This window comes from Rodentibacter sp. Ppn85 (genome assembly GCF_001999335.1).
GTDB lineage: Bacteria > Pseudomonadota > Gammaproteobacteria > Enterobacterales > Pasteurellaceae > Rodentibacter.
Map to the genome: position 1 here is coordinate 1 of NZ_MLHS01000020.1, position 46,989 is coordinate 46,989.

At 39.3% G+C, this 46,989-nt stretch carries 46 protein-coding genes; 42 read left to right on the top strand and 4 right to left on the bottom strand.

Annotated elements, in window-relative coordinates; all coding sequences use genetic code 11:
• Positions 1 to 362 precede the first annotated feature (362 nt).
• From BKL51_RS04095 to BKL51_RS04105, 3 genes are all read left to right on the top strand, one after another.
• Positions 363 to 1,325 carry a TAXI family TRAP transporter solute-binding subunit gene (locus tag BKL51_RS04095; protein ID WP_077465471.1) on the top strand — a complete coding sequence of 321 codons (963 nt, stop codon included), beginning with the start codon at positions 363 to 365 and terminating at the stop codon, positions 1,323 to 1,325.
• 76 nt (positions 1,326 to 1,401) lie between these two features.
• The gene (locus tag BKL51_RS04100; RefSeq protein ID WP_077465472.1) at positions 1,402 to 4,035 is read left to right on the top strand and encodes a TRAP transporter permease; all 2,634 of its coding nucleotides are present in this window, start codon (positions 1,402 to 1,404) and stop codon (positions 4,033 to 4,035) included.
• Between the two features lie 73 nt (positions 4,036 to 4,108).
• Positions 4,109 to 4,534, top strand: coding sequence for a universal stress protein (locus BKL51_RS04105; RefSeq protein ID WP_077465473.1), 426 nt, complete (start codon positions 4,109 to 4,111; stop codon positions 4,532 to 4,534).
• A 45-nt stretch (positions 4,535 to 4,579) separates the two neighbouring features.
• On the opposite strand, the gene ggt is transcribed toward BKL51_RS04105, so the two are convergent.
• Positions 4,580 to 6,337: a gamma-glutamyltransferase gene (gene ggt / locus BKL51_RS04110; RefSeq protein WP_077465474.1), complete on the bottom strand. Its 1,758-nt coding sequence runs from the start codon at positions 6,335 to 6,337 to the stop codon at positions 4,580 to 4,582.
• 546 nt (positions 6,338 to 6,883) lie between these two features.
• Positions 6,884 to 7,897: a class II fructose-bisphosphatase gene (gene glpX / locus BKL51_RS04115; RefSeq protein ID WP_077465475.1), complete on the bottom strand. Its 1,014-nt coding sequence runs from the start codon at positions 7,895 to 7,897 to the stop codon at positions 6,884 to 6,886.
• Positions 7,898 to 8,048: 151 nt separating this feature from the next.
• On the opposite strand from glpX, the gene zapB reads away from it, so the two are divergent.
• The 3 genes from zapB (at position 8,049) to mnmG (ending at position 11,051) form a co-directional block, all read left to right on the top strand.
• Entirely contained in the window at positions 8,049 to 8,267 is a 219-nt protein-coding gene (gene zapB, locus BKL51_RS04120; protein WP_059368698.1) for a cell division protein ZapB, read from the top strand.
• 50 nt (positions 8,268 to 8,317) lie between these two features.
• Positions 8,318 to 8,755 carry an FMN-binding protein MioC gene (mioC, locus tag BKL51_RS04125; RefSeq protein ID WP_077465476.1) on the top strand — a complete coding sequence of 146 codons (438 nt, stop codon included), beginning with the start codon at positions 8,318 to 8,320 and terminating at the stop codon, positions 8,753 to 8,755.
• Between the two features lie 406 nt (positions 8,756 to 9,161).
• On the top strand, positions 9,162 to 11,051 hold the full coding sequence (gene mnmG / locus BKL51_RS04130; RefSeq protein WP_077465477.1) for a tRNA uridine-5-carboxymethylaminomethyl(34) synthesis enzyme MnmG: 1,890 nt from the start codon (positions 9,162 to 9,164) through the stop codon (positions 11,049 to 11,051).
• A gap of 52 nt (positions 11,052 to 11,103) precedes the next feature.
• Here the strand turns inward: mnmG and BKL51_RS04135 are convergent, their stop codons facing one another.
• Complete coding sequence (locus BKL51_RS04135) at positions 11,104 to 11,949, bottom strand: SDR family oxidoreductase (protein ID WP_077465478.1); 846 nt, start codon at positions 11,947 to 11,949, stop codon at positions 11,104 to 11,106.
• Between the two features lie 155 nt (positions 11,950 to 12,104).
• Here BKL51_RS04135 and BKL51_RS04140 point away from each other — a divergent pair, with 155 nt between their 5' ends.
• The 30 genes from BKL51_RS04140 to ppx all read left to right on the top strand — a co-directional run bounded on the left by BKL51_RS04140 (position 12,105) and on the right by ppx (position 42,116).
• Positions 12,105 to 12,467, top strand: coding sequence for a helix-turn-helix domain-containing protein (locus BKL51_RS04140; protein WP_077465479.1), 363 nt, complete (start codon positions 12,105 to 12,107; stop codon positions 12,465 to 12,467).
• Positions 12,468 to 12,524: 57 nt separating this feature from the next.
• Positions 12,525 to 13,136: a 16S rRNA (guanine(527)-N(7))-methyltransferase RsmG gene (gene rsmG / locus BKL51_RS04145; RefSeq protein ID WP_077465480.1), complete on the top strand. Its 612-nt coding sequence runs from the start codon at positions 12,525 to 12,527 to the stop codon at positions 13,134 to 13,136.
• A 122-nt stretch (positions 13,137 to 13,258) separates the two neighbouring features.
• On the top strand, positions 13,259 to 13,636 hold the full coding sequence (locus BKL51_RS04150) for an ATP synthase subunit I (RefSeq protein WP_077465481.1): 378 nt from the start codon (positions 13,259 to 13,261) through the stop codon (positions 13,634 to 13,636).
• Between the two features lie 27 nt (positions 13,637 to 13,663).
• Positions 13,664 to 14,452 carry a F0F1 ATP synthase subunit A gene (gene atpB / locus BKL51_RS04155; RefSeq protein WP_077465482.1) on the top strand — a complete coding sequence of 263 codons (789 nt, stop codon included), beginning with the start codon at positions 13,664 to 13,666 and terminating at the stop codon, positions 14,450 to 14,452.
• A gap of 53 nt (positions 14,453 to 14,505) precedes the next feature.
• Positions 14,506 to 14,760: a F0F1 ATP synthase subunit C gene (gene atpE / locus BKL51_RS04160; protein ID WP_005539567.1), complete on the top strand. Its 255-nt coding sequence runs from the start codon at positions 14,506 to 14,508 to the stop codon at positions 14,758 to 14,760.
• Positions 14,761 to 14,809: 49 nt separating this feature from the next.
• Positions 14,810 to 15,280, top strand: a complete 471-nt coding sequence (gene atpF, locus BKL51_RS04165; RefSeq protein ID WP_077465483.1) for a F0F1 ATP synthase subunit B — start codon at positions 14,810 to 14,812, stop codon at positions 15,278 to 15,280.
• Between the two features lie 12 nt (positions 15,281 to 15,292).
• Positions 15,293 to 15,826, top strand: a complete 534-nt coding sequence (gene atpH / locus BKL51_RS04170) for a F0F1 ATP synthase subunit delta (RefSeq protein ID WP_077465484.1) — start codon at positions 15,293 to 15,295, stop codon at positions 15,824 to 15,826.
• A 12-nt stretch (positions 15,827 to 15,838) separates the two neighbouring features.
• Positions 15,839 to 17,380 (top strand): F0F1 ATP synthase subunit alpha, encoded by a 1,542-nt coding sequence (gene atpA / locus BKL51_RS04175; protein ID WP_077465485.1) that lies wholly within the window; start codon positions 15,839 to 15,841, stop codon positions 17,378 to 17,380.
• 21 nt (positions 17,381 to 17,401) lie between these two features.
• Complete coding sequence (gene atpG, locus BKL51_RS04180) at positions 17,402 to 18,271, top strand: F0F1 ATP synthase subunit gamma (protein ID WP_077465486.1); 870 nt, start codon at positions 17,402 to 17,404, stop codon at positions 18,269 to 18,271.
• Between the two features lie 22 nt (positions 18,272 to 18,293).
• Positions 18,294 to 19,667, top strand: a complete 1,374-nt coding sequence (gene atpD / locus BKL51_RS04185) for a F0F1 ATP synthase subunit beta (protein ID WP_077465487.1) — start codon at positions 18,294 to 18,296, stop codon at positions 19,665 to 19,667.
• Positions 19,668 to 19,695: 28 nt separating this feature from the next.
• Positions 19,696 to 20,124, top strand: coding sequence for a F0F1 ATP synthase subunit epsilon (locus tag BKL51_RS04190; RefSeq protein ID WP_077465488.1), 429 nt, complete (start codon positions 19,696 to 19,698; stop codon positions 20,122 to 20,124).
• Positions 20,125 to 20,248: 124 nt separating this feature from the next.
• Entirely contained in the window at positions 20,249 to 20,788 is a 540-nt protein-coding gene (gene pyrR / locus BKL51_RS04195; RefSeq protein WP_077465489.1) for a bifunctional pyr operon transcriptional regulator/uracil phosphoribosyltransferase PyrR, read from the top strand.
• 76 nt (positions 20,789 to 20,864) lie between these two features.
• Positions 20,865 to 21,797 carry a peptidylprolyl isomerase gene (locus BKL51_RS04200; protein ID WP_077465490.1) on the top strand — a complete coding sequence of 311 codons (933 nt, stop codon included), beginning with the start codon at positions 20,865 to 20,867 and terminating at the stop codon, positions 21,795 to 21,797.
• 66 nt (positions 21,798 to 21,863) lie between these two features.
• Complete coding sequence (gene mltG / locus BKL51_RS04205) at positions 21,864 to 22,910, top strand: endolytic transglycosylase MltG (protein ID WP_077465511.1); 1,047 nt, start codon at positions 21,864 to 21,866, stop codon at positions 22,908 to 22,910.
• A 1-nt stretch (position 22,911) separates the two neighbouring features.
• On the top strand, positions 22,912 to 23,544 hold the full coding sequence (gene tmk / locus BKL51_RS04210) for a dTMP kinase (protein WP_077465491.1): 633 nt from the start codon (positions 22,912 to 22,914) through the stop codon (positions 23,542 to 23,544).
• Positions 23,541 to 24,524 (top strand): DNA polymerase III subunit delta', encoded by a 984-nt coding sequence (locus BKL51_RS04215; protein ID WP_077465492.1) that lies wholly within the window; start codon positions 23,541 to 23,543, stop codon positions 24,522 to 24,524. The genes tmk and BKL51_RS04215 overlap by 4 nt, the downstream gene beginning before the upstream one ends.
• 49 nt (positions 24,525 to 24,573) lie before the next feature.
• Positions 24,574 to 25,356 carry a YchF/TatD family DNA exonuclease gene (locus BKL51_RS04220; RefSeq protein WP_077465493.1) on the top strand — a complete coding sequence of 261 codons (783 nt, stop codon included), beginning with the start codon at positions 24,574 to 24,576 and terminating at the stop codon, positions 25,354 to 25,356.
• Positions 25,357 to 25,384: 28 nt separating this feature from the next.
• Positions 25,385 to 25,909 carry a DUF1523 family protein gene (locus BKL51_RS04225; protein WP_077465494.1) on the top strand — a complete coding sequence of 175 codons (525 nt, stop codon included), beginning with the start codon at positions 25,385 to 25,387 and terminating at the stop codon, positions 25,907 to 25,909.
• 86 nt (positions 25,910 to 25,995) lie between these two features.
• Positions 25,996 to 27,288, top strand: coding sequence for a hemolysin family protein (locus BKL51_RS04230; protein ID WP_077465495.1), 1,293 nt, complete (start codon positions 25,996 to 25,998; stop codon positions 27,286 to 27,288).
• A 78-nt stretch (positions 27,289 to 27,366) separates the two neighbouring features.
• Positions 27,367 to 27,888 (top strand): hypothetical protein, encoded by a 522-nt coding sequence (locus tag BKL51_RS04235; protein WP_077465496.1) that lies wholly within the window; start codon positions 27,367 to 27,369, stop codon positions 27,886 to 27,888.
• Positions 27,889 to 27,960: 72 nt separating this feature from the next.
• On the top strand, positions 27,961 to 29,490 hold the full coding sequence (fruB, locus tag BKL51_RS04240) for a fused PTS fructose transporter subunit IIA/HPr protein (protein ID WP_077465497.1): 1,530 nt from the start codon (positions 27,961 to 27,963) through the stop codon (positions 29,488 to 29,490).
• Positions 29,491 to 29,492: 2 nt separating this feature from the next.
• A complete protein-coding gene (fruK, locus tag BKL51_RS04245) occupies positions 29,493 to 30,434 on the top strand; it encodes a 1-phosphofructokinase (protein ID WP_077465498.1) in 942 nt (313 codons plus the stop codon).
• 4 nt (positions 30,435 to 30,438) lie between these two features.
• A complete protein-coding gene (locus BKL51_RS04250) occupies positions 30,439 to 32,115 on the top strand; it encodes a fructose-specific PTS transporter subunit EIIC (RefSeq protein WP_077465499.1) in 1,677 nt (558 codons plus the stop codon).
• A gap of 81 nt (positions 32,116 to 32,196) precedes the next feature.
• Entirely contained in the window at positions 32,197 to 32,457 is a 261-nt protein-coding gene (locus BKL51_RS04255) for a succinate dehydrogenase assembly factor 2 (protein WP_077465500.1), read from the top strand.
• Between the two features lie 109 nt (positions 32,458 to 32,566).
• Positions 32,567 to 33,142, top strand: a complete 576-nt coding sequence (gene rpoE / locus BKL51_RS04260) for an RNA polymerase sigma factor RpoE (protein ID WP_077465501.1) — start codon at positions 32,567 to 32,569, stop codon at positions 33,140 to 33,142.
• A gap of 17 nt (positions 33,143 to 33,159) precedes the next feature.
• Positions 33,160 to 33,744: a sigma-E factor negative regulatory protein gene (locus tag BKL51_RS04265; RefSeq protein ID WP_077465502.1), complete on the top strand. Its 585-nt coding sequence runs from the start codon at positions 33,160 to 33,162 to the stop codon at positions 33,742 to 33,744.
• Between the two features lie 77 nt (positions 33,745 to 33,821).
• On the top strand, positions 33,822 to 34,775 hold the full coding sequence (gene rseB / locus BKL51_RS04270; protein WP_077465512.1) for a sigma-E factor regulatory protein RseB: 954 nt from the start codon (positions 33,822 to 33,824) through the stop codon (positions 34,773 to 34,775).
• Between the two features lie 143 nt (positions 34,776 to 34,918).
• On the top strand, positions 34,919 to 36,655 hold the full coding sequence (locus BKL51_RS04275; protein WP_077465503.1) for an autotransporter assembly complex family protein: 1,737 nt from the start codon (positions 34,919 to 34,921) through the stop codon (positions 36,653 to 36,655).
• A gap of 11 nt (positions 36,656 to 36,666) precedes the next feature.
• Positions 36,667 to 40,560 carry a translocation/assembly module TamB domain-containing protein gene (locus tag BKL51_RS04280; RefSeq protein ID WP_077465513.1) on the top strand — a complete coding sequence of 1,298 codons (3,894 nt, stop codon included), beginning with the start codon at positions 36,667 to 36,669 and terminating at the stop codon, positions 40,558 to 40,560.
• 11 nt (positions 40,561 to 40,571) lie between these two features.
• On the top strand, positions 40,572 to 42,116 hold the full coding sequence (ppx, locus tag BKL51_RS04285) for an exopolyphosphatase (protein WP_077465504.1): 1,545 nt from the start codon (positions 40,572 to 40,574) through the stop codon (positions 42,114 to 42,116).
• Here the strand turns inward: ppx and BKL51_RS04290 are convergent.
• Positions 42,113 to 42,499, bottom strand: a complete 387-nt coding sequence (locus tag BKL51_RS04290; RefSeq protein WP_077465514.1) for a hypothetical protein — start codon at positions 42,497 to 42,499, stop codon at positions 42,113 to 42,115. The genes ppx and BKL51_RS04290 overlap by 4 nt on opposite strands.
• A 121-nt stretch (positions 42,500 to 42,620) precedes the next feature.
• Here BKL51_RS04290 and BKL51_RS04295 point away from each other — a divergent pair, with 121 nt between their 5' ends.
• From BKL51_RS04295 to BKL51_RS04320, 6 genes are all read left to right on the top strand, one after another.
• Positions 42,621 to 43,220, top strand: a complete 600-nt coding sequence (locus BKL51_RS04295) for a beta-phosphoglucomutase family hydrolase (protein WP_077465505.1) — start codon at positions 42,621 to 42,623, stop codon at positions 43,218 to 43,220.
• Positions 43,221 to 43,823: a sugar O-acetyltransferase gene (locus BKL51_RS04300; RefSeq protein WP_077465506.1), complete on the top strand. Its 603-nt coding sequence runs from the start codon at positions 43,221 to 43,223 to the stop codon at positions 43,821 to 43,823. It begins immediately after the preceding gene.
• A gap of 2 nt (positions 43,824 to 43,825) precedes the next feature.
• Positions 43,826 to 44,302 carry a YqaA family protein gene (locus BKL51_RS04305; RefSeq protein WP_077465507.1) on the top strand — a complete coding sequence of 159 codons (477 nt, stop codon included), beginning with the start codon at positions 43,826 to 43,828 and terminating at the stop codon, positions 44,300 to 44,302.
• Between the two features lie 182 nt (positions 44,303 to 44,484).
• Positions 44,485 to 44,988, top strand: a complete 504-nt coding sequence (gene luxS, locus BKL51_RS04310) for an S-ribosylhomocysteine lyase (protein WP_077465508.1) — start codon at positions 44,485 to 44,487, stop codon at positions 44,986 to 44,988.
• Positions 44,989 to 44,997: 9 nt separating this feature from the next.
• Positions 44,998 to 46,179, top strand: coding sequence for a formate-dependent phosphoribosylglycinamide formyltransferase (purT, locus tag BKL51_RS04315; protein WP_077465509.1), 1,182 nt, complete (start codon positions 44,998 to 45,000; stop codon positions 46,177 to 46,179).
• Between the two features lie 74 nt (positions 46,180 to 46,253).
• Positions 46,254 to 46,931: a transcriptional regulator gene (locus BKL51_RS04320; protein ID WP_077465510.1), complete on the top strand. Its 678-nt coding sequence runs from the start codon at positions 46,254 to 46,256 to the stop codon at positions 46,929 to 46,931.
• The last annotated feature ends 58 nt before the right edge of the window (positions 46,932 to 46,989 follow it).

Below are 46,989 nucleotides of genomic sequence, written 5' to 3' on the forward strand. Positions count from 1 at the left end.
CTAATCTACGTCAGCCCCAAAGCTTTTTTTATCTAAGGTTCTAACAAATTGTACACCTAAACTTTATTTGCAAAAAAATCACCAAATAAGCGGTTTGGGCGGAGATCATAGGTTTCAATAAACAAGTGTGGTTATTTCCATAAATAAGATGAAAATGGTATTACTAGTACATTTTTTCTCTAATAGAAACAAACTTTTAGAGATAGATTGTTTTTTTGTTAAAAAAATGTGAAACACTTCATGTTTTTGAAAGAAAACGATTGCGCATATTGGAACACAAGTATATTTTACTAAAGTTATTGCATAAAAATAACACAACATCTTATTAAATTTTCTACAATCCACGATAAGAGGGCTCTACAATGAAAAAATATTCCACTCTTTCTCTTGCTGCAATGTTAATAATGGGCGCATTCTCTGCTCAAGCAGCAGAAAAATTTGTAACTATCGGTACCGGCGGACAAACCGGCGTTTATTATGTGGTTGGTCAATCAATTTGCCAATTAGTGAACCGTGATACGGCAAAAACCCAAATTAAATGTAATGCTCCCTCTACCGGTGCGTCTGTTGCCAATTTGAATGCAATTGCGGCAAATCAAATGGAAATGGGGATCGCCCAATCCGATTGGCAATATCACGCTTATAACGGCACCAGTTCATTTACAGGCAAGAAAAATGAGAAATTGCGTGCCGTTTTTTCTATTCACCCTGAACCCTTTACGCTAATGGCTCGCGACGATTCAGGGATTCAAAAATTTGATGATTTAAAAGGAAAACGTGTCAATGTGGGCGATCCGGGTTCCGGTACGCGTGCGACAATGAATGTGATTTTAGCCGCGAAAGGTTGGACAGATAAAGAATTTAAAGTCGCCTCAGAATTAAAACCGGCGGAAATGGCTTCGGTAATGTGCGATAACAATTTGGATGCGATTACTTATAATGTAGGACATCCTAATGGGGCATTAAAAGAAGCCGCAGCCTCCTGTAACGCGCATTTAGTTCCTATTACCGGTAGTGAAATTGATAAATTGGTTGCCGATAATCCGTATTATGCTAAAGCAACAATCCCTGGAGGTTTATACAAAGGCACGGACAATCCTGTTGATACCTTTGGGGTTTATGCAACTTTAGTTACCTCCTCCGATGTAGATGCGGACAGTGTTTATGCAATTGTTAAAGCCGTTTTCGACAATTTTGATCGCTTTAAACGTCTCCATCCGGCATTTGCTCATTTAAAACAAGAAGATATGATAAAAAATGCGCTATCCGCACCGTTACATGAAGGCGCAGTGCGTTATTACAAAGAAAAAGGCTGGTTAAAATAATCAAGCGTATTAAATTTAGGCAGGTTTTACCCTGCCTTTCCTGTTTTAATCGGTAATATTTATTTTCGGAGGTTTTATGTCGGTAAAATCTGAAAAATTGGATTATGACGATCTACAAGATATGGTTGCATCAAATGATGCGGGAGGACGAAATCCAAGAGGTTTAACCAAAAATTTAATTATTGTTACGGCTATTTTGTGGTCAATATTCCAGCTTTATTACACCTCGCCCTTTCCATTTTGGTTACAAGAAATAATCCGCAGTTGGGGCTGGGAATGGAATGTGGTGGTTGACGATACAAAAGCGCGTTCCATTCACTTAGCTTTTGCGTTATTTCTGGCTTACCTGGCATTTCCTGCATTTGTAACTTCACCAAAACACCACGTTCCTTACCATGATTGGTTTTTTGCCGTTTTAGGCGCATTTTTAGGAGCATACTATATTTTCTTTTATGAGGGATTGGTTACCCGTTTCGGTGCACCCAATACACCAGATATTATCGCCGGTTGTTTAGGGATTATTTTATTACTGGAAGCTTGTCGGCGTAGTTTAGGGTTGCCTTTAGTCATTATCGCTTCCGTCTTTTTACTGTATAACTATTTAGGACAATTTTTACCGACAGACTGGATTATCAGCCACCGTTCAGGTTCACTTTCTCAAATAGTCAATCAGCAGTGGGTAACCACTGAGGGAGTATTTGGAGTTGCATTGGGCGTTTCCACGAAATATGTTTTTTTATTTGTATTATTCGGTGCATTACTGGACAAAGCAGGCGCAGGCAACTATTTTATAAAAACCGCTTTTGCCTATTTAGGTCATTTACGTGGCGGTCCGGCTAAAGCAGCCGTAGTATCCTCCGGCTTAACAGGATTAATTTCCGGTTCGTCTATTGCCAATGTAGTAACGACGGGAACATTTACCATTCCAATGATGAAACGGGTCGGGTTTTCCGCCGAAAAAGCGGGAGCGGTTGAAGTCGCCTCCTCTGTAAACGGACAAATTATGCCACCTATAATGGGTGCTGCAGCCTTTTTGATGATTGAATATGTGAATATGCCGTACAGCCAATTAATCACCCACGCGGCATTACCGGCATTAATTTCATATATTGCATTGGTTTATATCGTTCACTTGGAAGCCTTAAAAATGAATTTACAAGGTTTACCAAGAACCGATCCACCCAATCCGATTTTAATCGTTTTATTAAAAATATTGACCGCACTTTTAGTTGTCATTGGCTTAACAGGCATGGTTCATTTTGGTTTAGGGTGGATTAAAACCGTTGTACCGAATTATGCTTTCCTAATTGTTTGCGCATTGCTTACCGCGGTTTATTTATTACTTATCCGCCGAGTGGCAACATTTCCTGATTTGGAAGTCGATGATCCTAATGCGCCGATGGTCGCGCTGCCGTCAGCCAAACCGACGGTGAATGCAGGTCTGCATTTCCTCATTCCCGTCGTTGTATTAATTTGGTGTTTAATGGTAGAAATGTTGTCGCCAGGGCTCTCTGCATTTTGGGGAACAATGGCCCTTACAGTGATTTTACTCACACAAAAACCGTTACTACATTATTTCCGTAAGCAACCGGTTAACCAATCGCTTTTTATTGAAGGTATAAAAACCTTAATCGACGGATTAGAAACTGGGGCAAGAAATATGATCGGTATAGGGATTGCGACGGCAACCGCCGGAATTATCGTCGGAGTTGTATCTTTAACCGGCTTCGGCGTACAATTATCGGGGATTATTGAAGTGCTGTCGATGGGAAATGTTTTATTAATGCTGATTTTCGTCGCCATATTCAGTTTGATTTTAGGAATGGGATTGCCGACAACGGCTAACTATATTGTTGTTTCCTCACTAATGGCATTGGTTATTGTCGAGGTTGGCAAACAAAACGGACTGATTGTGCCACTCATTGCCGTACATTTATTCGTGTTCTATTTTGGCATTATGGCAGATGTAACCCCCCCTGTCGGATTAGCATCATTTGCCGCAGCCGCAGTTTCGGGCGGAAATCCGATAAAAACAGGAATGATCGCTTTCTTTTATAGCCTGCGTACGGCAATTCTCCCTTTCTTGTTTATTTTTAATACGGATTTATTGTTACTGGATGTCGGTTGGGCAAAAGGAACCCTTGTCGCCGTGGTTTCGACATTGGCTATATTGGCATTTACCGCGGCAACGATGAATCATTTCTTTGTGAAAAACAAATGGTGGGAAACGGCACTATTAATTTTGGGCGCATTTTTCATTTTCCGACCGGGCTTTTTTATGGAGTTTGTTTCACCAACCTCTCATCATATTGAGCCATCATATTTAGTACAAGAGTTGGAAAAAACACCTGTCGGACAAAATCTGCTGCTCAAAGTGTCAGGAATGAATCCTTATGGTAAACAAATCGAATTCTACTCTCAGCTTTCCGTGCCACAGGGAGAAACAGGCGAACAACGTTTGCAAAACCTCGGTTTAACCTTATTGCATACGCAGGAAAAAATTGAGGTGGATGGAAAACAAATAGATAAAGTAGTGATTGATATGGTGGAAACGGACTCTCCGGCGGCAAAAGCAGGGTTAAATTGGGATCAAACCATTATTGATATTTATTTACCGCTTGTTTCATTGGAAAAAGAGTGGATGTTTATTCCGGGATTAATGATAATTTTCTTGGTTGGCTGGAATCAGCGGCGAAGAACAAAATCTTAATAGAAAGTGCGGTCATTTTTTGAATATGTTTCGATTAAGATTAAAAATGCTCTACTGATGAAAAGGATAAATTATGTATAACAAATTACTACTAGCCATTGATCTGAATAATCCAAAAGGTTCAGAAAAAGTGGTTAAGACTGCATTACGTTTGGCTGAACATCACCCCAATGCACTATTTCGTGTTGTTACCATTGTCGAACCGGTGGATGATAGCTTTATTTCTGCTTTCTTACCGAAAAATTTTGACAAATCCTTAATTGCGGAAGTAAACAAAGCACTGCACGATTTTACCGCCAAACATTTTCCAACAAATGCTAAGGTGCAACATATCGTAGCACACGGTACAATTTATGAGGAAATTAATCGAATTGCAGAAGAAAAATCGGTAGATTTAATCATTATGCTTGCCAGTAGTAAACCTCAATCTAAGGGTCTAAGCAATAATACTCGGCGAGTAGCTAAATATGGGAATAAACCGATATTGATTTTAAAATAACAAAAATCCCTGCCTAAAATACTAAAGCAGGGATTTTTATATTCATTAAAACCCTAATGTTTCCCCATCAGGATTACGAGGGTCTGAATAGCCGTAGAATCCGCCATCGCGAGCTTGAATAATTTGCACTCGTCCCATTGGTGCTTTTAGTTTGATTTTATGCCCTTTAGCCGTAAGTAATGCTAAGGTATCAGGACTAATACCTTCCTCAATTCGTAATTCATCCGGTAACCATTGATGATGAATTCTTGGTGCAACAATCGCTTCCGCAGGGTTCATATTATGATCAATAGTATTAGAAATACTTTGTAGAACTGTCGTGATAATTCGTGCGCCACCCGGACTACCTGTTACTAGCCAAGGTTTATTATCTTTTAAGACTATAGTCGGCGTCATTGACGAAAGAGGACGTTTTTTAGCTTCAATTGCATTTGCATCACCGCCGATTAATCCGAATGCATTGGCTACTCCGGATTTAGCGGAAAAATCATCCATTTCATTGTTCAATAAAATACCTGTTCCTTCAGCAACAATACCACTACCAAAATTCAGATTTAACGTATAAGTAACAGCGACTGCATTACCTGCATTATCCATAACCGAATAGTGTGTGGTTTGATCACTTTCATAAGGTTGAGGTTTACCGGGCTTAATTTCCGTTGCAGTACGGGCATAATCTTCCTTAATGTTTTGAATCAAGGATTTAGCATAATTTTTAGAAGTTAAACCGGATATAGGAATCTTTACAAAATCCGGATCACCAAGATATTCGGAACGATCCGCATAAGCCAATTTCATCGATTCAGCTAAATAATGAATAGTTTTTGCACTGTTTGCGCCGAATTCATTAAGCGGATAATTTTCTAACATATTAAATAATTGTACTAAATGGATACCGCCCGAGCTTGGTGGCGGCATAGTTACGACCTTATAACCGCGATAATTTCCCACTATCGGCTGGCGCTCAATCGCTTTATAATTGCGCATATCTTCAAGGTTGATTAAACCGTGATGTTGCTTCATTTCTTGTACGATTTTTTCCGCAATTTCTCCCTCATAAAAGGCCTTAGCACCTTCTTTAGCAATGAGTTTTAAAGAATTAGCCAAATCTTTTTGGACTAGCTGTTCGCCAGCTGCTAAAGTGCGGTCGTTTTTAAAGAAGATTTTACGACTGCTCTGCCATTTACCTAACACATCTTTCTCCGTATCAAGTAAATTAGCAAGTGTTTGGCTAATTGGAAAACCTTCCTCCGCCAACTTGATTGCCGGCTCTAACACTTTATGCAAAGGCATTGTTCCCCATTTTTTTAAAGCTAGCTCCATGCCGGCTACCGTACCCGGTACGCCGACGGCAAAATGTGTAAACAATGATTTTCCATCTTCAACTTGCCCATTTGCATCCAAATACATATCACGAGAGGCTTTTAATGGTGCCATTTCTCTAAAATCAAGGGCTAAATCCTCCCCTGTTTTCCCATTATGCAATACCATAAAACCTCCGCCGCCGATATTACCGGCATTCGGTAGTACCACGGCTAATGCAAACCCGACCGCAACTGCAGCGTCTACTGCATTACCGCCCTGTTTCAGTATTTCAACACCGACTTGAGTCGCAATAGCCTGTTCAGAAGCTACCATTCCATTTTTCGCATAGATAGGTTGAAAAATATCGGTACTGCTATCATAGCGTGCGGCAGCGGTATTTGTGGTTAGCGCAGAGTTACTTGCCCAACTGACTTGAGAAAGACTGATTACAGAAGTAAATAGCCCGGCAAGCAATATTTTTTTGAACTGCATTTGCATATTTTATCTCCTTTTTGATGAATAATTCATCAATAAGACTATGCTTTTATTTACCCAAATACAATAAAAATTTCACGCAATATTAACAAGTATAAGAGAATAAACGTTGAGAAGAGAGTTATTATAAAAGCTTGTGATCCCCCAGATAATTGATAAATTTTTTGTTTAGGGTAAAGTGTCCAAATGAGAAACAATGAAGCCTGATAGCATTATTTATAGGGATTTCCATCGAAGGTATGATGTGCTTAACATGGGAAAATTTAACCATTTTCGCATTAATCGCAACATACACTTTGTCGAAAACAGAATCACATTAAAACAGGATTAATAATTTTTAGCATCAAGCAGAACTGCATTTAAAGAAGTTTAAAGGTATTCTCAAATCTCATTTTGAGTATATGTGATGGAGTGTGAACAGCATGCTAACAATAGGGACTTAAACTACTAGTTAATAGAAATTTATTTTAGTCGTTCAAGACAGTCCCTATTTTAAAGTTATAAGTAATGCAAAAACGCATTAAATTTTAACCGCACTTTTATTTGTTACTAGCTTCTCAAAATATTATAAATTTCGAAATCTTTGCGATCCAAATAATGAGTAGACTGAATTTTACGAATAGTGCGTGATTTCCCCCTAATTAATAGGGTTTCAGTTGTAGCAAGATTGCCTCGACGGGAAATTCCTTTAAGTAATTCGCCATGGGTAATACCGGTGGCGGCAAACACTAGATTATCATCACGCACAAGATCTTCTAATTTTAATATTTCATTCACTTTAACGCCTAATTCTTCACAACGTTGGATTTCTTCCGCTGCAATTTTTCTATTTTCCTCCGTATCGCCTTTTACTTCATTACGAGGAATTAAACGTGCTTGCATATCGCCGCCTAATGCTCGAACTGCCGCTGCAGTAGCAACGCCTTCCGGCGCACCGCCAATACCATAAACCATATCGACTTCGGCATCAGGCAAGCAACACAAAACAGAAGCGGCAATATCCCCATCGGGAATAGCCATAACCCGAATTCCTAAATTATACATTTGTTGGATAACTGCATCATGACGGGGCTTGGCTAATACCATTACAGTTAAATCGGATAAGGATTTTCCTAAGCGTGAAGCGGTACGACGAAGATTTTTTTCAATAGGTAAACTGAGATCAATCATTCCTTTGACTTCCGGTCCTACCACTATTTTTTCCATATACATATCCGGTGCTTTTAAGAAAGTTCGTTTTCCGCCTGCGGCGAGCACAGAAATAGCGTTGGATTGTCCCATTGCCGTCATACGCGTACCATCAATCGGATCAACGGCGATAGAAATAAGCTCTCCATTACCCGAACCGACTTTTTCACCAATATACAACATCGGAGCTTTATCAATTTCACCTTCTCCTATAACAATCTCACCGTCCATATGAATAAGATTCAGCATATATCGCATTGCTTTTACCGCTGCTTCATCGGCTGCGTGTTTATTGCCACGTCCAAGCCAAGTGTAAGCCGCTAATGCCGCAGCTTCCGTTACACGAGAAAATTCAATAGCCAGTGCACGATTCATTTTTTATCTCCAATTGTGTTCCAAGCAAAAAATCGCATTATTCTAGCATTATGCAAACGTTTGCATAATAAATTTTTATGGTAGGCTTTAAAAAGAAAAATGAAGTGGGTACAATAGGGCTGTTTCAGATGTTATTTAAAAGGAAATTACTATGTCATTAGAAATCTTAAACCAGCTTGAAGATAAAATTAAGCAAGCGGTAGAAACCATTCAATTACTTCAACTTGAAGTGGAAGAATTAAAAGAACAAAATAGTCAATCTCAGCAAACCGTTGAAACATTACAAAATGAAAATGAGCAATTAAAAAATGAACATCGTAACTGGCAAGAACATATTCGCTCATTGCTTGGCAAATTTGATAACGTTTAACTCAATTTTAAAGGCTTAGATTTTCTAAGCCTTTGTTTTAGATAATTTTTATGAAAGTTTGTATTATTTCAGGCAGTACTTTAGGCAGTGCCGAGTATGTCGCTGAACACCTGGCGGATAGTTTAAAAAACCAAGGTTTTTCAACCGCTCTTTTTCACGGTGCTCAATATGATGATGTAATTAGCGAACCATTATGGTTAATCGTAACTTCCACTCATGGAGCGGGAGAAATTCCGGATAATTTACGACCACTGTTTGATCAAATATCAGAATCCGATCTTGATCTTTCATATTTGCGTTTTGCCGTTGTCGGCTTAGGCAATTCGGATTATGACACCTTTTGTTACGCCACAAATCATATTGAAAAAATTTTAGAACAAAAAAATGCGGTCAAACTTTGTGAAACATTAAAAATTGATGTCCTCAATATCGATGATCCGGAAAGTTACAGTGAAAATTGGCTTCCTCTATTCATTCGATCTCTTTAATAAAAAAACGATGATTTTAACAATCATCGTTTTTTTCTGTGTATAACTCGTAAAAAATCTGTCAAAAACCTGTATTTTTTCACTGAATAAGATCAAAAGTTTTATCAACTGTGGATAAATACGTAAATTATCCACAGCAAATAACGACTGTTTTTATCATTGATCAACATTTTCTAATAAGATCTAATTCATTAATTTATAAAAAGAAAAAACGGTTATTCACACAATAGAAGATCCTTAATAGTAACAATAATAAGATCTCTATATATAAAAAGATCTTAATTTTATTAGCTCAAGATCTTTGGATCCCTTATCACTCTCTCAAGATCTAATTCCTTCTTTCAAGAAAAACTGAATTTCTGTAAAATAGCGCACATTTTGTATCCGAATAAATTTAGAGAAAACGATGTTTTATACTGAAACTTACGATGTGATCGTTATTGGTGGCGGTCATGCAGGTACTGAAGCCGCTCTTGCACCGGCTCGTATGGGGTTAAAAACCCTTTTATTAACCCACAATGTTGATACTTTAGGACAAATGTCCTGTAATCCTGCTATTGGTGGAATTGGTAAAGGTCACTTAGTAAAAGAAACTGATGCCATGGGTGGGTTAATGGCACATGCTGCCGATAAAGCAGGGATCCAATTTCGTACTCTAAACAGTAGTAAAGGCCCTGCCGTACGTGCTACCCGTGCACAGGCGGATCGTGTGTTATATCGTCAAGCTGTAAGAATTTCGTTAGAAAATCAACCAAATCTGGATATTTTTCAACAGGAAGCCACTGATATTTTAATAGAAAATGATAGAGTAAGCGGCGTGGTAACTAAAATGGGATTAAAATTCCGTGCTAAATCTGTGATTTTAACAGCCGGTACTTTTTTAGCAGGCAAGATCCATATAGGTTTGGAAAATTATACCGGCGGTCGAGCAGGCGATCCTGCTTCAACTCTATTAGCAGAACGTTTGCGTGATCTTAACTTACGGGTGGATCGCCTAAAAACAGGTACGCCGCCGCGTATTGATGCTCGCACGATCAATTTTGATGTACTGACAAAACAACATGGCGATGCTGTATTACCGGTATTTTCTTTTATGGGATCGATTTCGGAGCATCCACAACAGATCCCATGTTATATCACGCATACTAATGAGCAAACCCACGAAGTGATCCGCAATAATTTGGATCGTAGTCCTATGTACACCGGTGTGATAGAGGGAATAGGCCCACGTTATTGTCCGTCAATCGAAGATAAAGTTATGCGTTTTGCCGATAGAAATTCCCATCAAATTTATCTTGAACCGGAAGGATTAACCAGTAATGAGGTTTATCCGAATGGGATCTCTACAAGCCTACCTTTCGATGTTCAAATGGGAATAGTCAACTCAATGAAAGGATTAGAAAAAGCCCGTATAGTGAAACCGGGTTATGCGATCGAATATGATTATTTTGATCCGCGTGATTTGAAACCTACCCTTGAAACTAAAGGGATCTCAGGTTTATTTTTTGCCGGTCAAATTAACGGTACCACCGGTTATGAAGAAGCGGCTGCACAAGGCTTACTTGCCGGAATTAATGCCGGGCTTTATGTACAAGAGAAAGAGGCATGGTTTCCTCGCCGCGACCAAGCTTATATCGGTGTGTTGGTGGACGATCTTTGTACTCTTGGAACGAAAGAACCCTATCGTGTGTTTACCTCTCGTGCGGAATACCGTTTATTGTTGCGCGAAGATAATGCCGATATCCGGTTAACACCGATTGCCCGTGAATTTGGTTTGATTGATGAAAAACGTTGGGCGCGTTTCAATCACAAAATGGAAAATATTGAGCTTGAACGCCAACGTTTACGCAGTATTTGGTTACATCCTCGCTCGGAATATTTAGAAGAAGCTAATAAGGTGTTAAGTAGCCCGCTTGTGCGTGAGGCCAATGGTGAAGATTTATTACGTCGTCCCGAAATAAATTATGAAATTTTGACCGCACTTACGCCATATCAACCACCAATGGAAGACAAAGAAGCGGTGGAACAAGTGGAAATCGCTATAAAATATCAAGGTTACATTGAGCATCAGGAAGAAGAAATCGAAAAACAAAAACGTCATGAAAATACGGTTATTCCGGCTCAATTTGATTATTCCAAAGTATCGGGTTTATCAAATGAAGTCCGTGCCAAGTTAGAACAACATCGTCCGGTTTCTATCGGGCAGGCAAGCCGAATTTCCGGTATTACTCCGGCAGCAATTTCAATTATCTTGGTTAATTTGAAAAAACAAGGGATGTTGAAGCGTGGAGAATAGTTTTTCTATGTTTAAGACAAAAAGTGCGGTTAAATTGACCGCACTTTTTTGGTTACAGAGCTTGTTTCACTGCTACATCTAATCCTGACGTCGGACGGCCAAGTAATTTTTCAAGCGTTTTATCTTCCAAAAACAATGCACCGTTTGAAACATCAACATCCCATTGTGCAATTAAGCCTGCAAATCCTTTGTCTAAACCGGATTGAACTAATGCCGCAGTATAATCGGCTGCCGGAATATCTACGTAAGGAATTTCTTTACCTGTTTGTTTACTAATTTCAGCGGCTAAATCGGTTAAAGTCCAACTTATCGAGCCGGCAAGTTCATAAGTTTTATTATTATGTCCCTCACCTAATGCGACATTTACGGCTGCTTCCGCTAATTCGGAACGTAGTACGGATGATATACGACCATTTTTTGCTGAACCGTAGAAAGCATTATTTGCTAATGCTGTTGGAATTGAGGCAGTGTAGTTTTCCGTATACCAGCCATTGCGTAAGATTGTGTAAGTCATACCTGATAATTTTAATGCTAACTCGGTTTCAATATGCTCCCCTGCAAGTGATTTAACCGTATTAGGTTTATCCGCTCCTAATAAACTCGTATAAATAATGTGTTTCACATCAGCTTTTTTTGCCGATTCGATTACATTTTTGTGTTGTTGTGAACGCTGCCCTATTTCATTACTTGATACTAAGATCAAGGTATCCACACCATTTAATGCTTCCACTTGTCCCTCTACTTTTGAATAATCAAATTGACGTGCTTCCACGCCTGAAATTTTTGCAGGATTACGTGCAAGTGCGATCACATTAGCATTTTTCTCTTTTAACAAATCTAATGCAATAGCACCAAATTGACCGGTTACTCCTGTGATAGCGATAGTTTTGTTTGTCATTTTAATTTCCTCTCTATGTTAAAATATTTGACGATATTAGTTGATAATAACTATGATAATTACAAAACTTACTTTTGATAAGTACTTACATAAAAGTAAGTATGCTAATTTTTTTTGCAAAAAATAATAACTCAATGATTTTCAAGGAAATAAAAATGGAAAAATTTTTTGAACGGGGAAATGTATTGGCTTCGGCTTGCCCTTCTCGTCAAATTTTACAGCATCTAATCAGTCGATGGGGGGCATTAGTGCTGATAAGTTTACATTCTGGTACGAAACGCTTTAGTGAATTACGACGCATGATTGATGGGGTGAGTGAACGAATGTTAACTAAAACTCTACAAGAGTTAGAGGAAGACGGAATGTTAGTTCGGAAATCCTACAATACGGTACCGCCGCACGTGGATTATACTTTGACAGAATTTGGCGAACAGGCATCGAGTAAAATGTTTGAGTTGGTAAATTGGTTGGAAACTCATTTAGACGAGATTTTGCAGCAGAAATTAAAAAAAGCATAGAATATCGATCACACTTTCAAGTAAAATATGGGGGATTCTGAAAAGAGCAGTTTATCAATGAAAAAAAAATTAGATAATTTACTTGCACAAACTGAAATTCAACTTAATGATATACAAAAGCAGCAGTTGCTCGATCTTGTCAATTTGTTAAATAAGTGGAATAAAGCTTATAATTTAACCTCTGTACGTGATCCAAATGAAATGTTAGTGAAACATATTTTGGATAGTATTGTGGTAAGTACTTATTTGCAGGGTGATCTTTTTATTGATGTGGGGACAGGACCGGGCTTACCGGGCTTACCTTTGGCTATTGTAAATCCTGATAAACAATTTGTTTTATTAGATAGCCTTGGCAAGCGGATTAGTTTTATTCGTAATGCAGTGCGTGAGCTGAAATTAACGAATGTGACGCCTATATTGAGCCGTGTAGAGGAATATCAACCTGAAGAAAAATTTGATGGAGTGCTAAGTCGTGCTTTTGCATCACTTAAAGATATGACGAATTGGTGTAGTCATTTGCCTAAAGAAAACGGGCATTTTTATGCACTTAAAGGGGGTTATCAAGAATATGAAGTAAAAGCAGTGGATGAAAAATATACTATTCAGCATATTGTTGAATTGCATGTTCCTGAACTAGTGGGGGAACGACATTTAATCATTTTGCGATAAAGAGCGATATTTTTATAAATTATTTTCTAAAAGTGTGATTTAGTTAACGTTTTTTGCTCTCTTTTAGGTTGAATCTCGTTTTTTCAAAGGTATAATTGCCCCGTTTTAAGGTTTTAAAAGTGATGTCTAGAGTTTTAACACAAGCCAGAACTAAATATGAAAAGTCTATCTATATTGAATTTTTTATTGGTCTTGTTTTGAGCTCTGTTGTTATATTACTACTTGATATTCAAAGTGCGGTTGATTTTTTCTTAGGTTTTTTTTCTGCATTCATACCTTTTTTTATCTTTGTTTATGCTGTTTTTTATCGAGATCAGCATTTATCAAAAAAACTAAGCGCATTTTATCGTGCCGAAGCTTTGAAATTTACTTGTACTATTGTACTTATCGTTATTTCGTTTAAATGGCTGGCGGTGGAACATTTTATAACGTTCTTTGCTGGTTTTTTTATTGCATTAATATTGAATAATTTAGTGCCTTTTTTGTTATATAAGGCGTGATTTTCATTAAAGTTCAAAGGATTAATTATGTCTGGACAAACTACTTCGGAATATATCGGACATCACTTATCGTTTTTAAAAACAGGTGATGGCTTTTGGCATGTTCATGTTGATACTTTATTTTTTTCCGTCATATCCGCTATCATTTTCCTTTTTATTTTTTCTCGAGTAGCAAAAAAAGCAACAAGTGGTGTTCCGGGAAAAATGCAATGTTTGGTTGAAATTGTGGTTGAATGGGTAAACGGAATCGTTAAAGAAAATTTCCACGGTCCGCGCAATGTTGTTGCTCCTTTAGCGTTAACCATTTTCTGTTGGGTATTCATTATGAATGCGATTGATTTGGTTCCGGTCGATTTTCTTCCTCAACTTGCCGGATTGTTCGGGATTCATTATTTAAGAGCAGTACCGACAGCAGATATTAGTGCAACACTTGGAATGTCAATTTGTGTATTCTTTTTAATTTTATTTTATACCGTTAAATCTAAAGGATTTAGTGGTCTAGTAAAAGAATATACTTTGCATCCTTTCAATCACTGGGCATTTATCCCTGTCAATTTTATTCTTGAAACCGTAACCTTATTGGCTAAACCTATTTCTCTTGCGTTTCGTTTATTCGGTAATATGTATGCAGGTGAATTAATCTTTATTCTTATTGCTGTCATGTATTCCGCCAATATGGCTATTGCGGCATTAGGTATTCCGTTACATCTTGCTTGGGCTATTTTTCATATACTGGTAATTACTTTACAAGCGTTTATTTTTATGATGTTAACGGTTGTTTATTTAAGCATTGCTTACAATAAATCCGAACATTGATTTTTTATTAACCGGCTCTAGGGCTAAATTTAAACTTCTATTGGAGAACATTTATGGAAACTGTAATTACAGCAACAATTATCGGCGCATCAATCCTTCTTGCATTCGCTGCATTAGGGACTGCAATTGGTTTTGCTATCTTAGGTGGAAAATTTTTAGAGTCTTCCGCTCGCCAACCTGAATTAGCATCAAGCTTACAAACTAAAATGTTTATTGTTGCTGGTCTATTGGATGCGATTGCGATGATTGCAGTTGGTATTTCATTACTTTTCATCTTCGCAAATCCATTTATCGGTTTACTACAGTAATCGCCTTATTTGCTTATCAACATAAAACAAGCATATTAGGGAGGACGTTGTGAATCTAAATGCAACATTAATCGGTCAACTGATTGCATTCGCACTTTTTGTGTGGTTTTGTATGAAATTTGTTTGGCCGCCGATTATTAAAGCCATCGAAACACGTCAAAGCCAAATTGCGAATGCACTTGCTTCTGCCGAAGCAGCAAAAAAAGAGCAAGCTGATACAAAAGTGCTTGTAGAACAAGAAATTTCTAAAGCAAAAGTTCAAGCTCAAGAAATTTTGGATGCTGCTAATAAACGTCGCAACGAAGTATTAGATGAAGTAAAAGCGGAAGCGGAAGAACTTAAAGCAAAAATTATTGAACAAGGTTATGCTGAAGTTGAAGCGGAACGCAAACGTGTTCAAGAAGAATTGCGCCTTAAAGTGGCTTCATTGGCTGTTGCCGGTGCTGAGAAAATTGTGGGTCGCTCCATTGATGAGGCGGCGAATAATGACATTATTGATAAATTAGTTGCAGAGCTATAGAGGGTTCAGCCTATGTCGGAATTAACTACGATAGCTCGCCCTTATGCCAAAGCTGCGTTTGATTTCGCTATTGAAAAAAGTGCGGTCGAAAAATGGGCTGAAATGTTAAGTTTTGTCTCGGCAGTTATTGAGAATGAAACGGTAAAAACATTACTAAATAGTGTTAGTTCAGCACAAAAATTAGCTGATACGGTTATTTCTATTTGTGGTGAACAATTGGATCAATATGGGCAAAATTTTATTCGGTTAATGGCTGAAAATAAGCGTTTAAGTGCTATTCCTGCAGTATTTAATGAATTTAAACATTATGTAGAAGATCATCAAGCCATTGCAGAAGTCAATGTAGTCTCTGCTCAACCATTGAATGTAGCGCAAATTGAAAAAATAACAGCGGCAATGGAAAAAAGATTAGCCCGCAAAGTAAAATTAAATTGCAATGTAGATAGCTCACTGATTGCCGGTGTGGTAATTCGTACTGAGGATTTTGTCATTGACGGAAGTAGTCGCGGACAGCTAACCCGTCTGGCAAATGAGTTGCAATTGTAAGAGGAATAAAAGATGCAACTAAATTCTACTGAAATTAGTGAATTGATTAAAAAACGTATTGCTCAATTTGATGTGGTCAGCGAAGCTCGTAATACAGGAACAATTGTCTCTGTTAGTGACGGTATTCTTCGTATTCACGGATTAAGTGATGTAATGCAAGGAGAAATGATTGCATTACCGGGTAATCGTTATGCAATGGCACTTAACTTAGAAAGAGATTCGGTTGGTGCAGTAGTGATGGGGCCTTATGCCGATTTGGCTGAAGGGATGGAAGTTCAATGTACCGGAAGAATTCTTGAAGTACCTGTTGGACGCGGATTATTAGGACGTGTAGTAAATACGTTAGGTCAACCGATTGACGGAAAGGGCGAAATTGAAAATGACGGTTTTTCTCCTGTTGAAGTTATCGCTCCCGGAGTAATTGATCGTAAATCCGTTGATCAACCGGTACAAACCGGTTACAAAGCGGTTGACTCAATGGTGCCTATCGGTCGAGGACAACGTGAGTTAATTATCGGCGACCGTCAAACTGGTAAAACGGCATTAGCGATTGATGCTATTATTAACCAACGTGATTCGGGTATTAAATGTATTTATGTTGCAATAGGTCAAAAAGCCTCTACTATTGCAAATGTAGTGCGTAAATTGGAAGAACACGGTGCTTTAGCAAATACTATTGTTGTTGCTGCATCGGCTTCAGAATCTGCAGCATTACAATATCTTGCACCTTATGCGGGTTGTGCGATGGGAGAATATTTCCGTGATCGTGGCGAAGATGCGTTAATTGTGTATGACGATTTATCGAAACAAGCCGTTGCTTATCGTCAAATTTCGTTATTATTACGCCGTCCACCGGGTCGTGAGGCTTATCCGGGAGATGTATTCTACTTACACTCACGCTTACTTGAACGTGCAGCCCGAGTAAATGAAGAATATGTTGAAAAATTCACCGAAGGTAAAGTAACCGGAAAAACAGGTTCTTTAACTGCGCTGCCGATTATTGAAACTCAAGCGGGGGATGTTTCTGCATTCGTTCCAACCAACGTTATTTCAATTACTGACGGTCAAATTTTCTTAGAATCCAATTTATTTAACTCAGGTATTCGCCCTGCGGTAAACCCGGGTATTTCTGTTTCTCGTGTTGGTGGTGCGGCGCAAACTAAAGTGGTGAAAAAATTAGCCGGGGGGATTCGTACCGCACTTGCACAATATCGTGAATTGGCTGCGTTTGCTCAATTTGCTTCTGATCTTGATGATGCTACCCGTAAGCAGCTTACCCACGGGGAAAAAGTGACAGAATTATTGAAACAGAAACAATATGCACCGTTAAGTGTTGCGGAACAAGCTATTTTACTTTTCGCTGTTGAATTTGGTTATCTTGAGGATGTGGAATTGCAAAAAATTGCAAGTTTTGAAACCGCACTTTTAGATTATGCTCACCGTAACCATAACGAGTTTATGGCTGATTTAACTAAAACGGGTAATTATAATGATGAAATTAAAGACACATTAAAATCCATTTTAGATAATTTTAAAGCCAATAGTGCATGGTAATTAGGTCAATGGAGAAATAAGATGGCAGGTGCAAAAGAGATAAAAACCAAAATTGCCAGTGTACAGAGTACACAAAAAATTACTAAGGCAATGGAAATGGTTGCTACCTCGAAAATGCGTAAAACGCAGGATCGTATGGCAGCTTCTCGCCCGTATTCTGAGACAATACGTAATGTTATCAGCCACGTATCTAAAGCAAATATTGATTACAAACATCCATTTTTAGTTGAACGTGAAATAAAAAAAGTGGGCGTATTGGTTATTTCTACTGACCGTGGAATGTGTGGTGGTCTAAATATTAATTTATTTAAAAATGTGATTGCTGAAATAAAGCAATGGAAAAATTCGGGTGTTCAGGTTGAGCTGGGATTAATAGGCTCCAAAGGTATCGCATTTTTCCGTTCTTTAGGTTTAAGCGTCAAAAGCCAGCATTCCGGATTGGGAGATAATCCTACAATGGAAGAATTAATCGGTGTAGCGTCAGCAATGTTTGAGGCATATAAAAGCGGAAAAATTGATGCTATTTATATTGCTTATAATAAATTTGTCAATACGATGTCGCAAACACCTATATTTCAACAGCTTGTACCATTGCCGGAATTAGAAACCGATCATTTGGAAGAAAGAGCAAATACTTGGGATTATATTTATGAACCGAATCCAAAAGTGTTATTGGATTGTTTACTGACACGTTATTTAGAATCTCAAGTATATCAATCCGTAGTAGATAATCTTGCTTCAGAACAAGCAGCGCGTATGGTTGCAATGAAAGCGGCAACCGATAATGCTGGTAATTTAATCAATGACTTGCAGTTAGTGTATAACAAAGCTCGTCAGGCAAGTATTACGAATGAATTAAATGAAATCGTTGCGGGTGCCGCAGCAATTTAACAAAAAAATTAGAGGAACGGTAATGGCAGCAGGAAAAATAGTACAAATCATCGGTGCGGTGATTGATGTTGAATTCCCACAAAATGCAGTACCAAAAGTTTATGATGCATTAAAAGTTGAATCGGGTTTAACCCTTGAAGTTCAGCAACAACTCGGCGGTGGTGTTGTTCGTTGTATCGCACTTGGTACATCGGACGGTTTAAAACGCGGATTAGCGGTAGAAAATACAGGTAATCCTATTCAAGTACCGGTAGGAACAAAAACCTTAGGACGCATTATGAACGTTTTAGGTGAACCTATTGATGAACGCGGTGAAATCGGTGCTGAAGAAGCTTGGTCTATCCATCGTGCGGCACCAAGTTATGAAGAACAATCCAACAGTACGGAGTTATTGGAAACCGGTATCAAGGTTATCGACTTAATTTGCCCGTTTGCTAAAGGTGGTAAAGTTGGTTTATTTGGTGGCGCCGGTGTAGGTAAAACCGTTAATATGATGGAATTAATCCGTAATATTGCGATTGAGCACTCCGGTTATTCTGTTTTTGCCGGTGTGGGCGAGCGTACTCGTGAAGGGAATGACTTCTATCACGAAATGACAGAATCTAATGTATTGGATAAAGTATCGTTGGTTTACGGTCAAATGAATGAACCACCGGGTAACCGTCTACGTGTTGCTTTAACCGGTTTGACAATGGCGGAAAAATTCCGTGATGAAGGTCGTGATGTATTATTCTTTGTTGATAATATTTATCGTTATACCCTTGCAGGTACCGAAGTTTCTGCTCTTTTAGGTCGTATGCCTTCAGCTGTAGGTTACCAACCGACCCTTGCAGAAGAAATGGGGGTATTACAAGAGCGTATTACCTCAACTAAAACAGGATCGATTACTTCCGTACAGGCGGTTTATGTTCCTGCCGATGACTTAACCGACCCTTCCCCTGCGACAACCTTTGCTCACTTGGATTCTACGGTAGTATTAAGTCGTCAAATCGCCTCTTTAGGGATCTACCCAGCGGTTGATCCGCTAGATTCCACTTCACGCCAACTAGATCCTTTAGTGGTTGGGCAAGAGCATTATGATGTGGCACGCGGTGTACAAGGTATCTTACAGCGTTATAAAGAATTAAAAGATATTATCGCTATCCTTGGTATGGATGAACTTTCCGAAGATGACAAATTGGTTGTGGCTAGAGCACGTAAAATTGAGCGATTCTTATCGCAACCGTTCTTCGTTGCCGAAGTATTTACCGGTTCTCCGGGTAAATATGTATCATTAAAAGATACGATTCGTGGTTTCAAAGGTATTTTAAACGGTGAATACGACCATATTCCTGAACAAGCGTTCTATATGGTAGGTTCAATCGAAGAAGTGCTAGAAAAAGCCAAAAATATGTAATCGCTTCAAGTAATTGAAGGAGAACAAAATGGCGACATTTGATTTAATTATAGTCAGTGCGGAACATAAAATTTTTGAAGGTAAAGTAAAGCAAATTCTGGCTACAGGGACAGAAGGGGAATTAGGTATTTTGCCGAATCATATTCCTTTACTGACGGCGATAAAACCGGGAATTGTAAAATTAACCTTAGAGAATGATAGTGAAGATGTTATTTATGTCTCTGGCGGTTTTTTAGAAGTTCAACCGAGCTTAGTAACCGTTCTCGCTGATGTAGCGATTCGCGGATCCGAGTTAGATTCCGAACGAATCCTAGAAGCTAAGCGTAAAGCCGAAGAAAACATTGTGGCACACTCGGCTGATGTGGATCATGAATTGTTGGTTGCGAAACTCTCTAAAGAGTTAGCAAAACTTCGAGCTTATGAACTAACAGAAAAGCTTGTGAAATCAAAAAGATAATAAAAAAGTGCGGTTGATTTTAACCGCACTTTTTGTTTATGGAGTATCATTTATTAAAAACGATTAAATTTCGTCTATTTTTATGGTATTTTACCGACCGTTTCACAGTTAATTTTGGTGAATTATGGAAAAGATCATTATTGATGAAAATCAGTTTCAGCGCACCATTTCTCGTATTTCCCACGAAATTATTGAAAAACACTCAAGTTTAGATAATATCGTGATCGTTGGTATTAAACGTCGTGGTGCGGAGATTGCTGCTCTAATTAAACGTAAAATTGCAGATTTAGTTAAGATAGAACTTCCTTCAATGGAATTGGATATTACCTTCTATCGTGATGATTTACAGCATGTTGAATCTGAAAATTTAATGCCGGTGTATAGTGGAGCATCACAATATCTGAATGTAAAAGATAAAGAAGTCATTTTAATTGATGACGTATTATTTACCGGTCGTACGATTCGCGCTGCGATGGATGCATTGACTGACTTTGGTCGTGCGGCAAAAATAGAATTGGTTATTTTTGTTGATCGTGGGCATCGAGAACTACCTATTAGGGCAGATTACGTAGGTAAAAATGTGCCGACTAATCGGGAAGAAAAGGTACAAGTTCGAACTGAAAAATATGATGGTTGTTACGAAGTAGCGTTATTATCAAAATAATACCAATCTATTGTGAACCTTGTTTAAAATTGATACTCTAACCAGCGTCGTCGGCTTATTTTGAAGAAAAATAAATATGAAAAAAACAGTATTAAAATCTCTTTTTATTGTCATGTTAGGTGCACTTTCATTTTCCTCTGTTTATGCAGAAGAGCGAGTTGTGGCAACAGTAGATGGCGTTCCTGTTCTAGAAAGTCAGGTGCGTGCGGCAATGGGGAAAAAAGGTAATTACCAAGCAGCATTAGATAAAGTCATAGATGATATTTTGGTACAAAAAGCTATTCAAGAATCCGGTGTAAAAATAAACCCTCGTGAAATTGATCGCATTGTAGATAATATTGCTGAACGAAATGGTTTAACCTATGGGCAATTTTTAGATGCATTGGATTATCAAGGCATTTCTCTGAAAGCTTTTCGTCAGCAAATTGCGAATCAAATGATGATGTCCGGCGTGCGTGATCACGCAATTAGTAACAGCGTACAAGTAACCCGTGAAGAAGTGAATGAATTAGGCAAAAAAATGTTAAAAGATGCAAGAGCTAATGGCTCTGAGCAAAAAGTAACAGGTAAAGAATACGAAGTTCGTCATATCCTTTTAAAACTTAATCCAATGTTGAATGATGCACAGGCAAAAGAGGAACTTCAAAAAATTCGTGCGGATATCATTTCCGGCAAAACAACTTTCGCCGATGCCGCACTAAAATATTCTAAAGATTATTTATCCGGGGCTAATGGTGGAAGTTTGGGTTATGCCTTTCCCGAAACCTATGTAGGGCCTTTTGCTAAAGCTGTACAAACGGCTAAACAAGGTAGCATTTCCGCACCTTTTAAATCAGAATTTGGCTGGCATATTTTAGAAGTTACCGGTACACGTGATGCTGATAAAACCGAAGAGGCGTACCGTCAAAAAGCTTACGAACAAATTGTAAACAGCCAGTTAAAATATGCGACGAAAGATTGGGTAAAAGTCCTGCGTAAAACTGCCAATATTCAATATTTTAACCAATAAGTTTGCATTTTGTATGAGAGGGGCGTTTTGCCCCTTTTATTGTTTTTGTTCCATTGTTTTGATTCTATGAAAAAATTTTTTACTAGCTTATTTATTCTTCTTTTGATTATTATTGCCGGTGGTTTTTGGACTTATAAGAAATTAAACGATTTTCAACAAGAAACAGTAAATGTGAGAGCCGATCAACTTTTAACTGTTAAACGTGGTACGACAGGGCAAAAATTAGCTACGCTTTTTGAGCAGGAAAAATTAGTGAAGAATGCAGTTTTTCTTCCTTACTTGTTGAAATTAAAGCCCGAACTAAACAAAATCAAAGCCGGAACTTACTCTTTAAGCGGTATCAAAACTATACAAGATCTATTAATTCTGCTGAATTCCGGAAAAGAAGCTCAATTTAACGTACAATTCATCGAAGGAAAAACTTTTAAAGAGTGGCGAAAAAACCTCGAAAAAGCACCGCACTTAAAGCAAACTTTAAAAGGTAAAAGCAATCAAGAAATTTTCGATTTACTTGAAATTCCGAATTTTGTAAAAAATATTCACGAATATAAAAATCTTGATGGTTGGTTATGTCCCGATACCTACAGTTACACGCCAAACTCAACGGATTTAGAATTGCTCCAACGTTCGGCGGAACGTTTAAAAAAAATCTTAGATAAAGCTTGGAATGAACGCGATGAAAATCTTCCATTAGCAAACCCTCATGAGATGTTAGTGTTAGCTTCTATCGTAGAAAAAGAAACCAGTATTGCGGAAGAACGTGCTAAGGTGGCTTCTGTATTTATTAATCGCCTCAATACAAAAATGAAATTGCAAACGGATCCCACGGTAATTTACGGTATGGGTGAAAATTATCAGGGAAATATCCGTAAAAAAGATTTAGAAACACCTACGGAATATAATACTTATGTGATTGACGGATTGCCGCCAACCCCAATTGCAATGGTGAGCGAAAGCGCTTTACAGGCGGTAGCGCATCCTGAAAAAACCGATTTTTACTATTTTGTCGCAGATGGAAGTGGTGGCCATAAATTCAGTCGTAATTTAAATGAGCATAATAAAGCGGTTCAGCAATATTTACGTTGGTATCGTAGCCAGAAAAATGGAAAATAATATGAGTGGGAAATTTATTGTTATTGAAGGGTTGGAAGGCGCAGGAAAAAGCACGGCACATCAGTCAGTAGTAAAGATATTGAATGAATTAGGCATTCATAATGTAGTATTTACCCGTGAACCGGGTGGTACGCCTTTAGCTGAAAAATTACGTCAACTTATCAAACATGAAACGGAAGAACCGGTTACAGACAAAGCCGAATTACTGATGCTTTATGCCGCTCGGATTCAATTAGTGGAAAATGTAATTAAACCGGCCCTTGCCGAAGGAAAATGGGTTGTAGGGGATCGTCACGATATGTCATCACAGGCCTATCAAGGTGGTGGACGTCGGTTAGATCCTCATTTTATGAAAATCTTAAAAGAGGCGGTTTTAGGTAATTTTGAACCGGATCTTACTATTTATCTAGATATTGATCCCGTATTGGGTTTGGCTCGAGCCCGTGGACGTGGCGAATTGGATCGTATTGAACAAATGAATCTTGATTTTTTCCATCGCACTCGTACCCGTTATTTGGAATTGGTGAAAGATAATCCGAAAGCGGTTATCATCAATGCGGCGCAAGATATTGAACAAGTACAGGCCAATATTACAAATGCGGTGAAAAATTGGTGGAAACATAACGAAAAATGACCGCTCTTTATCCTTGGCTTGCGCCTACCTATATAAAAATTGCCCAAACTTTTTCCGAAGGTTTAGGACATCATGCGATACTTATTAAAGCCGATCAGGGGCTGGGCGTAGAACATCTCTTTGATATGCTTTCTCGTCGCATTATGTGTATGAATCCGAAAGATAATGAACCTTGCGGACAATGCCATGCTTGTCATTTAATGCAAGCGAACAGCCATCCGGATTATCATGAACTGTATTCTGTCGATGGGAAAAATATTGGCGTTGATCAAGTGCGTGAAATTAACGAAATTGTCGTCCAACATGCCCAACAAAATGGCAATAAAATCGTCTATGTGCAAGGGGCTGAATGCTTAACGGAAGCTGCCGCTAATGCTTTGCTTAAAACGTTGGAAGAACCCCGTCCGAACACCTATTTTTTGTTATTGGTAGATAGTTCTGTTAGTTTGTTAGCGACAATTTACAGCCGTTGTCAAGTATGGAATCTGCCTATACCGAACGAACAAATGGCGAAGGATTGGTTACAAAATCAAATAGCGGCGAAAACAAATGAAATATTAACCGCACTTGCCATGAATTTAGGCCGTCCTTTACTTGCATTGGAAACTTTGCAGCAAGGCTTAATTGAGCAACGAAAAAATTTTCTTCGTCAGTTTTGGCTTTTTTACCGTCGTCGTTCTCCTCTGGAGATTCTTCCATTATTTGACAAGGAACGTTATATTCAACAATTGGATTGGATTTTAGCCTTTCTTTCCGACAGCTTAAAGTACAAACTTGAAATAGTCGGCCATTGCCAAACGATGGATTTAGCCAGAGGAATCGAACAATTTAGTGATGAACAAACTGTTTTGGATTTATTGCAATCAATCCGGATTATGCAAAAAGTGCGGTCGGATTTACTTTCAATTAACGGTGTGAACGTAGAATTAATATTGTTAGACGGATTGACTAAACTTATCACGAATGTCTTTGAAACGTGATAGAGGGTGTATTCCTCACTAAAAATAAAAAATAAAGGAAAAATAATTTATGTTTATCGTTGATTCCCACTGCCATTTAGATGCACTGGATTATGAAAATTTACACAAAAATATTGCCGATGTAGTGGAAAAAGCACAAAAACAGGATGTGAAACATATACTCGCCATTGGGGTAACATTAAGCCGATTTGAAAAGGCTTATGACTTATTAAACCCATTTGAAAATATTTCACTGGCGTGTGGCGTGCACCCGTTAGATTTTGAAGAAGAACCCTACGATGCAGGACGTTTATTTCGCTTAGCGCAAGATAAAAAAGTCATTGCCATTGGTGAAATCGGACTGGATTATTATTACAGTGCGGATAGTAAAATGGCACAGCAAGATATTTTTGCCAGCCAAATTGACATCGCAAACCAACTTAATAAGCCCGTGATTATTCACACCCGTTCAGCCGGTGATGACACAATTTCTATGCTCCGTAAACATCAGGCAGAAAAGTGCGGCGGTGTAATTCATTGTTTTACCGAAACTTTGGATTTTGCGAAAAAAGCATTAGATTTGGGTTTTTATATTTCTTGTTCCGGTATTATTACTTTTAAAAATGCGGAAGCTATTCGTGAAGCGATTCGTTATGTGCCAACGGATCGTTTGTTGGTGGAAACGGATTCGCCTTATCTTGCGCCCGTGCCATATCGTGGGAAAGAAAATCAACCTGCCTATACTCGCGAAGTATGTGAGTACGTGGCTACATTAAAAGGAGTTTCTCTAGAAGAATTCGCCCAAATTACAACACAAAATTTCGAACGTTTATTTAAAATTGATGTACAATAAATGCTCAATATGAAAGAGAGAAAAGGTTATGCGTAAATTTTTCAAATATTTTTTATTTTTAGTGGTGTTTACGTTCCACGGTTTTATGTTTTCCGTGGTGAATTATGTATTTCCTCATTACGATGTGACTCGGGTAACGGGGGTAGAAGTAAAACGCGTTGATAAAGACGGACCGATTACCAAATCCAATCCGGCAGACGGCCCGACGCGTGATGTATACTATATTAATACACAGAATGATGACGGTAAAATTATGGTTTACCGTAACGAAGATACCCGTTGGGGTTTTCCTTTCTATTTTAAATTCGGTTCGGCCAATTTACAGGCCGAAGCCCAAGCTATGGGAAATGAAAATAAACTGGTTCAAATCAAATATTACGGTTGGCGTTTAACCATGTTTGATGAGTTTCGTAATGCTGTTTCCGTGAAAGAAATCAGTGGTGATGTTACACCAAATTATCCTATTTTATCTTGGATATTTTATGCTTTCTTGTTAGTGACATTATTTCTTTCCATTCAATTTATCCGTGGCTGGTTTGACAGCGAAAATTAGGTTTTCATTTCCTTGAAAGTGCGGTGGTTTTGACCGCACTTTTTATCAAAATTATCAAATCGATTTATTCAGTTAACGAGAGAACTATGAGTTTATTTGCAGCGATTTTAGTCATAATCGTGTTAATTATTATCAGTGCCATTGTTTCATCAGCGGAAATTTCTCTTGCCGGAGCCCGCCGCATTAAATTGCAAAATATGGCAAATGAAGGCAATCTTAAAGCCGAACAGGTATTGAAACTACAAGAGCAGCCCGGACGTTTTATCACCGTCGTGCAAATTGGCTTAAATATGGTTGCAGTATTAGGGGGGATGATTGGTGAGGCGAACCTTAGTATTCATTTACAACAGTTTTTAAACGGACATATTCGGGATACTTGGGTTGAACCCGCTTCATCTTGGATGGCCTTTTTGCTTGTTACCTGCTCTTTCATTCTTTTAGCTGATTTAATGCCTAAACGCCTTGCCTTGATTAACCCGGAAGCGGTTGCATTGCGTACGGTCGGCATTATGCAGGTGTTTATTTTCTTATTAAAACCTATCGTCTGGGTGTTTGATGGGATGTCAAATTTACTTTTCAAAATTTTTGGCATCTCAACGTTGCGTGATGACAATATGACACCGGAAGATATTGTGGCGGTAGTTGAGGCGGGCGCTGAAGCCGGCTTACTAAAAACCCAACAGCATTATCTGATTGAAAATATTTTTGATATGCAAGAACGCACGGTCACTTCCACTATGACGACACGTGAAAATATCGTGTATTTAGACCGCACTTTTAGCCGTCAAGAAGTGGTGGATACCCTTTCCCGCGATTCTCATTCCAAAATTGTTATTTGTGACAATAGTTTGGACAGAATTTTAGGCTATGTGGAATCCCATACTTTGTTGACCATGTATTTGCAAAATGCGAACGTGTCATTGACTGATCCTAAATTATTACGCAAAGCCTTATTTGTGCCGGATACTCTCTCGCTTTATGAAGTATTGGAATTATTCAAATCAACCGGTGAAGATTTTGCCATTATCGTCAATGAGTATGCGTTGGTGGTGGGCATTGTAACGCTTAATGATGTCATGAGTATCGTAATGGGGGAATTGGTGTCCAATGAGGAAGAGCAAATTGTTAGTCGAGATGAAAATTCTTGGCTGATTGACGGTGCAACACCTCTTGAAGATGTGATGCGGGTATTGGATATAGAATCTTTCCCTGATGAAGAAAATTATGAAACAATCAGTGGTTTTATGATGTATATGTTACGCAAAATCCCGAAAAAGACTGATTTTGTCATTTATGGCAAGTATAAGTTTGAAGTGATTGATACGGAAAATTTTAAAATCGATCAAATTTTAGTGTCACTGGTTAAAGAGAGCGAGTAGCCCCGCTTTCTTGCTTAATCCCCCGCAGTCAGTATAATGGCGGCGATTTATTTTTAAGTTGAAATAGGAATAATCATTATGTTAAAAAAAATCTCTATATTATTGTTTTCCATTAGTTTAGCAGCTTGTTCCTCAATGACGTCTTATATTCCTTTTATGGATAGTGACAAAAAAGTGATTAATTTGGATGAAGACAAGATTGATCAAAAATCTTATGCTGCGGCTTATGAGGCAACAGTGGCGACATATAAAGGTCGTGTAAATGAAGATTTCTATGTAGACAATTTTGCCAGTGGTGCTAATGACTGGTATTTAGGGCGTATTTTAGTGCCGATTAAGCAAATCCAAGACAAACTTTACAGTGGCGGGCATGATTCCGATGTTTATGCTTATTATAGCGGTGTCTTGCACGCCGAAGCCTTACAAAATAATTTCAATCGTTTAAGCCAAGCTTGCTGGAATAAATTAGATTCACCAAGTATTACTCAGGGAATTTATGACGCAATGCGTGATTTGAAGAAAGGTAAAGCGCGTGGCGAAAATGATGAATACATCGCAAAGGGCAGCGATGAATTGTTAAGAATTTGTACATCTAAATAATAAATAAAACTGTTGCTAGGGTAATGCTATCAACAGTTTTTCTTTTTCTAAATCTTAGACTAAGGAGTAAGAATGTTAGAACTTTCGGAAAGCAACATTCATTTAAATGCCATTGCAGAAACCAAACAACAAACCATTGAGATGGTGGCGAATGCATTGGAAAATGCTGGCAATGTAGAACAGGGATATCTACAAGCAATGTTAGCGCGTGAGCAGCAAACTTCCACTTTTTTAGGAAACGGTATTGCGATTCCTCACGGCACATTGGAAACACGCGATATGGTGAAAAAAACCGGCGTGCAAGTCTTTCAATTTCCTCAAGGGATAGAATGGGGGGAAGGCAATATTGCCTACGTTGTGATTGGTATTGCCGCACGTTCCGATGAACACTTGGCGTTATTACGCCAATTAACCCATGTACTTGGTGATGAAGAGGTTGCAGCAAAATTAGCCACATTAACGGATGTCGTACAGTTCCGTGCCGTTTTAATGGGTGAAACAAGCGAGAATTTTACGATTCCCGAAGAAAATATTCGCTTAGATATTGAGACGCAAAGTTTACTCACTTTGGTGGCAATGAATGCCGGTCAACTACAAGCGCAAAGTGCGGTAGAAAATAGCTTTGTTTCTGAAGTGATTGGCAATGCCGCTTTACCTTTAGGTAAAGGCTTATGGGTCACTGATGCGGTTTCCGGCAATGTGAAAAATGCCTTGGCATTTAGCCGGGCAAAAACGATTTTTAACCATAATGGAAAACCGGTGAAAGGCGTTATTACCGTTTCTGTCGTCAATGAGGCTATTAATCAGGTATTAACCCGTTTGTTAGAGGAAAATGTACAAACCGCTTTATTAGAAGGAAATTCTTCCAGTATTTTGACTGCACTTTTAGGCGGAAATGCAGCGCTTTCCACTTCAACGCAAGCACAAAATACAGAAGTTGCTAATGCGGTAATGGGGATATTTACTATTCGCAACGAACATGGTTTACACGCTCGTCCAAGTGCCGTATTAGTCAATGAAGTGAAAAAATTTGCGGCAAAAATCACCGTGCAAAATATTACTCGCGGTAGCGAACCGGTGAGCGCAAAAAGCCTGATGAAAATTGTTGCACTTGGTGTGACACAAGGTCATCGTTTGCGTTTTGTGGCGGAAGGTGACGATGCCAAACAAGCGATTGAATCTCTTGGTAAAGTGATTGCCGAAGGACTGGGTGAAAATGTTTCAGCGGTACCGCCGGCAGAACCGGATGTTATCGAGATTGTAGGCCAACAAACCTCCACACCGACTGTAACGGAAGATAAGGATTTACCTTCCGATGCCATTGAAGCGGTATTTGTTATCCACAATGAACATGGTTTACATGCTCGCCCAAGTGCCGTATTAGTTAATGAAGTGAAAAAATACAACGCTTCCGTTGCCGTACAAAATTTGGATCGCGATTCCCAGTTGGTCAGCGCAAAAAGTTTAATGAAAATTGTTGCATTGGGCGTAGTGAAAGGCTCCCGTTTACGCTTTGTGGCAACCGGCGAACAGGCAAAAGAAGCCATCGAGGGTATTCGTCTTGCTATTGAATCCGGTCTTGGCGAAGGAAAAGGGGAATAACGATGGCAAAAGTTGCAACCATTACATTAAATACCGCCTACGATTTAGTCGGTCGTTTGCCACGCATTGAATTGGGTGAAGTCAATACAGTGGAAACACTAGGGCTTTTTCCTGCCGGTAAAGGTATTAATGTAGCAAATGTGTTGAATGATTTGGGGGTAGAAGTTGCCGTTGGCGGATTTTTAGGGGAAGACAACGCCGGTGATTTTGAACAAATGTTCAAAAAGAAAAACTTGGAAGATAAATTTCACCGCGTTACCGGTAAAACCCGTATTAATGTAAAAATTACGGAAACCGAAGCCGATGTAACGGATTTAAATTTTCTTGGTTATGAAATCAGCCCGCAATCTTGGCAGCAATTTGCCGCAGATACTTTGGCTTATTGCCTTGATTATGACATCGTGGCGGTATGCGGTAGTTTACCGAGAGGGGTTACGCCGGAATTATTTGCCGATTGGTTAAACCAACTCCATCAATCCGGTGTAAAAGTGGTATTAGATAGTAGCAATGCGGCACTGACTGCCGGTTTGAAAGCTCACCCTTGGTTGGTAAAACCGAATCATCGTGAATTAGAGGCTTGGATTGGCCATTCACTTAATACTGAGGAAGAAATTATTAGTGCCGCACAGCAATTAAGCAATCAAGGCATTGAAAATGTCATCATTTCTATGGGGGCGGAAGGTTCATTGTGGATCAATCATGAAGGCATTATAAAAGCCCAACCGCCAAAATGTGAAAATGTGGTAAGCACCGTAGGCGCAGGAGATTCAATGGTCGCCGGCTTAATTTATGGCTTTGCGCAAGGATTCGCTAAAGCAGAAACCCTTGCATTTGCTAGTGCGGTTTCCGCTTTTGCGGTATCACAAAGTAATGTGGGCGTAAGTGATCCAGCCTTATTGAAGCCGATTTTAAACCAAGTAAAAATTACTGTGATTGAAGGATAATAGAATGAAGTTATTTTTAACCCAATCAGATAATATAGGTAGCGCAAAAGCCTATTTATTGCGTGAGGTATTTCGTGCAGCGGCACAGAAAGCAGAAGATATATCGTTGGTAGAAAACCTTGCAGAGGCGGATATTGTTCTCATTGTGGGATCAAAATTGCCAAATAATTCTGCTTTGGTAGGCAAAAAAGTCTTACTTGTTAGCGAAGAAAGTGCAATGAATGCACCGGAAACAATCCTTACAAACGCACAAACTCAAGCGGTGGATTATGTTGCACCGGAAAGTGCGGTTAGTTTTAACGGTGTTTCCAAGGTAAAAAATATTGTTGCCGTTACCGCCTGTCCAACGGGCGTAGCGCATACTTTTATGTCCGCAGAGGCTATTGAAGCTTATGCGAAAAAACAAGGTTGGAAGGTAAAAGTGGAAACCCGAGGTCAGGTGGGCGCAGGCAATGAAATTACGCCGGAAGAAGTAGCTGCTGCCGATCTTGTTTTTGTGGCGGCAGATATTGATGTGCCGTTAGACAAATTTAAAGGCAAACCTATGTATCGTACTTCTACCGGTTTAGCGTTGAAGAAAACGGCACAAGAATTTGATAAAGCCTTTAAAGAAGCCAAGGTGTTTGAAGGTGTTAGCAGCAAAGCGGCAAACACCGAGGAAAACGGCGAGAAAAAAGGCGTTTACAAACATTTGATGACGGGTGTGTCGCATATGTTACCGTTGGTGGTAGCTGGTGGGTTGCTGATCGCTATTTCATTTATGTTTGGTATTGAAGCTTTTAAAGATGAAACTGTTTTTCACGGTTTACCAAAAGCTTTAATGGATATTGGCGGCGGTGCAGCATTCGCTTTAATGATTGCAGTATTTGCCGGTTATGTGGCATTTTCTATCGCCGACCGTCCGGGACTTGCTGTGGGGTTGATTGGCGGTATGCTTGCTAGTACTGCCGGAGCCGGGATTTTAGGCGGTATTGTTGCCGGTATTGTTGCCGGTTATGTGGTAAAAGGGCTTAATGCAGCCATTAAGTTGCCGGTGAGTTTAACTTCGCTGAAACCGATTTTAATTCTACCGCTCTTAGGTTCATTAATTGTCGGCTTGGCGATGATCTATGTTATCAATCCGCCTGTTTCACAAGTGATGAATGCTTTGACTGAATGGTTAAAATCCATGGGGGAAGTAAACGCAATCGTATTGGGAACGTTAATCGGTGCCATGATGTGTATTGATATGGGCGGGCCGGTAAATAAAGCGGCTTATACTTTCTCAGTGGGCATGATCGCCTCACAAGTTTATACCCCAATGGCTGCGGCGATGGCAGCAGGCATGGTACCGCCAATCGGTATGGCGATTGCAACTTGGATTGCTCGTAATAAATTTACAGCTAACCAACGGGATGCGGGGAAAGCCTCTTTTATATTAGGATTATGTTTTATTTCGGAAGGGGCATTGCCGTTTGTAGCGGCGGATCCGATTCGTGTGATTATCAGTTCTGTTGTCGGTGGGGCAACGGCCGGTGCGATTTCAATGGCTTCAGACATTACATTACAAGCGCCACATGGCGGTTTATTTGTGATTCCGTTTGTTTCCGAACCGGTTCGTTATTTAGCGGCAATTGCAGCCGGAGCTTTAGTTACCGGTGTAATTTATGCAGTAATTAAACCAAAAGCGACAACCGAATAATCAACCTAAAGTGCGGTTAGTTTTTCAGCTATTTTTAAAATGTTGAAAAATTTAACCGCTCTTTTATAAATAGGGGGCTGTATGGAAAAATATAATAAACTTCGCATTGAATGGGATTGTCGTCGGGGAATGTTGGAACTTGATAAAATTATTATGCCGTTCTACAAACATTATTTTGATCAACTCTCGGATGACCAAAAAGATATTTTTATTCGATTACTTGCCTCCACGGATTTACAGCTTTTCTCTTGGTTTTTTAACCGTGGCAAATCTGAGGATATTGAGTTACAAAATATGGTTGAATATATTCAAACCATACAAAAAATGCCCATCACCGGTTAAATTTATTTTTTAACCTTTGAACTTTTTTAATTCGCTTATGTCAGATACAGCAGGTGAGAGCTTGATGTCTTGAGTATTAAGGTGTGTTAGGCATAGCATTAGGAGAAATATGGCTGAACAGCTAACCGATCAAGCTTTGGTAGAAAGAGTACAACAAGGCGATAAAAAAGCCTTTAATTTATTAGTTTCGCGTTATCAAAATAAAATAGCCGGATTACTTACCCGCTACATTTCGCGTAATGATATTCCTGATGTTGTACAGGAATCTTTTATAAAAGCCTATCGTTCCATTGAATCTTTCCGGGGAGATAGTGCGTTCTACACTTGGCTATACAGAATTGCCGTTAATACGGCGAAAAATTACTTAACGGCACAGGGGCGTCGCCCTCCAAGCGAAGATATTTTAGCAGATGATGCCGAAAATTATGATGTGGGAACTCATCTTCGTGATGTGGATACCCCGGAAAATGAAATGCTATCCGACGAACTGGAAAAAATTGTATTTGATACGATTAATGGTATGCCGGAAGATTTAAAGAGCGCGATTACTCTTCGTGAATTAGAAGGATTAAGCTATGAAGATATCGCAGAAATTATGAACTGTCCCGTAGGCACTGTGCGTTCTCGAATTTTCCGTGCGCGTGAAATTATCGAAAACAAAATACAACCGCTTATGCAACGTTAATGAAGTCGGAGTTTAAAATGCAAAAAGAGTTACTTTCAGCCTATATGGATGGCGAGCAAGTGGATGCAGCATTCACAGAGGAATTGTGTAAAAACGAATCTTTACGCCAGTCTTGGGCAACGTATCATGTGGCTCGTGCAGTCATGCGTAAAGAAAGTGCGGTCATTTTAGGGGCTGATTTTACCGCAAAAATGGCCGATTTAATTGAACGTGAAGAAATCGAAAGAGTTGGAATCACTCAATCACAACCAACACCTGAAGAAACACAAGGTTTGCCGTTTATGCGCAAATTTAAGTCTTTTTTTGCGCCAATGGCACAAATTGCCGTAGCTGCCGGTGTATGTCTAGTGGCGGTGCTTGGCGTACAGTCGTTTAATGCAAAAAACGATGTAAATAATGCGCCAGACACCCCGGTTTTACAAACATTACCATTTAATAATGCGGTCCAAGAAGTCAGCTATAACGCCCCGACTAAAGATGTTGCAACAGCTGACCAAGTGGAACAAAAAAATCGGCGTATCGGGGCAATGTTACAAAACTATGAATTACAGCGTCGTATGCATGCCGATACATTCAATATCGGTACTAATCAAGCAAAATAATTATTAAATAAAAAAATAAATTCACCACCAATCTCTGCGATGGCATGGTGAATTTTTTTATGAATTGTAAAGAATTTATGAAAAAAAGCACCTTCAAATTAATCGCACTTTTGCTTATATCTTTATTTAGCTTTTGTGTTTCTGCAGAAGAACTTTCAGCAAAGAGAACGTTGGAAAAAATGGCGAATGCGGTGAATAATCTTAATTACGAAATTGCCTTTGTGCAAACATCGCCTTCTAATATGGATTCTTTCCGTTATCGACATATTAAACAGGATAACAAAACTTATGCACAGCTTGTCACATTGGACGGCGAGCAGCAGGAAATAATTCAGCGTGATAATTTAGTGAGCTATTTCCAATTGAATTCACGGGCTTTTACATTGAATAGCGGAAGTATTGTTGATGCTTTACCGGCGGTGATTCGTAGTAATTTTAATAAATTAGCGGAAAACTATGATTTTATCCCCTTAGGAAAAAGCCGCGTTGCCGGACGTTTTGTAGATATTGTCCGTATTGTGCCGAAAGATGATTTTCGCTACCAATATTTGGTTTTTGTCGATGAAGAAAACGGTTTATTGTTGCGTGGCGATATGCTTGACAGAGATGGTAAATTACTTGATCAGTTTCGTGTAGTCACCCTTTATATTGATGATCGCTTGAAAGGATTAACTGAATATTTAAATAAGGTTTCCATGCCACCGTTATTAAATGAAACACAAAATGCGGTTTCTTCGCTAAACTGGAAACCAAGCTGGTTGCCGAAAGGGTTTGAAAGTATTCGCCACAGTCAGGATTTATTTGACGGAGAAACGATTGACAGCACTTTATTTAGTGATGGATTGTTTACTTTCACGTTATATGTCACAAAGGCGGAAGGGCAACAGTTAAATCCCGATCAAGCGTGGAAACAAGGCGAATATACTCTGTATAGCGAGGTGGTCGGCGACAAAGAAATAACCTTTATTGGACAATTACCTATTGCTACTGCCAAGCGAATTGTGCATGAAGTGCGGTTTTCTGGTAACTAAAAGAAAAGTGCGGTTGATTTTAACCGCATTTTTTATATCTTATTTAAGTAATTAAATTTTTTGTAAAAAATCTTCAAACCCTTTAACTTTAAGGTAAACTAACGCAGTTAATTCTTATTTTTATAATACTTAGTGAATTAAAAATGAAAAAATATCTTCTTAAATTGACCGCACTTTTATTATGTTTTTCGACATTCTCCGTATTTGCGGAACAAACGGTAGATATTGAAATTCGCGGTATTCGGGGTGAACGTGCAATTCGCAATACCGAACTCAATGTTGAGCTGATCAATAAAGAAGAAATGGATGGTTCCGACCGTTATAAACAACTTGTTACGGAAGCTGTGGATAAAGGTTTGCGAGTATTTGGTTATTATGACTCTTCTGTCTCCTTTGAATTAAAAAAGCGTAAAAACGGACGTGATTTATTGATCGCTTATGTCAAACCGGGAGAGCCAAGCAGAATTGCGGGTACGGATGTTAAAATTGAGGGCGAAGCGGTGCAAGACAAGAGTTTTCAGGTATTACGTAAAAATTTGCCCAAAGAGGGAGAATTGGTTGAACATCAAAAATACGATGATTATAAAAGTAGTATTTCTACCCTTGCCCTTGCGCGTGGTTATTTAGATGGAAAATTTACCGTTTCCCGTTTAGAAATCAGCCCGGAAACCCATCAAGCTTGGTGGCGAATACTGTTTGACAGTGGTGTACGCTATCATTATGGCGAGATTAAATTTAGTCGTTCACAGATTCGTGACGATTATTTACAGAATATGTTAAAGATCCAGCGCGGTGATCCTTATTTATTAAACCAACTTTCCGGATTAACCAATGATTTTTCCTCTACCGGCTGGTTTGCTTCTGTTTTGTTACAACCGCATGTGGATGAACAAAATAAAGTGGTTAATTTAGAAGTATTGTTGAATCCGCGTAAAAAAAATGCCGTGGAACTTGGTGTAGGGTTCGCTACGGACACCGGGCCGCATTTACAAATCGGTTGGACAAAACCTTGGATTAATAATCGTGGGCATAGCTTTCGAACCAATCTTTATGTTTCTTCTCCGAAGCAAACCCTTGAGGCATCTTATAAAATTCCGCTGTTAAAAAATCCATTAAATTATTATTACGAATTTTCCGGCGGTTTGGAAAATGAGGATAAAAATGATACCAAAACCACGGCTATCACTTTGGCAGGGTTGCGTTATTGGAATAATAACGAAGGTTGGCAATATTTTGCTGGTGTGCGTGCCCGTTATGATAAATTTACTCAAGCGGATATTGATGATAAAACCCTTTTAGTTTATCCGACCGGCGGATTTAATCGCACCCGTTTACGTGGCGGAATATTTCCGACATGGGGTGATTCGCAGAAAATTACCGTTGATGTGGCCTACAAAGGACTACTTTCCGATGTGAGCTTTTATAAAGTGCAAGCCTCAACGGGTTGGATTCGTACTTATGCGGAAAATCACCGTATTATTACTCGTGCCGAAATAGGTTATTTACATACCAAAGATATTAATAAGATCCCGCCGACATTACGTTTTTTTGCCGGAGGGGATCGTAGCGTGAGGGGGTACGGTTATAAAAAAATCTCACCGAAAGATCATAAGAACAAACTTGTGGGTGGTTCCCGTTTGCTCGCCGGATCCTTTGAGTATCAATACCAAGTTTATCCTGCTTGGTGGGGAGCAACCTTTGTAGATACAGGGCTTGCGGCAAATAATTTTAGCAATGAAGCATTACGCTATGGTGTTGGTGTGGGCGTGCGTTGGGCATCGCCGGTGGGAGCAATCAAATTTGATATTGCAACGCCGATTCGCGACAAAGACAACAGTAAAAATATTCAATTCTATATCGGCTTAGGTACAGAAATTTAGGTTAAATTATGTTGGAACAAGAAATAAAACAAACGGAAGGAACGCCGCCTAAAACGATGTCAAAAAAGAAAAAATGTTGTTTACGTAAAGCTATTTGTTTAGGAAGTGCGGTCGTTTTTGCACCTGTTTTTGCCCTTGTGGGAATGCTTTCTTTTGATGCTGGGCAACGGAGCCTTATTCAACTGGCGGATAAACTGCTTGATGATCTTTCAATCGAACATATTGAAGGGGGGCTTCAACAAGGTTTAATTTTGCAAAATGTGCGTTATCAAACGGCTGGTATTGATAACCAAATTCCCCAAGCTCGCCTACAACTCGACTTTAGTTGCTTACTTTCTCGCAAAATTTGTGTAGAAGATATTTCTGTCAAATCCCCTAATATTTTAATCGACACATCAAAATTACCGCCCTCAGCCCCTCGGCAGACTGAAAATAGCAAGCTGGAAAAATTGAATTTACCGATCAGTCTTGATGTGAAAAATATAACGGTAGAAGCCCTTCGTTTTCAACTTGATCAAACCCATATTGCCCTTGATCGTTTTCAAAGTGCGGTCAGTTTAAATAATGAATCGGGTTTGACTTTAGCACCGACCGAACTTGATACGCTTAAGGTTAAAAGTATTCAATTCAATCAAACGGAAAAAACGGCTGAACCGAAAAATAACCTACCGGTGGATTGGGAGCGGATTGAGCAAAATCTGACACCGGCATTTTTAGGCAATTTAAATGAAGTCAATTTACCCTTTGATATTCATATTCCAAGCCTTGTGGCGAAAGATTGGCAGTATCTCTCTCAAAACGAACAATCGGAAGAATTGCAACGCATTACCCTGCCTTCCGTCATCCTACAGGCTGATGCCACAGGTCATAATGTTCAACTTAAGAAATTCGCCTTAGAAAGTTCGTTAGGCAATGTTAATTCACAGGGTTCATTACAACTTAATGGCGATTTTCCTGTGAATTTGACCCTAACTTCCGAATTGAAAGCTATTCAATCCAAAGGAAAAGAAATCCTGCCTAAAAGTGATGTGCAATTTTTACTTTCCGGATTATTGAAAAAAACGACCGCACTTTTTCTTAATACAAAAGGCATAGTAAATGCGGAATTAAAGGGTGAAGTAAAATTGGCTGAAGACAAAATGCCGTTGAATCTCAGCCTGAAAGTCTCTAACGGGCAATATGCTTTTGCAGAAGGATTGCCGCCACTTAAATTGAATGATGCGGCATTGAAATTGAGCGGTGATTTGCTGAATTATCATGCGGAACTTGAGGGTAAAATCGAAGGAATGGAACATATTCCACCTACCCGTTTAACCCTTGATGCCGAGGGCAAATTGTACGAGGTAAATATCAATCAACTAGATCTTGCCGCGCTTGGCGGCTCAGCGAAATTAAGCGGTTCGGTAAATTGGAAACAGGGCGTAAAATGGGACATGGATACGGATCTAAATAAAATGAATATCCGTCCTTACGTTCCCGCAATGCCGGCGGTGTTATCTGGTACATTAGCAACATCGGGTGCTATGGGGAGCGCTGGTTGGCACGTGGATATTCCTACGTTGGATGTAAACGGTACACTTTCTAACCGTCCGCTAAGTTTGAAAGGCAACCTGATCTTAAATGATAAAATATTATTCAATACCCCTAATCTCTTGTTAAATTATGGCGATAATCGGCTTCACGCTAAAGGTTCGTTAAGTGAGCAATCGGATTTAGTCTTGGAGATTAATGCGCCTAATTTACGAGGGGTGTATGGCGATTTGGCGGGGGCTGTGGTTGGGAAGGCCGCAATAAAAGGCAGGTTGAGTGAACCGAATGTGGCGATTGATCTCAATACGCAAAACCTCCACTGGCAAACCCTAAGTATTACCAATGCGGCAATTAAAGGCAATATTTCGAGTTCTCCGCTGCTGAAAGGAGATTTGACGGTGAAAGGCGGTAATATTCGCTATGGCGATGCGGTGGCAATGCGTTCAGTCGATTTAACGCTTTCCGGCGATGAAAAAAATCATAAATTAGTTTTAGCGTCTCAGGGTGAACCCGCTGCGGCGAATTTACAAATCTCCGGAAATTTTGACCGCACTTCGCAACAATGGCAAGGTAGTTTAAGCCAGGTAAAAGTTGATACGCCGATTGGCGAAGTAAAATCGAATCAGTCTATTCCCGTTACTTATAACAATAAAAAAGTCCAAGTCTCGGTCGGGGCGCATTGTTGGATAAATACGGATGTGGATTTGTGTTTTCCACAGCCCTTTACTGCCGGCGTAAATGGTGAAATTCCATTTAATGTAAAACGTATTAACTTGGATTTAGTGAATAAACTGACTAAACAAGATAACTTAAAGGGGCAGCTTCGCAGCGAGGGAAAAGTCGCATGGTTTGCTGATAAGCCGTTCGTTTTAAACGTTGCATTAAACGGTGATAACCTTGGTATTACGCAAAAGTTGGATTATCGCACTTTTAAATTAAATGTGCCTAAATTGTCACTCAATGCAGATATTCAAAATAATAATTTGACCTTAAAATCCGACATTAATGTACAAAATCAAGGCCGTATTCATACCACTTTAAAATTGAATGATTTAAGCGGGGCGCGTTATCTTGGCGGAACTCTCAATATTGAACGTTTGAATTTAGCATTGGTAAACCAGCTATTCAGTCATGGTGAAAACATTAACGGTGAAATTGTTTCAACATTGACTTTGGCGGGATATCTTGAAAAACCATTATTGAACGGTTATTTTGATGTTCGGAATCTGACCACCAAGCTGAAAATGTTACCCTTTGAGGTAACAAAAGGTGATATTGCCATTCGTTTTAACGGCACTAGCTCAACTCTGCAAGGTAATGTGCAAACGTCGGAAGGACGTTTAACAATGATGGGGCGTGCAAATTGGGCAAATTTAGCCAATTGGAATACGGAAGTGCGGGCGGAAACGGAGAATTTTAAGCTCGATCTGCCTTCTATGGGTAAATTCCGCCTTTCTACCAATGTAGTGGCAAGAGCTACGCCGAAATTATTGGAATTATCGGGAAATGTGAATATACCATGGGCGAGAATTAAAGTAGATGCTTTGCCGGATAATGCAGAACCGGTAAGCGAAGATGAAGTCATTTTAAACGGACCGTATAAGAGTAAAGAGGAATTAATTAACCGTGAATTTGCCTCAACCACCAAATCGGGTATGGAAATTCGTTCTGATCTGAAAATCAAAATCGGTAACGATGTACATTTTGATGCCTATGGTTTCAAATCCAATTTGGAAGGCTTGCTTTCTGTGAAACAAGAAAAAGGGCGGCTGGGATTGTTCGGTCAAATAGATTTGAAAAACGGACGTTACGCTTCTTTTGGACAAGATTTGCTTATTCGCAAAGGGCAAATTAATTTTGCGGGTTTACCTTCACAACCTATGTTAAATATTGAGGCAATCCGTAATCCGGAAGCCATGGAGGATAGTAATATTACCGCCGGTGTAAAAGTGGTGGGCGTTGCAACCAATCCGGAAGTTACGATATTTTCAAATCCCAGTAAACCGCAAGATCAGGCGCTTTCCTACTTATTAACCGGGCGTTCTTTGGAAGACAGCGGACAAGCAGGAAGCGGCGGCTCCGTGGGAGCCGCATTGCTTGGTATGGGATTAGCGAAGAGTGGTAAACTTGTGGGAGGTATTGGCGAAGCCTTTGGCATTCAAGATTTAAACTTGGGTACTGCCGGAGTGGGCGATAGCTCTAAAGTACAAGTAAGCGGTAATATCGGTAAACGTTTACAGGTAAAATATGGGGTAGGTTTATTTGATGGTTTAGCCGAAATTACCCTGCGTTATCGTTTACTGCCACAGCTTTATTTTCAATCTGTTTCCAGTACAAACCAAGTTTTCGATTTACTTTATCAATTTGAATTTTAGGAATCATTTTTATGAATAACAAAATACTGATAGAACAAGATACACTACCCTATTCCCGTGTTAATGTGCGGGAAATTGCTGCCATTGATCTCGGTTCAAACAGTTTTCATATGATTGTGGCACGCATTATGAACGGCTCGATTCAGGTGTTGTCACGTTTAAAACAAAAAGTGAAATTGGCTGAAGGGTTAGATGAAAACGGCGTGTTAAATCAAGAGGCGATTACCCGCGGTGTAGATTGTTTGGCGCTTTTTGCCGAACGTTTGCAAGGTTTTGCCTCGGAAGATGTGAGTGTAGTGGGCACTTACACGTTACGAAGAGCGATCAATAACGATGAATTTTTACGTCAGGCAGCAAAAGTATTTCCTTATCCGATAAATATTATCAGTGGACAAACCGAAGCTAAAACTATTTATGCCGGCGTGTGCCATACCCAGCCGGAAAGAGGCAGAAAATTAGTGATTGATATTGGCGGCGGTTCAACCGAAATGATCATTGGAGATGATTTTACCCCGATTGTGGTGGAAAGCCGTCATATGGGTTGTGTTAGTTTTGCTTCAAAATATTTCAAAAACGGCGAAATTTCCAAAGAAAATTTTGAAAAAGCTTATCAAAATGCAATGAATAAAATTGAAGATTTAGGCTGGGAATACCGCAATCTCGGTTGGCAATCCGTATTGGGTTCGTCCGGTACGATAAAAGCGGTACATCAAGTCATTGCAACTACCTTTGATCCAAACGGGATTATTACGAAAGCTCATTTAGCGGATTTAATCGAACAAACTTTACGTGCAAAACATTTTAATGAACTAAATATTGTTGGATTGAACCCGGAGCGAGTGGATGTATTTGTACCGGGATTGGCTATTTTAAATGCAATATTTGATGTGTTCCATATTGAGCAGATGCGTTATTCTGACGGCGCATTGCGTGAAGGGGTAATGTATAATCTTGAGAAAAATTTCCAAGTAGCGGATATTCGTGCGCGTACGGCGTGGGGATTAACGGAACAATTTGATATTGATACTGACCAAGCGCATCGCATAGCCGGTAGTGTAAATTTGTTGGCACATCAATATACCGGGTGGGTCAAGCCGGAACTTGTAGAAGAAATGAGGGATTTGTTGCTTTGGGCGGCACGCTTACATGAGGTCGGTATTGTGATTAATCATAAAAGTATGCAAAAACATTCCGCCTATATTCTGCAAAATATGAAATTACCGGGATTTGATCGTGAACAGCAGCGCTTACTTGTGTTGCTTGTTCGTCTGCATATCGGCATATTAAAAATGACGGATTTGGTGAAATTTTCCCGCTATGATGAACAGGATGTGCTGGCGTTAATACGATTGTTGCGCCTTGCCGTAATCTTAAATAAATCACGTCAAGCCACAGAAAAAACTCAAAAAATCACTCTCAAAACCAACCGCACTTTTAAAGATTGGATGTTGGGATTTGAGCAAGGTTACCTTGATCGCAACCCGTTGATTTGGAATGAGCTTAGACAAGAAAGTAACGGATTGAAAGAATTGGGATTAGGGTTGGTATTTAATTAATCGGAGATTGGAGCGTGGTAAATTTGTTCTTGCTCCAGTAGCAACGAATAAACATTTGCCAAAAAATAAGTTTGTTCTGCGTGAGGAATCTCAAAAGGTATGAAAGAAAGGAGATCCTCATGAATTGCCAAAACCTGAGGTAAAATAGTCGCACATTGAATTTCTTCAAATATTTCCCGGTAGAGTGGAGAAACACAGCCGCCGCGTTCTATACGGCCTAAGCTACAGGCGATATGGAATAACAACATATTGACTAATGCGGTGTTAACGTCCGCTTTCCAGTGGTTTTTGAGGCGATCACGCAGTTGGAGTACGATTTCAATAATCGGTTGATTAATTTGCCCGCGTAATTTCCAACGCTCAAGTTGATCAAGCAGTCGCATTTTTTCTCCCGTTCCACTAAAATCATCCTCATAATCTACCGCACTTTGTATAAAGAAAACAGTACAGAGATCACAAATCTGTAACAAATTCATAAATCTCATAAGGAATTAAGAAATAAAGATGATAGACAATGCACTTTTCGACCGTTATGAAGGGTTGATTTTTGATATGGATGGTACATTGATTGATACAATGCCGGTACATGCCCGAGCTTGGGGAATGGTAGGCGAACAATTCGGCTACGATTTTGACAGCCGAATTATGTATCAGCTAGGCGGAGCTACGGTGCGAACCATTGCTTCGGCGATTATGGAAAAAGCCGGTATGCCACAACGCCATCTTGATGAGGTGATTGAGGCGAAACGGGCGCTTTCCTATCGACTTATCCCCACTGAATCCAAATTGCTTCCCACCTTTGAAGTTGTTCGACACTATTATCGCAAAAAACCGATTTCGCTCGGTTCCGGTTCTCACCGCCATTTGATCGATATGTTAATGAATAAACTTGCCATTGCGCCTTATTTTAATGTTATTGTCAGTGCCGATGATGTAAAAGAACACAAACCGCATCCGGAAACGTTTTTACGTTGTGCGGAATTAACTGGCGTAAATCCGATAAATTGCATTGTATTTGAAGATGCGGATTTAGGCATCCAGGCGGGACTGAACGCAGGAATGGACGTATTTGATGTACGTTCTCATCAAATCATTAAGGCATAAATAATGACGGAATATGAAAAAATGATGGTGGGTTTGGCTCACTTGCCTATAAAATCCGAATTAACCGTGATGCGCCAACGTGCAAGGGAAATTTTGTTTGAGTTTAACTGCACTTCACCGAATGATGAGGAAACGCAAAATAACTTGATCAGAAAATTGTTTGCTCAAGCCGATGAAACTACGTCCATTAATGAACCTTTTCATTGTGATTATGGGGTAAATATTAAAGTCGGAAAAAATTTTTTTGCTAATTACCATTGTGTGATGTTAGATAACGGCGGAATTACCATTGGTGACGATGTGATATTCGCACCCAATGTTAGCCTTTATACGGTGGGACATACTTTAGATGCGGAATTGCGTAATATTGGCTGGGAACAGGCAAAGCCTATCACCATAGGCAATAGTGTTTGGGTTGGTGGTAATGTAGTAATTTTGCCGGGAGTAACTATCGGAGATAATGTCGTCATCGGCGCGGGCAGTGTCGTTAGTAAAGATCTGCCGAATAACGTGCTTGCCTTTGGCAACCCTTGCCGGATCGTGCGTGAAATTACCAAACAGGATCGTGAATATTATATTCGGACTTATCAGCCGGATGCCTAGTTATGGATTGGTTTTCCTTTAGTTTTTGGGCTGATTTTGGGCAGAATCACGCATTGTGGTTGATGTTCGTCAGTGCTTTTTTAAGTGCTACGGTATTGCCCGGTAATTCGGAAATCGTGTTTATGACATTGGTTATCCCTAAATTAACCTTCAATCCAATCTTAAGTACGGATGTCTTAGGGCTTATTTTTATTGCCACATTGGGAAATGCCTTGGGAAGTCTTACGACTTATGCGATTGGATGTTGGTTTCCTAAATTTGAAGGCAAAAATGACCGCACTTTATGGATAATAGAAAAACTTCAACGTTATGGTGCGGTGGCATTATTATTGAGCTGGTTACCTGTTGTGGGCGATTTATTTTGTGCTATTGCGGGCTGGTTGCGTCTAAACTTTGTAGCGAGCTGTTTATTTATTTTTTTTGGTAAATTGGCGCGTTATACGATGTTATTGTTTTTAAGTACTACGTTCTTATTATAAAATGCTAAAAAAATACCCTTCAGCAAGTGAAAGGCAAATAACCTAAGGAACCAATTTTATTAAACAACTGCAAGTTGCTTACTCTATAAGACTAAGGTTTTGCAGAAAAGTTCAAAGGGAATTGAGAAAATTGACAATTTCTTGAAGAAAATTTACAACTAAATGATTTATAGGAAAAGTTTATGCCGTTACTTGATAGTTTTAAAGTGGATCACACCAAAATGAATGCACCGGCCGTGCGTATTGCCAAAACAATGCAAACGCCAAAGGGCGATGACATCACAATTTTTGATTTACGTTTCTGTATTCCAAATAAGGAAATTCTGCCGCCAAAAGGAATACATACCCTTGAGCATTTGTTTGCCGGCTTTATGCGAGATCATTTGAATAGTGAGAGTGTGGAAATTATTGATATTTCGCCAATGGGTTGTCGTACCGGTTTTTATATGTCATTAATCGGTACACCGAGCGAGCAACAGGTGGTGCAGGCATGGTTGGCTGCGATGCAAGATATTTTAAACGTGAAAGATCAAGCGGCAATTCCGGAATTAAATATTTACCAATGCGGCACTTATACTGAACATTCTCTTGATGAAGCGCACGAGATTGCCAAAAATATCATTGCTCGAGGGGTTGGTGTGAATAAGAATTCCGATCTTACCCTTGACGAATCATTACTAAAATAAGGAGAGAATATGACAACCCTTGGCACTGCATTAAGCCCGAATGCAACTAAAGTGATGATGTTGGGATCCGGTGAATTAGGCAAAGAAGTCGTCATTGAATTACAGCGTTTAGGTGTGGAAGTGATCGCTGTAGATCGCTACGAAAATGCACCGGCACAGCAAGTGGCGCACCGTGCTTATACGATTTCTATGTTAGACGGTGATGCACTGAAAGCTTTAGTCGAAAAGGAAAAACCCGATTATATTGTGCCGGAGGTGGAGGCGATTGCCACGTCAACTTTAGTGGAATTGGAACAAGCCGGTTTTAATGTCCTCCCAACGGCAAAAGCTACGCAGCTCACTATGAATAGGGAAGGAATTCGCTGTTTGGCTTCCGAGGAATTAGGCTTACCTACTTCACCTTATCAATTTGTCGATAATTTTGCCGATTTTCAAAGTGCGGTGGAAAAAATTGGTATTCCTTGTGTGGTGAAACCGATTATGTCTTCTTCGGGTCATGGTCAAAGTATTCTGAAATCAAAAGACGATCTACAAAAAGCGTGGAACTATGCGCAAGAAGGGGGGCGTGCCGGAGCGGGGCGTGTCATTGTAGAAGGTTTTGTTAAATTTGATTATGAAATCACGTTGTTAACTGTTCGTCATATCAATGGAACGAGTTTTCTTGCACCAATCGGACATCGCCAAGAGCACGGTGATTATCGCGAATCTTGGCAACCGCAGGCAATGTCAGAGATTGCTTTACAAAAAGCACAAGCTATTGCGGAAAAAATCACTGGTGCATTAGGCGGACGTGGCATTTTCGGAGTAGAAATGTTTGTTTGTGGTGATGAGGTGATTTTCAATGAAGTTTCACCACGCCCGCATGATACCGGTATGGTCACCTTAATTTCACAAGAATTATCCGAATTTGCCCTACACGCTCGTGCCATTTTGGGGTTACCTATTCCCGAAATAACCTTGATTAGCCCGTCGGCTTCTAAAGCTATTGTGGTGGAGGGGCAATCAAAGAATGTTCAATTTGGCGGCATTGATAAATTGCTTGCCGAACCGCACACCAGTATCCGTTTGTTTGGAAAAACGGAAGTAAACGGTCATCGCCGATTGGGCGTGGTACTGGCTCGTGATATTTCGGTGGAAAGAGCATTGGAAAAAGTAAAACGGGCTTATGAAAAATTAGAAGTTAAGCTGTAAATTATTTCATTATTTAGGCATATTTTAGGATATGCCTTTTTATTAAAATACAAAGGGGGATAAATCACAATATTATGAATAATGTACAAAAGAAATATTTTATTGGATTAACCCATTTTTTAGGAAATGTACTAGGTCCTAAATATGAAGTGGTTTTTCATTCTTTTGATAAAAATAAGGCATCAATAGAAGCGATTGCCAATAATCACGTGAGCGGAAGAAACCTTTCCGCACCGTTGAGTTCTTTTGCATTAAATATGTTACAGGAGAAAGTGTATCTAGATAAAGATTTTGTTTCTAATTATAAAGCTGTGGGGGACTCTAATAAACTTATTAAAGGCTCAACTTATTTTATAAAAAACGGTGATAAATTAGAAGGAATATTATGTATTAATCATGACACTTCTGAGCTTGTTGATACGGTAAGTAAGCTAATTGAATTAGAAAATTTAGGAACCTTTGTTAATTTATTAGGTATTGATTCTGCATTTGCAGAAATGGAGGAATCTGAAATAATTAGTAAGGAAAAACTTGAAAATTCAGTCGAAGATATTTTGTCTGAATATATAGATCTCACTCTACTAAACTCAGATAAAAGCTTAACATTAAGACAAAAAGAAAATTCTATCCGTGTTCTGTTTGAGAAAGGAATATTTAATATTAAAGGTGCAGTTCCTTTTGTAGCAAAGTATTTGAGAATATCAGAGCCTAGCGTTTATCGATATTTAAAAAATATTAAGAATAAAAAATAAGAATAAAATTGACATTCTAAATAAGAATGTCAATTTTTTATTAGCCTACTACCCCCGG

Coding starts and splice junctions, on each gene's coding strand:
- ppx (WP_077465504.1), top strand. CDS start 40,572: ATGAATAACAAAATACTGATAGAACAAGATACACTACCCTATTCCCGT.
- BKL51_RS04225 (WP_077465494.1), top strand. CDS start 25,385: ATGCGTAAATTTTTCAAATATTTTTTATTTTTAGTGGTGTTTACGTTC.
- purT (WP_077465509.1), top strand. CDS start 44,998: ATGACAACCCTTGGCACTGCATTAAGCCCGAATGCAACTAAAGTGATG.
- atpA (WP_077465485.1), top strand. CDS start 15,839: ATGCAACTAAATTCTACTGAAATTAGTGAATTGATTAAAAAACGTATT.
- BKL51_RS04215 (WP_077465492.1), top strand. CDS start 23,541: ATGACCGCTCTTTATCCTTGGCTTGCGCCTACCTATATAAAAATTGCC.
- BKL51_RS04250 (WP_077465499.1), top strand. CDS start 30,439: ATGAAGTTATTTTTAACCCAATCAGATAATATAGGTAGCGCAAAAGCC.
- glpX (WP_077465475.1), bottom strand. CDS start 7,897: ATGAATCGTGCACTGGCTATTGAATTTTCTCGTGTAACGGAAGCTGCG.
- BKL51_RS04150 (WP_077465481.1), top strand. CDS start 13,259: ATGTCTAGAGTTTTAACACAAGCCAGAACTAAATATGAAAAGTCTATC.
- BKL51_RS04305 (WP_077465507.1), top strand. CDS start 43,826: ATGGATTGGTTTTCCTTTAGTTTTTGGGCTGATTTTGGGCAGAATCAC.
- BKL51_RS04255 (WP_077465500.1), top strand. CDS start 32,197: ATGGAAAAATATAATAAACTTCGCATTGAATGGGATTGTCGTCGGGGA.
- fruK (WP_077465498.1), top strand. CDS start 29,493: ATGGCAAAAGTTGCAACCATTACATTAAATACCGCCTACGATTTAGTC.
- atpH (WP_077465484.1), top strand. CDS start 15,293: ATGTCGGAATTAACTACGATAGCTCGCCCTTATGCCAAAGCTGCGTTT.
- BKL51_RS04265 (WP_077465502.1), top strand. CDS start 33,160: ATGCAAAAAGAGTTACTTTCAGCCTATATGGATGGCGAGCAAGTGGAT.
- mioC (WP_077465476.1), top strand. CDS start 8,318: ATGAAAGTTTGTATTATTTCAGGCAGTACTTTAGGCAGTGCCGAGTAT.
- mnmG (WP_077465477.1), top strand. CDS start 9,162: ATGTTTTATACTGAAACTTACGATGTGATCGTTATTGGTGGCGGTCAT.
- rpoE (WP_077465501.1), top strand. CDS start 32,567: ATGGCTGAACAGCTAACCGATCAAGCTTTGGTAGAAAGAGTACAACAA.
- atpG (WP_077465486.1), top strand. CDS start 17,402: ATGGCAGGTGCAAAAGAGATAAAAACCAAAATTGCCAGTGTACAGAGT.
- zapB (WP_059368698.1), top strand. CDS start 8,049: ATGTCATTAGAAATCTTAAACCAGCTTGAAGATAAAATTAAGCAAGCG.
- mltG (WP_077465511.1), top strand. CDS start 21,864: ATGAAAAAATTTTTTACTAGCTTATTTATTCTTCTTTTGATTATTATT.
- luxS (WP_077465508.1), top strand. CDS start 44,485: ATGCCGTTACTTGATAGTTTTAAAGTGGATCACACCAAAATGAATGCA.
- BKL51_RS04320 (WP_077465510.1), top strand. CDS start 46,254: ATGAATAATGTACAAAAGAAATATTTTATTGGATTAACCCATTTTTTA.
- atpB (WP_077465482.1), top strand. CDS start 13,664: ATGTCTGGACAAACTACTTCGGAATATATCGGACATCACTTATCGTTT.
- BKL51_RS04105 (WP_077465473.1), top strand. CDS start 4,109: ATGTATAACAAATTACTACTAGCCATTGATCTGAATAATCCAAAAGGT.
- BKL51_RS04290 (WP_077465514.1), bottom strand. CDS start 42,499: ATGCGACTGCTTGATCAACTTGAGCGTTGGAAATTACGCGGGCAAATT.
- BKL51_RS04295 (WP_077465505.1), top strand. CDS start 42,621: ATGATAGACAATGCACTTTTCGACCGTTATGAAGGGTTGATTTTTGAT.
- rseB (WP_077465512.1), top strand. CDS start 33,822: ATGAAAAAAAGCACCTTCAAATTAATCGCACTTTTGCTTATATCTTTA.
- atpE (WP_005539567.1), top strand. CDS start 14,506: ATGGAAACTGTAATTACAGCAACAATTATCGGCGCATCAATCCTTCTT.
- rsmG (WP_077465480.1), top strand. CDS start 12,525: ATGAAAAAAAAATTAGATAATTTACTTGCACAAACTGAAATTCAACTT.
- BKL51_RS04135 (WP_077465478.1), bottom strand. CDS start 11,949: ATGACAAACAAAACTATCGCTATCACAGGAGTAACCGGTCAATTTGGT.
- tmk (WP_077465491.1), top strand. CDS start 22,912: ATGAGTGGGAAATTTATTGTTATTGAAGGGTTGGAAGGCGCAGGAAAA.
- pyrR (WP_077465489.1), top strand. CDS start 20,249: ATGGAAAAGATCATTATTGATGAAAATCAGTTTCAGCGCACCATTTCT.
- BKL51_RS04220 (WP_077465493.1), top strand. CDS start 24,574: ATGTTTATCGTTGATTCCCACTGCCATTTAGATGCACTGGATTATGAA.
- BKL51_RS04230 (WP_077465495.1), top strand. CDS start 25,996: ATGAGTTTATTTGCAGCGATTTTAGTCATAATCGTGTTAATTATTATC.
- BKL51_RS04275 (WP_077465503.1), top strand. CDS start 34,919: ATGAAAAAATATCTTCTTAAATTGACCGCACTTTTATTATGTTTTTCG.
- BKL51_RS04095 (WP_077465471.1), top strand. CDS start 363: ATGAAAAAATATTCCACTCTTTCTCTTGCTGCAATGTTAATAATGGGC.
- BKL51_RS04140 (WP_077465479.1), top strand. CDS start 12,105: ATGGAAAAATTTTTTGAACGGGGAAATGTATTGGCTTCGGCTTGCCCT.
- fruB (WP_077465497.1), top strand. CDS start 27,961: ATGTTAGAACTTTCGGAAAGCAACATTCATTTAAATGCCATTGCAGAA.
- BKL51_RS04235 (WP_077465496.1), top strand. CDS start 27,367: ATGTTAAAAAAAATCTCTATATTATTGTTTTCCATTAGTTTAGCAGCT.
- BKL51_RS04200 (WP_077465490.1), top strand. CDS start 20,865: ATGAAAAAAACAGTATTAAAATCTCTTTTTATTGTCATGTTAGGTGCA.
- ggt (WP_077465474.1), bottom strand. CDS start 6,337: ATGCAAATGCAGTTCAAAAAAATATTGCTTGCCGGGCTATTTACTTCT.
- BKL51_RS04100 (WP_077465472.1), top strand. CDS start 1,402: ATGTCGGTAAAATCTGAAAAATTGGATTATGACGATCTACAAGATATG.
- atpD (WP_077465487.1), top strand. CDS start 18,294: ATGGCAGCAGGAAAAATAGTACAAATCATCGGTGCGGTGATTGATGTT.
- BKL51_RS04190 (WP_077465488.1), top strand. CDS start 19,696: ATGGCGACATTTGATTTAATTATAGTCAGTGCGGAACATAAAATTTTT.